The organism is Geotalea sp. SG265 (genome assembly GCF_022808985.1).
Taxonomy (GTDB): Bacteria; Desulfobacterota; Desulfuromonadia; order Geobacterales; family Geobacteraceae; genus Geotalea.
Genome location: NZ_JAKZFT010000022.1, coordinates 1 through 50,941, shown reverse-complemented (window position 1 = coordinate 50,941; position 50,941 = coordinate 1). Strand labels below are relative to the sequence as shown.

Here is a 50,941-nt window from a genome sequence, read left to right as displayed (position 1 = left end):
TAAAATGGCTGTAGGACATGGTGGGTTCCTTTCCGTAGTGAGTGTTGGTCGCGCTTCACACACTACCAGAAAACCATCATGTCCTGCTTTTTTATCACGTGGTGCACTTACGAATAGAATCTACCCATTCAACTTCCTTATTTTGATAGCGTTACAGAAAAATCACTTGCAAAGGCCAGAAAAAATGAGGCTGCGTTTGAAGAATTCCGGAATGCATTTTCAAAAGCACTCTCTGATATAGATTCCGAAGTTGGCATAAGTCAAAAGAAAATCGATCAGGTTATTGGGGACATTATCCGATCTCCAGTCGCAAAGGTAGAGGCAAGAATGAAGGCATTAAGAAGAAACCTATTTCTGGATGCTGTAATGTTTATTGGTACCTTGACCACAAGTATTCTTGCCAAAGAGCCTGTAACCGCTGGCGCAGCTCTGCTGCTTGCTGGGAAAGCTGTATCTGATTACAAAGGTAACAAAAATGAAGAGGATAAAATCAAAGAGAGTCCAGGATATTTTTACTGGAAAGCATCTAAACGAAGATAGTTAGAAGTAAATTTATAGTTTTTATCTTCAGAGAATGAAGCGTTAGTCACAACCCAGCGTGGCAGACGGTCTGCGCTGCGCTCTGCCGCTGCACTCACAGCCGTTGGCGATGGAGATTTTAATTACTTAATGCGCAGATGAAGTCCAGAGGATATATGAGGATGGCTCTGTCGCTGAAAATATCATACCTAAGAACGCAAAGGATGTGGGAATAGATTTGATATAATCAAGAAAGATAAGCCGATATCAACAAAGGTATAGTACCACAGACTAAATTCTTTTTTATTTTTGTCTCACCTAGTTCGTTTACACGCTCCCCTAGCACCGGCAAAGCTTGTTTGCCCAGATTGTTGAGACGGCAGAGGACTCTAGTTTAAGCAAAAATTCTAAATTGTTTCGGAAGCATCTACAATTATTGCAAACAGCATGCTAAGTATTTGGTTTCACTTTGTTAATCTTCCAAACATTACACCCGATGAAAGAGCGTATTAGAGTTCTTATTCACACCATATGAAACCAAAGATTGTCACAATAAAGGGTAAGCCTCATTTAGTGATTATTTCCTATAAGGAATACCTTGACCTTTTAGAAGCAGCAATAAAGCCAACTCAGCTACAAATGCCAAGACCAAAACATAAGCTGCAAACTCAGAGGGTGTTGGTGCGAGAGAATTGTGATACTCCTGAAGAGGTGCAACGAAGGCTAGATAAAGGTGAATCACCAGTAAAAGCATGGCGTCTATACCGAGATTTGACCCAAACCGAACTTGCTAATCTGGCCAGTGTCAGTAATTCAACAATTTCATTAATAGAAAACGGAGTGAGATGCGGAACAACAGAAACTCTTGAAGCTATAGCTGATGCGCTCAATGTTCCAACGGATATGCTGGGATTGCCCAGGGGATAGCACGTAGAGATATCAACTTGCCAATGTACCTAACAATCGTACTGCAAGCCTCTTAGTTTTATCATCCATCAATTGTAGTAGCCGATAAGCCTGATCATCAAGGCGTTCATCTCCTTCTAGGTGTCTAAAATCAAATAAATCTTTCATCTCCACCTGAAGCTCCCGAGCTATTGACTCCAACGTATCCATCGAAGGTGAGCTTTTCCCTCCCTCAATCCTGCTTATCTGTTTTGGCTCGACTCCTACCCTTTCAGCAAGCCTTTCCTGCGATAATTGCCTCAGTTTCCTGACCTCCTTTATCCTCGCCCCAAGCAGTTCCTTAGATGTCTGCATATAGTCCTCCTGGAATTGAGGAAGTATCAGCAGATATCCGACTTTAAGTAATACCCTGTAATGACCTCAAATTAAGAATACCTGGACATATGAGGGGGTCTATGGTACATCAGATAGGTGCTTTGAGGTTATTTAGGTACATTTCAGGACCATTTTTTCACAAGCATCAAAAGAAGGTTCGATATGTCCAAGGCGGTGAAAGTAGGAATCATTGCAATCAATTGCATATGGTTATCACCTCTGACAGGAGGAGTCTCGATCATCGTCGGAATTATCGGAATCATAATGGTGCTTGGCGAATAAGACTTGTATTGAGGGAGGGGCGATGAGAACTTTAGGCACAATCGGTAAATGGCTCGTATACGGGACAATCGCAGTTTCATTGGCTGCCTGCGGAGGCGGAGGAGGTTCGTCTGCCGTAACGACCACAAATAATGGTAATCCGAACGGCAATACTGGTAATACCGGAGATACCAACAACACACAGACTATAACCGTACCTTTGAAGACAGCAAAAATTGCATGTGGTTCGGATCATAGCCTAATAGTCGGCAGCAACGGCGTCGTCAAGGCATTAGGACGTAATGACTATGGACAGTTAGGAGATGGTTCTACAATCAATCGTGGAACGCCGATTCAAGTTTCTGGATTAACGAATGTAGCTGCTGTAGCAGGAGGAGAAAACCACAGTCTAGCTCTCAAGAGTGATGGAACAGTGTGGGGCTGGGGATCGAATTACAATGGCCAACTTGGTGATGGCACCAATACAAACCATAGCACCCCAGTTCAAGTAGGAATTTCAAATGTATCAGCTATTTCAGCAAGCTGGCACCAGTCGGTTGCACTAAAGTCTGACGGAACAGTATGGTTATGGGGATTAGGCTATGGCTCAACACCTGCAAAGATGGGTAACTTAACCAATGTTGTCGCCATCGCCACGGGAGCGTACTTCGTGCTGGCCCTGAAGAATGATGGAACTGTTTGGGCATGGGGTGATAATGGCGCGGGACAGTTGGGCAATGGCACCTACACAAATAGCACTTTGCCTGTAAAAGTTGACTCTCTTACAAACGTCATAGCTATAGCTGCTTGTGAAGATGCCTCCTACGCCATCAAATCGGATGGTACAGCGTGGGCTTGGGGTTATTGGGAAATGGTCGGCTACCCTGTGACTGGAGGCGGTAATGCCAAGACTCCTTCACAGATTACAGGAATATCCGGGGTGACCACTATTGCAGCATCATACTCTCATGTTTTGGCCTTGGGAACAGGTGGTGCTATAGGTTCGTTCTGGTCTTGGGGACAGGCAAACAACTATGGAGAACTAGGTGATGGTACATTCCTAGTAGACAGAAGGACTCCTGTCCCTGTAATCGGCATCAGTTACGTGACGGACATTGCGGCAGGCCGTGACCACAGTTTGGCAGTTAAATCAGATGGAACAGTATGGGGCTGGGGCAGAGCGGATTATGGGCAGATTGGTCTAAATCCGACAATGACCAACTACCCCACATTGACCAAAACACCTGTACAGATCCTCAATCTACCATAGGCATAGCATTATCAAAGCAGGATGGGGCATATCGAAGATGATATGCCCTTTTTCATTTCTGACCATCTTCAGCCATAGCAGAAAGTAAGAAAATAAAATTCCCACAGCCATTTCATTTTCAAAAGTTAGGCCGACCAGAGTGATTGAATAAGAAGAATCCATTCCAGAACATCGCCAACCCCAGGGGGTCATTTTTTAGGCATTCAAGCCTAACGCAGGCACGGTCAACACTGACCGTGCTTTTTCTTTTTCAAAAGGAGGTGGTCTGAAGACAAGTTAGCCATAGCAATGAAACCCATGTGCGACACTGAAGTAAGCGTACCAGTAACAATGCAAGGAATCACCACTAAGGAGCATAGGAAGACAGTATATGTCCATCCTATTGCTCCTAATTTATTTCAAGGAGGAATCATCATGGAACAGATCACACCAACACTGAAGCTGCATACCAGGCAAGAGAAAGGAGGAACCCACATCAACAGCCTTATCATGACCCATAAGGGTAACAGTTACCATCTATTTGCAGGCGCCAAAGACACAGTCCATGTATTCAGCGAAAGCATCGCCCTCTACGTACTCACCGTCAACAAGGCAGAAGGAACACTGGGCCTTAACGCCTACATGGCCCCTGAACCATTCCCTATCAATACGTTCATCCTACATTCCTCCAAGGACATCAAACGTACTTTAGGTTCCCAATGGGAAAAACTATCACCGGAAACCCTAATTCAGAACCTCACAAAACACCTCATATAAAGGAGACATGTAATGTACACACCACTCAACACAGATATCGCCAAACGTGAAACGTTAGCAGCCATGATCGGCACTTATCAGCAGGCAATTCTTAAAATCGAAGAAGCATATTCTGTTCTCGAAGAAGCACAAAATTCTCTTCGTGCAGTTTTCCTTGATGCTCCAGGTTATCGTTTTTGTGTTAACGAACGTGACAATACTGATGTGGGGAAAGTGGCCAGTAAAGCCATCATAGCCAGGATTAAGAAGGACGCTTGGGCTGTAATCGTTGAACGTATGGAATTACGGCGTCTTCTCTCGATCCAGAGAAGGAATGAACTTGATGCTCAGATTGAAAAGGGAGAGTTGCCAGAACTGACCAATGAAACTGTTGTTGCCCTATTTGAAACATCAGCAGCAAACGTGAAGACCTACCTGGAGGAAGCGGTAAAGGAAGTATTTGAATTCCTGCGCCCCAGACAGAGCAAGTACAAAACCAATACTGAATTTGAGCTGGGTAAAAGAGTCATTCTTACCTGGCAGGTGGAAAAGGGATGGAACCATGGAACGTTCCGGGTCAACTACCATCGAGATAAGTATTTATCAGCGTTGGATAACGTCTTCTCAATGGTCGATGGTAAGGGTCCGATCAAGAGCTATCATGGCCCGCTATACGACGCCATTACAAGTAGTCCTGATGGCACCGGTAAGACCGACTACTTTAAGTTCAGATGCTGCGTTAACGGTAATCTGCATGTGGAATTCCTGAGACCTGACCTGGTTACAAGGCTGAATGCTATCGCCGGTGGCAATCGACTACGGCAAGATTAATCCCTAAAGTAGGTCAATGCAGGCCTTATAGCGAAGACAATGGCCAGCAACAACAATACCCACCAATACGATCTCACTACATCCGCTAGATAAGCTCCCATCACCATTCCCAGCAACAGGCAACTCCACTTCAGTAAGGCAACGTCTAACCAACTCCACACCTTGTTCCTCAGCAACCTCATAGAACTACCTCCAGCAACATTATATTCCAAAAAAGAAAGGAGAAGTACCATGACTATTCAAACCCTTTTCGGACCAGAAGAAGTAACCAGGAAGCCCAGAACCATCAAATTCAGGATCATCAAGCCAGTATTCGAGACGCTACAAGTCCAGGAGGATGTAACCCGGTATATATCGCCAAAAGAGCGTTATACGTCCCCGCAACAGGTGTTCGAGACCTTCTATTTCTTGAATCATGAGACGAAGGAATATTTCATGGGCCTTCACCTCGACGGCAAAAACAGAATTGTAGCCATAGAGGTTATCAGTATCGGAAGCTTAAACCAGAGCATTGTCCATCCAAGGGAGGTATTCAAAACAGCACTGCTCTCATCTGCAGCAGCAATAATTCTTGTCCATAATCATCCTACCGGAGATCCAACACCATCCAGAGAGGACATCGAGATTACAAGGAGGCTAAAGGAGGCAGGAGAATTACTTGGGGTAAAAGTGCTGGACCACATAATCGTGGGTCAAACCTACCATTCATTCGTGGAAAGGGGGCTGTTGTGACCTGCGAATACTGCGGAAGGAGAATTTCAGAAAATGACGCAACCGGCATTAGGCATGGAAGTATCGATGCCCAACATGATGAAGCATTCATACCTGATCGAGATGCAGCATGGATACTAATCTGCTCTTTTTGCAGCAGCCAATTGCACCGGCTCATCTACTGCAACCTTAAGCCATCAATCAATCCCACCTTGTATAAGACCTTCATGCAGACCAAATAGCCTACCTGCAAATTCGCACCATCTAATTCTATCGCCTGCAATTCTTACGTCCGGCACCTCACGGCAGCCATCTCTCGCATGTGTTTTTCATAGTGTATCTGAGTAAGATGCTTGTGTTATCAGCGGAGATCAGCAGGGAATGATGATTTTTCATCTTTCGTGCCAGAGTTGTTCAAGGCTTCGCTTTGTTCGGTCTCTCACGATTATTTGCTAGAAAGCGCAAATAATCATTCGAGATCCGAGAACTATTTTTTCTAAATCGGATAGAATTTTATCCTGTTTTCCCGGCTTTAGCACCGACCAATAGGACACGCCAGAGGACACGCAAAAGAGAAAACAAAAAAGGAGCATGCGAAAATACCGCATAACTCCTTGATTTTTCTGGTGGAGATGATCGGGATCGAACCGACGGCCTATGCGTTGCGAACGCATCGCTCTCCCAACTGAGCTACATCCCCGGATGATTTTCTCAATATATACCGCAAATGGCGGCGGTTGAAAAGGATTTTTCAGTTCTGGATTGGGATAACAACGCTGAATTCCACACCGACCCCCGGGCGATTGTTGATGTGGATCTTGCCGCAATGGTTGGTGATGATGCGGTTGGCGATGGGAAGACCAAGGCCGGTGCCGGTGTCTTTCGTGGTGTAAAAGGGGTTGAATATCTGGTGCAGGGTTTCCAGCGGTATGCCGCCGCCGGTATCTTTGATCTTGACCGCCACCGCCTTCCGGCCGTCGAGGGTGGCGTTGCCGATACGGATGGTGAGCTCGCCGCCGTTCTTCATTGCTTCCTGGCCGTTGAAGAAAAGGTTGATGAATACCTGTTTCAGTTGCTGGCAGTCGCCGAGAAGCGCCTCGGACTTGCGGGGAAAGGTGGTGCTGACACGGATGTTTTTCTCTTCCAGGGAGGGACGGACAACTGCCAGGGCATCCTTGACTATCTCGGTCATGTTGCAGGGGGTATAACAGATGGTGGTTTTCTTGGAGAAGGAGAGAATATCGGTGAGCATCTTCTCCAGCCGCAGCACCTCCCTGACGATCAGGTCGGCGCTCACTTTCTCGTCGGAGGATTTGGGCAGCCTGCCGGCAAGCCGTCGCGCGAATCCGCCGATGGCAACCAGGGGGCCTTTGAGCTCGTGGGCAATGCCGGCTGCCATTTCACCGATAGCTGCTAACCGTTCTCCCTGAATCAGCCGGTCCTGTGCCTCGGACAGATCGCGATTTGTGTCGGCGATGCGATTGTAGAGGATGGAATTCTGAATGGCCATTCCCGCCTGGTTGGTGAAGAGTTGCAGAAAGCGCAGGGTGTCGTTGGTGATCGGTCTCCCTGCCAGGGTGTTATCGACAACGATGACACCGACGACCTTTTCGCGGGCAATGAGCGGGGCGACGGCAAAAGAAGTGATGCCAAACTGCTTGATGAAGTCCTGGTCCACCTGCTTTTCCCTGGCTGCGGATGGCACATAGATCAGCCTTTTTTCAAGTACGGCTCTGGACGCTAGGTTCAGTGACTTGTTCAGTTCGAGGCGGCTTGCCATGACCTTCTGGTTGAAATCCGACCGGCGCTGGCAGGCCATGCTTTCGTCGGAGATGTCCCATCGGCTGGCGAGGATATTCTCCGGGTCGTCGAAGGGGTCGGTACAGGATGCGGACGTTTCCCTGGTGACGCCGAGCATTCCCTGCATGATGCCGGACCGCTTGTTGATCAGGAAAAGCATGGCACGGTCGAAAAAAGGGACCGGCCCCGAGGTAAGTGCCGTGAGGGTAAGGTGGATCAGTTTGTTCAGCTCAATTGTGGAGAGGATGGTGTTGCTGACTCGGTAAAGGAGTGACAGGTCTTTCAGCTTCTTGTCGTTATCGGCGGAGAGGTTGGTCAAAAGCTGCAGGGCGATGGCCTGCACCTGCAGGAGGAGCTTTCTATCGGTCGCACTCAGGCGTTGGCCCGGCCCCAGGCCGATGCCAATGACGCCATAGAATCGTTCGTTGCGGGAGATCGGCTCGAAGAGAAATGTGACTTCTGTGCCTTTTTTCGCTTCGTCGGCATGGAGCACCAGTGGTGGTAGTGAAAGGGAAATCCTTTTCTCAGCGCAGATCCCGGCGCCACCCTGCCCCAGCGGAATGTGGCATGGGGCTACCGTGCCCTGCTCGGCACTGGATATCTTTCTCGACAGGCATCCCTGGTACTGATCATGTAGATAAATGGTGACGGAGGTAAGCTTAAGCGAGCCGGCAAGGCGCTTTACCAGGGCTTTCAACTTCTGGAGAGAGCTGCGGTTCGGCGCATCGGCAATGCGTACCGCATAGCTCAAGAGGTTGTACCGGTCCCGAAAGGTCATGGTAAAAACTCCGGCGGGATATGGGCTGAGGGGTAAAAATCAGAGCATGCAGTGACTTAGCGCAGCTTTTCTTTTTGTTCCTGATCCATTTTGCAGTCGATGCAAAGGGTGGTCACGGGGCGTGCTTTGAGCCTGGCTTCGCTGATGGCTTCCTCGCATACTTCGCAGATGCCGAAGGTGCCGTCTTCGATGCGCTGCAGTGCTTCCTTGATCTTGTTGATGAGTTTCCGTTCCCGGTCCCTGATGCGCAGTTCGAAGTTGCGGTCCGATTCCTGAGTGGCCCGGTCGTTGGGATCGGGGAAATTGGTTGTATCAGAGGTCATTTCCGAGACGGTCCTGCCGGCTTCTTCCCTGAGGAGGCGCATCTCCTCCAGCAGGATGTTCCTAAAATATTCAAGTTTTTCAAAGTCCATACCTTCACCATCCTTTGCTAAATCAGTATAATATTAAAAAGGAATTTAACTATTTAGTAAAGGAAAATTTTCTTCAAAAGGCCGCGGACGAGCGATCTAAAAGACCTTTTCCAGGGCTTCGTCAACGGATTTGACGCCGACGATTTCGAGTCCCTTGACCTTGACCTGTTTCAGATTGCCGGCGGGAAGGACACAACGGCTGAAGCCGAGCTTGGCCGCCTCCTTGACTCGAAGCTCGGGTTGGGTAATGGCACGCACTTCTCCGGCCAGTCCAACCTCTCCAAGCAAAAGCGTATTGGGGGCAATGGGCTTGTCCAGATGGCTGGAGGCCACAGCGACGACCATGCCCAGGTCGGCTGCCGGTTCGTTGAGCTTTACCCCACCGGCCACATTGAGAAATATATCCTGGCCCGCCAGCGACAGCCCCACCTTTTTTTCCAGAACGGCCACGAGCAATGATAGCCGGTGATGATCAACGCCAATTGTGGTGCGGCGCGGCACGCCGAGGGAGGACGCACTGACCAGCGCCTGCAGCTCGACGAGGACCGGCCTGCTCCCCTCAAGGGAAGCAACGACAACGGAGCCGGAGACCCCAAGTGGACGTTCGGAGAGGAACAGCTCGGATGGATTTCTCACTTCGCAGAGGCCCGTATCCTTCATCTCGAAGACCCCGATCTCATTGGTCGAGCCGAAGCGGTTTTTCACTGCGCGCAGAATACGGAAGGGATGGCCGCTATCTCCCTCAAAGTATAGGACGGTGTCAACCAGGTGTTCCAGCACCCGTGGCCCGGCAATGGAGCCGTCCTTGGTGACATGGCCGACGATGAATACCGGAATGCCACTTCCCTTGGCCATGGTCATCAGCCTTCCCGCTGTTTCACGAACCTGGCTGACGCTACCAGGTGCAGATTCAAGGGCTGACGTGAAGATAGTCTGGATGGAGTCGATGACGACCGCCTTCGGTTCCATTTTGGTGACGTGGACGAGGATGTTCTCCAAGGCGGTTTCAGCCAGCACGTAGAGGCCGGGGGCATTCACCCCCATTCTCGCGCCGCGCAGCTTGATCTGCCGCGCTGACTCCTCTCCGGAAACGTAGAGGATCGTGCCGGTCTTGGCCACGTGGTTCATGGCCTGCAGCAGCAGGGTCGACTTGCCAATGCCTGGATCGCCGCCGATAAGCACCAGGGAACCCGCCACCAATCCGCCACCCAATACCCGGTCGAATTCCGAGATGCCGGTGGGCAGATGCATTTCTGCTTCACCCCCCACCTGGCTGATGGGCAGCGGCGGTGATCCAGGTAGTGATCGGCTGTTTGCGGTCATCGATTTGGCGGCGATTTCTTCCTCCATGGTATTCCATGCCCCGCAATCTGGGCATCGGCCAAGCCACTTGGCGGACTGATAACCGCATTTTTGACAGCTGTAGAGGGTTTTCGTTTTCATGGCCTTTATCCCATATGTTCGCTGGCTGCGGATACTAGCTTCTTTCTCCCGAGGTGTCAACGACCTCCCGAGTCTCTCCGGGCGTATTCGTTTGACAATGTTTTTCACATTACGATAAAATTCGCCAACCTTCTTTTCTCTCATCAAAACAGGGCAGAAAATGAACAAAGGCACAGATTCCCTATTGAAGCTGGTACTACCGCGGGTGGGCAAAGACGACCCGGGCTCGCTCCTGGCAGATATCTACAAGGCCATGAGGGCTATCGGCTTTTATCCCGAAGGACATCCAAAGCGCGAGGAGATTGTTGCCGGCGTCTACGAGTCGCTCCGCCAGTACCTTCAGGAACATGAACTGTCGCTGACCATCAGCCGGGGGGGCTTTACAGCCGCAGGCCAAGCGGTGCGAGCCGATGCCAACAGGATGATCGTCAGTCTGGCGGGAGAGTTGTTCATGCGGAGGGTCCAGCAGCTGATCTTCCTCCCTGACCTTTCCTTGGAAGATCTGCGTGCCTTTCTGCAGCTGTTGTCCATGGATCAGAAGAATTTGGCCCGTGGGGGAGGCATGGCCCAACTGATGCCGGAAAGGGGCATACGCACCATTTGGGCCAATGAGATTGACCTGTCGGTGATCTGGGAAAGGCGGCAGGCGCTGGAAGAAGAGCTGAAAACAGCGGAGGCTTCAGGAGACGGCGATCTGTCCGCAGAGGCAGAAAATGCCGAAGGGGAAACTGGCACCGCTCCCGCAGGGGACGACAAGCCCGATACCGATTCCCTGATGGAGCTTCTGGCCCGAATGGATCGGGAGACCAATGACAGCCGCTATCAGCAGTTCGCCCGGAACCTGGCTGCCAAGGCGGAAGATTGCAAGGGGCGGGGGGTCTGCGCCCCTCTTTTTCTGGTTTTGCACGGCCTTCTGGAGCATAGTGCAGACACCGGCCGGTCCCAGGTGCAGAGGGACTATGCTGCTTTTACCCTGGAGCAGGTGGCAGACGGCGTCATGACCGATTTTCTCCTGCAGCACCTGGAAAGCAAGAGCGCCCAGGAGGCGGCGAAGATCTATCCCGTCCTGAAGAAGCTGGGGGCGAAGATTGCCTATGTGATCATCCAGCGGCTCTGCCTGGCCGATGGACTGCAAGCGCGCAAATCCCTGGCAGCCGCACTGCTTGCCATCGGACCGGCGGCGGTTCCCCCGCTTCTCGCCATGCTCAAGGATGAACGGTGGTATGTTGTGCGTAACATGGTGGCCATTCTTGGCCAGATCGGTTGCAGGGAGAGCGCCAATGCGCTGAGACCGGCACTCTACCACGGGGACCAGCGGGTCAGGAAGGAAACCCTCCATGCCTTGGTGAAAACAGGGGGCGACAATGCCGAATCCATGGTTATCGAGCTTCTGGATGACAAGGATGCAGCCGTTGTTCTGCATGCCATCATGTCCCTGGGTCTGTTGAAGAGCAAAAAGGCCGTGCAGCTTTTGATCGATATCGTCGAAAAACCGGACTTCTTTTCGGCGCAGCTCAAGAAAAAGAAGGAAGCCATCGTTGCCCTCGGCAGGATTGGCGACAGGCGGGCGGCCAGTCCCCTCCTCAGGGTGCTCGAATCCCATAGTTGGTTGCCATGGAGCAAGTGGGACGAGCTCAAGGTGTTCACCGCCACGGCCCTCGGCAGGATCGGCGATGAAACGGTTCTTCCTGCCTTGAAAGCTTGTGCCGCGAAGGGGGGGACTCTGGGAAAAGCGTGCAGTGAAGCGGTCGACACCATCGAAAGGGTGGCGGAAGATATCTATGAGTGAGATCGGCGAAGATGTTGCCCAGCGCCTGGCTACGCTGCTGTCAGGGGCGATCAAGGGGACCAGCCTGTATCCAGCGGGTCATCCGGCTACCCTCGGCCCCCTTCAGGAAATGGCTTCCATTGTGGAAAAAGCACTGCGAACCCGTCCGGAGATTGGACTCGGGGTAGTCGATGGCGTTTTCTTTGTGGAAGAGCAGATGTTTTACACGCCATCCGCGGGGATAGAAGAGCTGGCGGTGCGCCTGCAGGACAGAGAGATCAACGGCATCGTCTTCTGCCCCGGCGTTGCCGTCGATGGCCTGGGCCGGTTCGTCACCCTGTTGGGCAAGAGCGGGTTGAAAGCCGACGAGATAACCGCGGAGATGACCTCCCAGGGAATAACGGGCATCTCCCTTATTACGGCTGTGGATGAGGAGGAGGAAGAAATCCGCCGGGAGGAGGCCTGCCTCAGGACCCACCAGGAAGCTCTTGAGAGTATTGAGCAGCTCTTCAGGGACGTGGAGCAGGGCAGGATACCTGGCAGTGACAGGATAGGGACCATTGTGCGGGAAATGGCGTCGCTGGCGGTAAAGGACCCGGCAGCGCTACTGGCCTTGTCCATGATCAAGGACTACGATAACTATACCTTTACCCACAGCGTCAACGTGGGGGTAATCGCCATGGCTATCGCCTCACACCTGCAGTATGGGCCGGAGGAAATGGAGGCGGTCGGCATGGCCGGTTTCCTCCACGATGTGGGAAAGGTGCGAGTAGAAAAGAGCATCCTCAACAAGCCGGGCAAGCTGACACCGGGCGAGTTCGAAGCGATGAAGAAGCATACCGAATCAGGCACCGAAATCATCGGCAAAATGAAGGGAATCAGCCCAAAGGTTGCTCAGGCGGTTCTTGGGCACCATATCGGCTACAATCGTAAAGGCTATCCCGAATGGGCAAGGGAAATGCCCTTCACTGCCATCAGCGAGATCGTTGCCGCCGCCGACTGCTATGACGCCATCACGACGGTCCGAGTCTACCAAAAAGCACTCAACCCCAGGGAGGCCATCACCCATCTGCAGACGATCGCGGGGTCGTATCTCAATGGTAACATTGTGGCGACACTCAGGGAGATGATGGGGGAGTACCCGGTAGGGACGGTGGTGAGGCTCGATACCAACGAGATCGCCGTGGTGTATCGACCGAATCTCAAGGAGAGCCATGCACCGAAGGTAAAGATTGTCCTGGATGCTTCGGGGAGAAGACTTGCCGTTCCTCTCCGCAGGAAGCTGGTTGATGACAAGGGAAATACCTATGCCAGAATAGTAGCGGTCGTCGATCCTCTGGTGAAAAACATCGATGTTGCCGCTTGTCTCTCCATGACGGCACGGTAGCCCTTAGGCAGGAAGGATGGGCTATGCCGGCGCCAGCTTTCCCAGGGCGGTAGCTGCCGCTTCCCTGGTCGAAGGGTGCCGCGATTGCATCAGCGCAATAAGACGATCCTCCAGTTGCCGATTTCCGATCTGACCGAGGGTTCTTGCCGCTTCGGCATCAATGAAACCATCATCCGCATCTAAAAAAGGAAGCAGGACCGGGACCAGCGACGGGTCCCTGAAATTGGCCAGGGCGGCAATGGCCTTCGCCCTGATCGCTGTGCTAGGATCGCGAAGTTTATCCACGAGCGGCATCAATGCGGCTTGGTGCGCCAGATTACCCAGTACTTCGATGGCTGCCGATTTGATATCGTCTTCCGGACGGGAAATGCAATAAAGGAGTGGCGGCAGGACCTTTTCGCCTCCGATGGCCCCCAGGGCATAAATAGCCTTTATTTTTGCCGGCCTGTTCCCCTTTCTCAGCAGGTCAAGGATCTCTTCCAGGCCGCCGAGTCCCTCCAGACGTTCCAGCGAATATGCTGCCGCGGCGCGCACTTCTTCATTGGGGTCCTTGAGCGCGGCGACGAGGGCCTGACGTCGTTTATCGAGGGTTTTTCCATTCATGTGGCTATTTCTACCAAAAAAGGACACTTTGGACAACAGATTTCACCGAGGAGCAATGGATGCGTACGAATATGAAAGCAGTGCTGCTTTCCGGCCTGGTGTTGCCGGGCCTGGGCCAACTCTACAAAGGATGCCGGGTCAAGGGGATCGTGATGATAGCCCTGGTCAACGTTTTTCTTTTGGGAGCCGTCTTTTTTGCCCTGCAGGGGGTGGGAAAGATCGTGCTGGCCGCGAAAGTGCCCGGTTCACCGGACATGGGACAGGTGCTGGATATGATGCGGAACGAAACACCGGCAGCACGATGGCTGCTGGCTGCTTTTTTCGGGCTGTGGCTCTACGGCGTGGCGGATGCGCTTCTGGGAAGAATAAAGTGAGTTATTGGGTTTGACAAACACCATCCTGATGTGCGATAAACTAACGCCGTTTTGGATTTGTCGGGCTGTTGCCCGACTGATGGGAGAAGATGATGATATATTCACACGTACTTGCCACTGGCGGCTTCGTGCCGACAAACGTCATCGGCAACAGTTACTTCGATTATCTGGTGGAAAACGCCGATGAATGGATACGCTCCCGCACCGGAATAGGGGAGCGGCGCTTTGCCGCTGCCACCGAATCCACCTCCGATCTGGCCACTGCGGCGGCACGTGATGCACTGCAGAAAGGGGGAATCGATCCCCTTTCCCTCGATTGCATCATCGTTGCCACGTCCACGCCCGATATGATTCTGCCGGCAACGGCCTGCATGGTGCAGAAGAACATCGGGGCGAAAAACGCCTTTGCCTTCGACATGAATGCGGTGTGCAGCAGCTTTATCTATGCGGTGGAAACGGCCGACAATTTCATTAGGTCCGGCAAGTACGGCAAAGTCCTGGTTATCGGCGCCGACACCTATTCAAAGATACTCGACATGCAGGACAAGACGTCCTGTCCGCTGTTCGGTGACGGGGCCGGAGCACTTATTCTCGGCGCTTCGCCTGAGCAAAAGGGGATTCTTCAGAGCCTCGTCAGGAGTGACGGCACCGGCTGGGAGCTGATTCAGGTCCCGTCGTCCGGGTCGCGGAAGCCCATAACAGCCGAGACCATCGCCGCCAAGGAAAATACCTTCAAAATGGCCGGTAAAAGTGTCTTTATCTTTGCCACCGACGTTATTCCCCAGATCATCGAGGAAGTGACCGCCAAGGCCGGTGTCCGCCCCGACCAGCTCGATTTTATCATCCCCCACCAGGCAAACGTTCGCATCATCGATTTCATATCCAAAAAGACCGGCATCGACAAGAGCCGTTTCCTGCTCAATCTGGATCGCTACGGCAATACGGCAGCCGCTTCAGTTGGTTTGGCGCTGGACGAAAATGTTACCGGCGGCACCATCAAGCCCGGGCACCTGGTCCTGATCATGGGTTTCGGCGGCGGGCTCTCCTGGGGAGGTATCCTCATCCGGTTTTAACACCTGCCAGTCCCTCGCCTGTCTCCAGCACCTCAAGACCTGCCTTCCTGAACACCTCAGCCAACAGAGTTTCCGGTACCTTCTTCTTCCATCCGCCGTGAAACCTGTCGGCTGCCAGCAGAATGCCTCCCGTTTCCAGCCGTCCAGCCAATCCCGTGACCGCAGCCGCAAGCCCCCTTTGCTCATGGAGAAAAGGGCCACCCAGGAAGCCGTTGCAAAGAACGATCAGGTACGGTTCGTCCAGTATCGGCGTGTGGGCAATGTCTTCCAGTCTGAAATTTATGCGCGCGCAGGTGTTGTCTGCAAAGAGCGGCGCCACCTGCCGTTGGTAGCTTCTCTGGCGCTCATGGTCGTGGGGAAAAAAGGCGTGGGCTGCGGCAAACAGCTCGAACGGTTCGACGGTGGCGCCATGGATGAGAAAATCCTCCGGAGGGAAGCCGCATTGCACCAGCAGCGCAGCCAGATCGTAGGTTCCCTCGCCGCTGCCGCAGGCGGCATCGAGACATCGCAGCTTGCCTTTGTACCGCTGCTTGTGCTGCATGAGCCAGTTCCCCAGAAAATCCCGCTGCCCTGGATAACGGTTGAAGCTGCCCCCATACCGTTTGGGCAGGAAATTGAGAAAGAAGAATATTCGCCGTTTTTCTTCGTCGGCGAGCAGAGTTGTCAGCAGTTCGGCAGGATTTGCTCCCGTGGCAAGCCGTTCCAGTTCCTGGAGAGCATCAAGCCAGCTGTGGGCATGGTGAATGGCAGAAGCGCCGGGAAAAGGGGGACAAGACATTCCCCGGGCGAGCAGACGATCGAACAGGGGGAGGATCTCGCGCAATGGTAACAGGAGTTCGGCCAGAGCGCGCATTTCGTTTGAGATGACTAGGCCCGGAGCCCACAGGCCGTGGGGGAGGCATGCGGCATACCGGTGAAAGGACCGGTCAAGGCGCAAGATGCGACGGTCCAGGTCGTGGCTGGCGAGTGGCCCCGGCACCAGCAGGTGGGCGAGGCGCTTTTCGGTAACGGTGCGGTCGAGGGTGGGTTCGAAACTTAGCGGGGGGGGCTGCATCGACTATGGGCTCATTGGGCGGTTTATAATCGCACCCTGTTTAGCAGGCTGTTGAAAAACTGTTGCGGACCCGCGGGGCCTAAAGGTCCGTTCTGCTGCGTTATCACTCGCTCAAAACCTCAGCGTACAGTGGGTACGCTTTGGCTTTTCGCTCGCTTAAGCCTTGCATCTCGGCCTCCTCTCGACGTTTTTCAACAACCTTTTAGATGCTTTGCCCGGGTTTGTCAATGCCGATTTCAGTTTTCCTGTTTCTTGTCGAGAAGCGCCTTGAGCAGGGAAGGTTTTTCCGGGCGTGGGGGAGTTTTCCTGGTGATGAGATCGCGGACGGAAAGGAGATCGTTTTTAAGGGTCTCGCCGTCCCGTACAAGTATCCGCGTTCGTGCATCGCTGCGGACATACGGTGCCAGCAGGTTGATCGCTTCGGCTATCTGCTGGCTGACGACCACCCGCTCACGGAAATTTTCGAACTGACCTGCTCTCAGCCGTTCCTTTATGGCACTGAACTCCCTGGAGAAATATGTCAGCACGGTTCCGTAGACGTTTGTCTCATCTGTCATCAGCATATCCCGTATGGAGGCGAGTCTGACCAGAAGACCCTGTTCGGGGTGCCCTGGCGATATAAAAAACTCTTCGGCGAGCGTCTTTTTTTCTTTAGTGATAATGCCGTCCAGTAGGGAGGGCAGGAATCGGGGCTATGCCATAATTGTGGCTAAAGGGGCGTTTTTTTGTTATGCTTTTGGCATTTAAGGCCGTTATTCCACCTGTTGTAACCTTTGCCATGTCCACCACTTTTATCTCCACCCCGAAAAAAATAGCCGCTGCCATTGCACCAGATGATGCTGCCGTTTCCCTAACTGGACTGAAGGGCTCAGCTCCCGCCTATCTCCTTGCACGCCTGCTGGAAGAGCAACCGCGGTTGCTCTTCATCATCACCCCCGACACCGATACCGGTGAGGAACTGTACCGGGAGATGCGCTTCTACTCAGGCAATGGGGAGCGGATTCTCTATTTTCCCCCGTGGGATGTTCCCCCCTTTGATGCCGCCTCGCCCCATGCTGATATCGTCGGACAGCGGCTGAATGTGCTCTTCCGTATGATGGACGGCAGGGCGGGTGCGGTGATCGCTCCGCTGGGGGCCGTCATGCAAAAGGTCCTGCCGCGCAAGTCCCTCGGGCAGGTTTCCCAGTATATCGTCGCCGGAGAAGAGGTGGAACGGGAACAGCTCCTCGAGAAACTGGTCAAGCTCGGCTATTCCCACGTGCCACTGGTGGAGGACCGGGGCGGTTTCTCCATCCGGGGGGGCATCCTGGATATCTTCCCTCCCGACCTGCCGACGCCGGTGCGCATCGAATTCTTTGGTGACTTCGTCGATACCATCCGCACCTTCGATCCTGTAACCCAGCGGTCGCTACAGCCCTTGCAGGAGCTGGTCCTCCTCCCTTCCCGGGAGGTTGTCGTTTCCGAGGAGGTACTGACTGCCTTTGCCCCACGATTGAAAAAGCGCTGCGACGCTCTCGAAATACCGGCTACCAGGCGCCGCGAGCTGCTGGAACAGCTGCAGAATGCCATCTATCCCCCCGGCATCGAATATCTTCAGCCCTTATTCCATCCCGGCTTGGAAAGCCTCTTCGACTATTGTGGCGGCGATTTTATCACGGTTGTCCATGATCCTGCTGCCATGGCGGCGGCACAGGAACAGTTCGCCCAAGAACTCGCTTCTGGTGAGGCAAAGGCCGTGGAACGGGACAGTATTGTCTGCGAGAGGGCCGAACTCTTTCTGGAGGCGGATGCATTGGCCGCCTGCCTCGGCCGGGGGCGGCGCCTGACTATCCCGTTTTTGGAGATTGCCGGCGGCAAGGGTGCCGGCGCCACCCTCCGGTTGCAGGTCCAGGATAACAGCAGCTTTAAGCTGGACGTTTCCGCAGAGGGGGAAGGATTGCTGAAGCCGCTGGTGGAAAAACTCCTCACCTGCCAGGCCGAGCAGAAGCATGTGCTCATGGTCTGTCACCAGCGCAACCAGGCCCAGCGCCTCTATGAGATGCTCTCCCACTACAACCTGCCTCTGGCGCTCTCCGAGCGGGATTTTCCCGAAGAGCTGGCACGTTCCGACAACCAGCTGCGCATCATGGTCGGGGATATTTCCCGGGGTTTCCAACTGGCGGAAGACCACGTGGCTGTCATTGCCGAAGAGGAAATATTCGGCGTCCGGATCAAACGCCGTGGCCTCTCCGAAGCGCGGAAAAAGCAGCTGCTCACCTCCCTTGCCGAGCTGAAGCCGGGGGATTACATGGTGCACATCGACTTCGGCGTCGGCATCTACCGTGGACTGCAGCACCTGACCTTTTCCGGCATGGAAGGGGATTTCCTGCTCCTGGAATACGCCGGGGCGGACAAGCTCTACCTGCCGGTGGACCGGATCAACCTGGTGCAGCGCTACGTGGGGGCAGAAGGGGTCGAGCCGCACGTGGACAAATTGGGTGGGGCCGGCTGGGAGAAGGCCAAGGCCAAGGCCCGGGCCGCCATCCAGGAAATGGCGGGGGAGCTGCTGAAGATCTACGCGGCGCGCCAGGTGGAGGAAGGGCATGCTTTCTCACCCCCCGACGAACTCTACAAGGAATTCGAAGCCTCCTTCGCCTATGAGGAGACCCCCGATCAGCAGGCCGCCATTGAGGACGTGCTCCACGACATGGAGAGCAAGAAGCCCATGGACCGGCTCATCTGCGGCGATGTGGGCTACGGCAAGACTGAGGTTGCCCTGCGCGGCGCCTTCAAAGCGGTCATGGACGGCAAGCAGGTGGCGGTGCTGGTGCCGACCACCGTGCTCGCCCAGCAGCACCTGGAGACCTTCTCCGCCCGCCTCAAATCCTATCCGGTGAAGGTGGAGATGCTTTCCCGTTTCCGCAGCGCCAAGGAGCAGAAGGAGATCATTGCCGGGGTGAAAAGCGGCGCGGTGGACATCATCATCGGCACCCACCGCCTCCTGCAGAAAGACATCGTCTTCAAGGAACTGGGGCTGCTCATCATTGACGAAGAGCAACGCTTCGGCGTTACTCACAAGGAAAGGCTGAAGAAATACCGGGCGGTGGTGGATATCATGACCCTGACCGCCACCCCCATTCCCCGCACCCTCTACATGTCCCTCATGGGCATCCGCGACCTCTCCATCATCGATACGCCGCCGGTGGATCGTCTGGCCATCAAGACCTTCGTCGCCCGCGCTTCCGACGAGCTGATCCGCGAGGCAGTGCTCAGGGAGCTGCGCCGGGGGGGGCAGGTCTTTTTCGTCCACAACCGTGTCCAGACCATCGGCGCCATGGCCGAGCACCTGCAGCGCATCGTCCCGGAGGCGAAGATTGCCGTTGGCCATGGGCAGATGGAGGAAAAGGAGCTGGAGAAGGTCATGCTCGGTTTCATGCACGGAGAGAGCAACCTGCTCCTCTGCACCACCATCATCGAATCGGGACTGGATATTCCCACCGCCAACACCCTCATCGTCAACCGGGCCGACACTTTCGGCCTTTCACAGCTCTACCAGCTGCGGGGAAGGGTTGGGCGCTCCAAGCAGCGCGCCTACGCCTACCTGCTCATACCGGGCGAAGGGGCCATCTCGGCAGACGCCCGGGAACGGCTGAAGATCATTCAGGAACTGACCGAGCTGGGGGCAGGCTTCCGCATCGCCACCCATGACCTGGAGATCAGGGGAGCCGGCGATCTCCTCGGTGCCCGCCAGTCGGGGGATATTGCCGCCGTAGGCTTCGAGCTCTATACGGAGCTTCTGGAAGAGGCGATCAGGCAGCTCAAGGGTGAAGAGCTTGCGGAGCGGGTGGAACCGGAGATCAAACTGCGTATTCCGGCGTTCATCCCCGAGGACTATGTCCGCGAGCCGAACCAGCGGCTGATCATCTATAAGCGGCTGACCCAGGCGGCATCCGAGGAGGATGTGGCGGAGATCATGGGTGAATTGGTCGATCGCTTCGGCAAGCTCCCCCTGGCTGCCCTCTACCTGGTGGAGGTCATGAAGCTGCGCGTGGCACTGAAGGCCATGCTGGTCAAGGAGATAGAATTCGACGGAAAAAGGCTCGTCCTCTCTTTCCACCAGAAAACTCCCGTTTCCCCCGATACAATCATCGGCCTCATCCGGCAATACCCGAAAAAGTACCAGTTTACTCCCGATTTCCGTCTCTGTGCCGAGCTTGCCGATACCTCTTTTGACGGCGTCCTCAAAGAGGCGGGAAATCTCTTGAAAAGCCTAGGGTGATGTGCTACTTATAAAAGACTGAGAAAATATTAATATAATTTAAGGAGCCACAGCGTGAACTACAGACAAACGGGAAAGCTGTTTTGTGTCGCTCTCTGCATTGCCGCAGTCGTCGGCTGCAAGGGACAGACCGGTACCGGAGCCAAGGAAGAGAAAAAGTCGGGGCCGGTCCTGGCAGAAGTCAATGGTTCGACCATTACCGGCAGCGATTTTAAAAAAGAGGTTGAGGCGCTCCCCCCTTACCTGAAGCCGATGGCGGAAACGCCGGAAGGGAAAAAGGAGCTGCTTGATACCATGGTGGTCCGGGAACTGATCCTCCAGCAGGCCAAAAAAGATGGCATCGACAAGAGCCAGGCGGTTGCCGACAAGCTGGCAGAGCTGAAAAACCGCATCGTCGTCGAGGCCTTCCTGAAGAAAAAGGTAGAGGAGCAGGCGAAGATCAGCGACACCGAGATCCAGGACTTTTACAATAAGAACAAGGAAAAGTTCCGCACCGGCGAGCAGGTACGGGCAAGCCACATCCTGGTGAAAACCGAGCCCGAGGCACAGGAGATACTTAAGCAGCTCAAGGCGGGGGGCAATTTCGAGGAGCTGGCCCGAAAGCACTCCATCGATGCTGCCGCGGCAAAAGGGGGGGACCTGGGATGGTTCGGCAAAGGGAGCATGCTTCCGGAATTCGAGCAGGCGGTTTTCGGCCTGAAGGAAGGGTCCACCTCCGGCATCGTCAAGACCAAGTACGGCTACCATATCATCAAGCTTACGGGCAAGCGCCCCGCAGGGATCAGACCGCTGGATGAGGTGAAAGAGCAGATCAAGGCGGCGATTCTTCCAGAGAAGCAGCAGGAGGTCTTCAAGAAGCTCAAGGAGGACCTGAAGAAGGGGGCCAAGATCCAGGTCAAGGAAGATGCCCTGAAATCACTGGATGGCGAGAAGCCGGCAGAGAAGTCGGGTAGCCCGTCGCCAGCCCCGGAGAAAAAGCAGTAATCTCGACATTTACCGTCGAAATTGCGGCCGGGCGTTTCGTCCGGCCGCTTTTTTGCACAATGCACACCATGGAATCGATCATGAACAAGTTGCTGCTGTATTGCATCATAGCTGCCCTGAGCGCTTTTCCCGCTGCCGTGCGCGGAGAAACTGTCAGTGCCATTGCCGCCATCGTCAACGATGATGTCATCACCACCCTGGATGTGCAGAAAGAGGCCGACCAGATTGCCAGGGAGGTGGAGAAAAAGAACGCCGGTGAAGTTCCCGACAAGGCGACCATCCGCAAAACCGCTCTTGATCGCCTCATCGACAAGAAGCTCGTCGAACAGAAGATCAAGGAGCTGGATATCAAGGTCCCGGAAGAGGAGCTGCGGCAGTCCATAGAGGACGTGAAAAAACAGAACAACCTGACCCAGGAAGCTCTGGTTGCAGCCCTGGCAGGGCAGGGGCTCTCCTTTGAGCAGTACAAGAATCAGCTCAGGGAACAGCTGGAGCGGCTCCGGCTCATGAGTCAGGAGGTGCGTTCGAAGATCCAGGTGGGGGAACGGGAGGTCCGGGAGTATTACGAGGCCAACAAGGCTCGCTACGGCCAAGAGGAGTTTTTCCATGCCCGCCATATCTTCTTCAAGGTCGATAAAAATGCGCCGGAAACCGAGAAGGCAAAGGTTATGGCGACGGCAACGCGGGTTTTGCAGGAGGCGCGCAGCGGCAAGGACTTTGCCGAACTGGCCAGGCAATATTCGGACGATCCGGCGGCCAAGCAGGATGGCGGCGATCTTGGAACCTTCAAAAAAGGGGATATGATTGCGGAGATCGAGGCTGCGGTGGGGGCTATGAAACCCGGGGATGTCAGCGATCTGGTCAAGACGGCGGCCGGTCTTCACATCATCAAGCTGGAAGAGCGGGGATTGGGCAAACCCCGCCCCCTGGACGAGGTGAAGGGGGAAATCGAGGACCTGCTTTACAAGAAGAAGTCCGAGGAGCGGTTCAACCAGTGGGTCGATGAGTTGCGCAAGGGGGCTGCCATCGAGATAAAGCGTTGATCAGGCAGTGACGATTATTGCTCATCGGGGGATGGGGGCGGAGAATGATCCGTCATCATCCCCGGTGCTTTTTTCAAAGTCCTTTCTTCGACAGCTCTTCCAGGAGTTGCCGTTGTGGCCCGGTCAGCTGTTCCGGCACCCGGACACCGATCCTGACAAATAGATCGCCCCGTCCGGAACCGCTCATACGTGGAAATCCAAGCCCCTTCAGCCTGATCTTCGTTTCCGGCTGGATGCCTGCCGGAATCTTGATCCTCTTGGTCCCATCCAGGGTCGGTATATCGAGGGATGCGCCCAGGGCCGCCTCGCTGAACCTCACCTCCCTGGAAACTAGGATATCGTCCCCTTCCCGTTGCAGTACAGGATCACCGCTAACCTTCACCGTCAAATACAGATCGCCGTTGGGGCCGCCGTGGCTGCCTGCACCCCCTTTCCCATGGAGCCTGAGCCTGGAGCCGTTTTCAATGCCGGCGGGGATCTTCACCGCCAGTTCTTCACGACTGCCGTCCTTCATGAAGGCAATGCGCTTTTCACAGCCGCTGAATGCCTCCCGAAAAGAAATGGTCGTTTCCATGGTGAAGTCTTCCCCCTTGCGGGGTCTTGCACCGAACCGGCCTCCCGTCTGCTGAAAACCACCGAATCCGCCGCCGAAGATGCGGGAAAAAATGTCATCCGTGCCGAAGCCCTTGTCTTTGAACAGGTCCCCCACATCGAAGCCGCGGAAAATGTCTTCCTGGGTGAAGCGCTGGTGGAAGCCGGTGTCGCCGAACTGGTCGTACTGGGACTTTTTCTGTGGATCGGAGAGCACAGCATAGGCTTCGTTGATCTCCTTGAATTTTTCCTCCGCCTCCTTGTTACCGGGGTTTTTGTCGGGGTGGTACTTGACGGCGAGCTTTCGGTACGCCTTTTTGATCTCATCGGCAGATGCCCCTTTCTTCAGCCCGAGCACCTGATAATAGTCAGTTCTTGCCATGAGTTGTCCTTTCGCCATGATCTGAAAAAGCAGCACTGCCAATGTAATGGCGCAAAGTCCCGATGTCAACTATTGTAACAAGCGCCCCATGCCTTGACAAGGAAGGTTGGCAGGGCTTAGTATTCCCATATTGTAGCCCATTCTGCCAAGGGAGTCTTAATGATGAAAAAAGCGATAATTGCAGGTGGCGGCATTTCCGGTCTCGCAACAGCCTGGCTCTTGGAGGAGAAGGCGAAAAAAGCGGGGATCGGGCTGGAAATCACCCTTCTGGAGAAGGAGGCGCGGGTCGGGGGGAAGATCAGGAGCATCAAGGCTGACGGGTATCTCTGCGAATGGGGGCCAAACGGGTTTCTTGACAACAAGCCCCAGACCCTGGACCTCTGCCGGGACCTGCAGGCCGATTCCCAGCTTCTCCGCAGCAATGACAATGCCCGGAAACGCTTCATCTATTCTGAAGGCATGCTGCACCGGTTGCCCGAGAATGGCCCCGCCTTTTTCAAGAGCAGGCTCATTTCCTGGCCCGGGAAACTGCGCCTGATGCTTGAACCCACCCCTTTTATTGCCAAGGCTCCCGATGGGGTGGATGAGACCCTCGCCGCTTTCGGCAGGCGCCGCCTGGGGGACGAGGCATTGCGCAAGCTGATAGCGCCCATGGTTTCCGGCATCTTTGCCGGCGATCCCGAGACCATGTCCCTGCAATCCTGTTTCCCACGTATTGCAGAGCTGGAGCGGGAGTATGGCGGACTGGTCAGGGCCATGGTCAAGTTGGCAAAAAAGAAAAAAGCGGATATTGCCGTAGGGAAAGCGGTGGCCAGTGCCGCCGGTCCCGGCGGCATCCTAACCTCGTTTCGTGAGGGGCTGCAGACCCTGCCCGAGATCATCAATGGCCGGCTTGGGGGCGGAATGGTCGTTGCCGGCGAGGAAGTTACTAAGATCGGCAGGGGGAGCGCCCTTCCCTATCGGGTGGAGACGAACGGCAGGGGCTACGATGCCGATGTGGTCGTGCTGGCGACCCCGGCCTACGCCACGGCGCGCATGCTGGAAGGGCTGAACGGCACCATGGCCGGCATTCTCGACCAGATCCCCTATGCATCCATGACCGTCGTCTGTTTCGGCTATGACCGCAACAAGATCGGCCTGGACCTGAACGGCTTCGGGTACCTGATACCCAAGGCCGAAGGAATGAACATCCTGGGGACGCTCTGGGATTCCAGCATCTTCGAAAATCGCGCGCCCCAAGGGAAGGTGCTGCTGCGGAGCATGATGGGGGGGGCCTGCTTTCCCGAGTATATCAAACTGTCCGATGAAGAGATCCAGCGCCGAGTACAGGACAACCTGAAGACTATCATGGGCATAACCGCGCCACCCGATTTCGTCAGGATCTTTCGCCACGAGCAGGCCATTCCCCAGTATACCGTCGGGCACAGCGCACGGCTGCGCGCCTTGGCTGATGCGGGAAGGAATCATGCGGGGCTCTTCCTTACGGGCAACAGCTACCGCGGCATCGGTCTCAACGATTGCGTGGCTGCAGCTGAGCGCAGCAGCGACGAGGTTCTGGCGTATTTGCAGAAAGGCTAGTTGTTGAATTGCCGGCCTTTTCCGGCTTGCCGCCGGAGGCAGGACAGACCGCTGGTGCCGACAGAGGGAACAATTGACACCCTTGTCCCCCTTCTGCTATAAAAATTATCCGTGCTATTGGCCAATAGAGGCGGCACGAGCCGCAGTTTGTCAGGAGAAGGTGGATGATCGTTTATTGCGAAAAGTGCAACAGCAAATTTCAGGTCGATGATGCCAAAATTCCGGATTCGGGCATAAAGGCCCGCTGTTCTGTGTGTTCTCATGCCTTTATCTTGAAAAAAGAACCAGTTGTGGCCACACCTGCTTCCCAGCCCAGATCAGCAGATCTGTCGGCTTCGACAGAGCCTGTTAAGGCTCCTGTAAAGCCGGCTGGCGCTGCAGATTTCGATGCCTCGGTATTTAGCGATGCCGCCCGAGAACCAGCCGATCGGCATGCACCGCACGTCGGCAGCGGCGGTCCTTTTTTCTTCAGGAACGATCCTGGGGCTAAGCAGGCACAAGGTGTTGACGGCCAGGGAGATGTCGTTGTAGAGATCACGGAAAGCAATGATTTTGAAGAGGTGGAAGAATTGGACGGGGCCGGAATAGCAGCGGACGAAAGCCTGGCGGAGGTTTTCTCCAGCGAGCCGGCCGCAACGCCGAAGCCGGAGCCCGGCTACGATTCCTTTGCCGACTTCGTGGAGCGGCAGAAAAAGGAATCGGCTAAAACACCTGCCGCAATGGGGGGAGACGGAGCGGCTCTCCGGGAGCCGGTGACAAGAGGGGTGGCGGAAATGGCAACAGCGACCCCCCGTGTTCCCGAAGTGGTAACTTCTGCTAATGGGCAACTGCCCGCAAGTCCGTTAGCGGGCAGGGCGGAGCGAGGCATTATTACCAAGCTCGATGAGCATGGCATGACCGACGATTATGTGGTGCAGATGGTTCAGGAAATCTGTCATGCGGTCAAATATGTGGAAGGGGTGGAAAAACCGGACTGGCCGACCCGCATGATGGGACTGGACATGCTGTGCAAGATCCGCGGCCTCTATGCAGGAGAGAAAAAAGAAGATCCCGCAAACCGGCAGCTGCAGATCGTCGCGGGTATCAATATGTGAGAGAGTGAAATCAAGAATCCGAGATGGCCGGGGTTACATCCCCGGCCTTTTTTATTTCAGGGACAAAAGGGGGGGTCATCACATTCGCACAAAAAAAGGTCCGGTTTATACCGGACCCAACCCCCAACAAACAGCGAATAGCATTCAAAATTCCTGGGGCATGCCCTTGACTTGGGCGGCGGTAAAGACCGGGCCGTCCTTGCAGACATAGACGTTGCCCACATTGCAGCGGCCGCATTTCCCAAGGCCGCATTTCATACGATTTTCCAGGGTCGTATAGATGCTATCGTCCTTGAATCCCAGCTTCTCCAGCACCGGCAGGGTAAACTTGATCATGATCGGCGGACCGCAGACGAGGCCGATGGTGTTTTCTGCTGCCGGTGCGGCCTCTTCCAGGATGGTGGGGACGAAACCGACCTTGCCGTCCCAGCCGGGGCTGTTCCCACCAGGATCCACCGTTTTCACCAGCCGCACGTCCCCCCGTTCCTGCCATTCCTTCAATTCATGCTTGTAGACCAGGTCGGCCTCGGTGCGGGCACCGTAGACGATGGTGATGTCGCCGAACTTGTCCCGCCAGTCCAGGCAATTCCAGATCACCGTCCGCAAGGGGGGGAGGGCGATTCCCCCTGCGACGAAGACCAGGTTCTTGCCGAAGAAAGATTCGATGGGAAAGGAGTTGCCGTATGGTCCGCGCACGCCGATGGTCTCACCCACCTCCAGCCGGCGCAGAGCCTCGGTCACCCTGCCGGTGGCCCGGAAGCAGCACTCGATGTAGCCCTTGCGGGTAGGTGAAGAGGCGATGCAGAAGGTGGATTCGCCGGCGCCGAAGGCGGAATATTCGGCAAACTGACCGGCGCGGAAGGAAAAACTTTCCCGCACCGCTTCGTCCTGGAAGACCAGACGCAGGGTGCGCACATCGGGTGTTTCGTCGATCATCGCCTCGATGGTTGCCAACTGGGGTTTATAGATGTTTTTGGTGTGATCACACATGATTGGACCTCTTGATCAAACGTCAAAGGCAAAAACAGCACACGGATTTCACGGATGTGAGGGATAACAAGAATCTTGACCGCTTTTTGCAGCTTGATCCGCATTTATACTCGATCCGTGTTTCATCAAGGTTTTGCCTGTATTTCTTCCAAGACTGCTCTGATGTCGATCCCCACCGGACAGCTCCTGACGCATCTGCCGCAGCCGGTGCACAGGGTCTGGCCGAACTTGTCTTGGTAGTACTTGAACTTGTGCATGATCCTGTTGCGGTAGCGTTTGTTCTGGATATCCCGGGGATTATGGCCGGAGGCGTGGTTGGTAAACTTGCCGAAGCCGCAGGCATCCCAGCTTTTTCGTCGCGCCCCCTTCGTTTCGGTCCCCTCATCGACGATGTCGAAGCAGTGGCAGACCGGGCAGAGGAAGGCGCAAGCCCCGCAACCGGCGCAGCGGTCGGCAAATTCCTGCCAGAGAGGGCTCTCGAAGTTACTCTCCAGCCAGTCTTTAATCCCGGCCAGGTCAAGAGGTGTTGCGGCAGGCTCGGCCGACGGCAGCGGCTTTGCTTCACCCCCGGCCAGAAATGATGCGTAGGTATCGAGGAAGACCTTGCCCTTTTTCGTCACGGCATCGCAGAGGTACCCCCCGCCGGCGACGGGAGTGAGAAAGAGGTCCGAACCTTTGTCGTCCCGGGGGGAGAGCCCCACGGCTGTGCAAAAGCAGGCATCGTCGGCAGCGGTGCAGGCCAGGCCGATGATAATCGTCTTTTTACGGCGTTCCAGGAAAAACTCGTCGTTGTAATCCCAGGAGAAGACTGCATCTAGAACGGCAGGGGCAGCAGCATCGCAGGGGGGTGCCCCGACGAGGATCGTTTCTGGAAAGGCGCCGGCATCCACGTCTGACACCATTACGCCGTTCCCGTCCTTGCCATAGGTAAGAATGGTCTCGCAGAGCGGGAAAAAAGTCTCCTTGGCCGAGCGCCGCGGCATGATTCCCAGGACCAGCTGCTCGCCGCTGTCGATCGGTTCATAGAGGACAATGCTGCCCGCCTGCCGGGGGGCGACAACGCGCCTCCCCTCCTTGAGGAGGAGATCCATGAGGGATCGGAGCTTTTGTTCGGTGATGGTTTTTGTCATGTACAATCTCTTTTGTCCACAGATTCACAGTTTCGGTGGATTCATGTTTCAGGTTCTTATTTTATGAAGCTCTGGTCGTCCTCTTCCCGGTACTCCGTCAACGGCCCCTTTTCCACCGGCACAAGCCCCGCCTCAAAATCGTAGAGCGTCTTCAACTCCCTGGCCATCTTGCGGTTGAGAAGGTTCAAGGGGATGTCCATCGGACAGGCCCGCTCGCATTCGGTACAGCCGGCGCAGCGCCCAGCCAGGTGCATGGCGCGGACGATGTGCCAAGCCATATTACCCGCCGGACGCGGTGTCGTTTCCAAAGCCTGGGGACGATTGCGGTCGCACAGACACTGTTCGCAGTAGCAGAAGGGGCAGACTTGGCGGCAGGCCATGCAGCGGATACAGCGGGAAAAATGCCCTTTCCAGAAGGCCCAACGCTCGGCCGGCGTCATGGCTTCCAGGCGGGCCAGCTCTTCGGCCTCCACAGGTGAAAATTCAGGCAATGGCGGCACCGCGCCAACAACGACGTCAGCTCCTTCCGGCGCACGGACGGTGCACTCGCGGCACTTGCGGGCGATGGTCCCGGTAGTAAGGGCTTCACCGCTTCCGGCTCCGGCACCCTTCACCCCGACGCAGGCGACCCCGATGATATGGAGCTCTTCCCGTTTCAGCTGGGATTCTCCCAGAAGTCCGGCCAGGGCCCGCATGTCGCATCCTTTGGCAATGATGGCGACCTTGCCCGCCGGTCTGACCTCTTTCTTTGCCTTGGTGAGGTAGAGGGCCAGGTTGTTGACGCAGCCGGGGGAGAAGACGAGGTCCCCGGCCTTGGCCGCATCCGTGATTATCGTGGGAATGACGGTACCTGCCCTTGTCCCGGCCTGATAGCCGATGACGGCAGCAACGGTCCCCTCAGAGAGGAGTTTTGTGGTCTCCGTGCGGATGGCGTTGGTGACGGCAGCGAAATAACTGTCGTCGGCCAGTTGGGTATGGTTTTGTTGCATTGGGTTACCTTTTCATAGGTCCAATAGGACCTATTGGACTTATAGGACCTCGACTAGATATTCTGGTATGCCTCTTTCAACTCCGGACTGTCCAGTTTTCCCGACCAGTGCTCTTCCATCTCCAGCTCCTTGAACTCCACCATCGGTCCCATGGCGCGGACCCGCTCCGTCAACTCCGTCACCACCTCCACCCATTTTCCCCCTTCGGCGGCGGAGACCCAGGAGAACTGGAGGCGGTTTAGATCGACGCCGATGAATTCAAGGAGCTGGCGGAAGGCGGCAAAACGGCGGCGGGCGTGGAAATTGCCGGCCATGTAGTGGCAGTCTCCTGGATGGCAGCCGGATACCAAGACCCCGTCTGTGCCCTTCTGGAAGGCGCGGAGGATGAAGACCGGATCGATCCGTCCGGTGCATGGGAATTTCAGCACCCGGACGTTGGACGGATACTGCATGCGACTGGTTCCCGCCAGATCGGCCCCTGCATAGGTGCACCAGGTGCAGACGAAGGCGACTATTTTGGGTTCAAAATCATGTTCCATAAAGATCCGTTCTAGGCTCTATGTTCTAGGTTCTACGTTGAAAAGGCGTTAGGTTTTGAACGTATAACTTAGAACTTCGAACTGTTTTTTAAAGCGCTTCGATCATTGCAACAATTTGCTCATCCGTATAGCCATCCAGTTCCACTGACTTCGAGGGGCAGGTGGCCTGGCAGGTGCCACAGCCGCCGCAGACGCCGGGATTGACATGGGCGACGGTCCGGATAAGGTTTCCCTGGCGGTCGCGGATCTCTTTCTCCTCGATGGCACCGTAAGGGCAGACCTTCCTGCAGGCGAAGCAGCCGACGCAATTCCGCTCGTTGACCCGTGCAACTATCGGTTCCCGCTCCAGTTGATCTTTGGCGAAGAGGGTCATGACCTTGGCCGCTGCCGCCGAAGCTTGGCTGACCGTATCGGGGATATCCTTGGGCCCCTGGCAGGCACCGGCCAGATAAATGCCGGCGGTGGCACACTCCACCGGCCTGAGCTTGGCGTGGGCCTCTGAATAGAAGTTGTACTTGTCGTAGGAGATGCCCAGCTTCTGGGCCAGGCTGTCGGCATTGGGCTGAGCTTGGACAGCCGTCGCCAGCACCACCAGGTCGGCCTCGATTTCCACCTGGACCCCGACCAGGGTATCGCTCCCCATGACCACCACCTTATCCCCTCGCTGGTAGAGGCGGGAGACCATGCCGCGGATATAGACAGCCTCCTCTTCTTCCACCGCCCGCCGCCAAAATTCGTCGTAGCACTTGCCGGGGGTGCGGGCGTCCATGTAGAAGACGTAGGCCCGGCCGTCGTGGACCTTGTGGTGATAGAGCATGGTGTGCTTGGCGGTGTACATGCAGCAGATCTTGGAGCAGTAGGAGATTCCCTTTTCCCGCGCCCTGGAGCCGACGCACTGGATGAAGACCACCTGCTTCGGCTCCTTGCCGTCGGAGGGGCGGAGGATCTTGCCACCTGTCGGGCCGGAGGCACTGGCCAGGCGTTCGAAGGTCAGCCCGTCGATGACGTCGGGGATGGTGCCGTAGCCGAATTCACCATAACCCTCGATGGAGCTACCTTCGGGTTTCCGATCAATGGAGTAGAGGTCGAAGCCGGTGGCAACGACGATGGCGCCCACCGGTTCCGTAACTAGTTGGTCCTGCTGCTCAAAGTCGATGGCCTGGGGTCCGCAGGCCTTGGCGCAGAGGCCGCATTTGCCGGTCTTGAACTTCAGGCAGTGTTCCCGGTCGATGACCGGAGTGTTGGGTACCGCCTGAGGAAACGGGACATAGATGGCGGTCCGCAGCCCCAGGTTCCTGTCGAAGACGTTGGGGATCTTCTTCTGGGGACATTTGGCCATACAGACGCCGCAGCCGGTGCACTTGTCCTCGTCAACCGAGCGGGCCTTCCTCCGGATGGTGACGGAGAAGTTGCCGATATAGCCGTCGATGCTCTCGATTTCCGACCAGGAGTAGAGGGTGATGTTGGGATGGTTGGCGGCATCCACCATCTTTGGCGTCATGATGCACTGGGAGCAGTCGAGGGTGGGAAAGGTCTCGGAGAGCTGGGCCATGTGGCCGCCGATGGAGGGTTCCCGCTCAACGAGCACCACCTGATGGCCGGCGTCGGCAATGTCCAAGGCCGCCTGGATGCCGGCAATGCCGCCGCCGATGACCAGCGAGCGTTTCGTCACCGGGACGGTGATCGGCTCAAGAACCTTTCCCCGTTTGACCCGTTCCACCATGAGCCGGACGATGTCGCTTGCCTTGGCGGTAGCTTCATCCCGGTTCTCGTGGACCCAGGAGCAATGCTCGCGGATGTTGGCCATGTCGCACATGAAAGGGTTGAGCCCCGCTGCCTGGGCGGCTTTGCGGAAGGTCTTCTCATGCATGCGCGGACTGCAGGCGGCAACGACGATGCCGGTAAGCTGATGCTCGGCGACAGCTTTTTTCAGCAGGTTCTGCCCCGGGTCGGAACACATGTACTTGTAATCGGTGGCGTAGGCAACACCGGGCAGCTGAGCTGCATAGGCGGCAACCCGCTCCACATCAACGGTGCGGGAGATGTTCTCGCCGCAGTGACAAACAAATACGCCGATTCGTGACATGCAAAAACCTCTTTTTTACCGCAGAGAAAGAACAAAACCTCCCATGTCCTTTGCGGTGAAACGGTTAAATAAGGTGCTTCTCCTGCAAAAGGGGCATGGGGTTGACCATCATGCTTTCCAGCCCCAGGCGCGGCGTGGGAATACCCAGCGCCAGTCCGACCATCTGGGTTATGTAGAAGACCGGCATGCCGTACCTGGTCTGATACCCTTCCTCGATCTCCTGCTGACGTATGTCCAGATTGCCGTGGCACAAGGGACAGGCGACCATGATGCAGTCCGCTCCCGCCGCCCTGGCCGAGGCAAGGATAGCATTTGAGAGCTGGAGAACGACGCCGGGACGGGAAAGGGTGAAGTTGGCGCCGCAGCATTCGAGGCGGTGCGACCACTGGACCGGTTCGGCTCCGAGGGCGGATAGGACATCCTCCATGATCCTCGGGTCTTCGCAGTCGTCCAGCTCCGGGACGCCGGGGGGGCGGGTGAGGAGGCAGCCGTAGTAGCAGGCGACCCTGAGGCCGGTGAGCGGCCGGGTGACTGCTTCTTCCAGCTTGTTCAGCCCCAGATCCCTGGCCAGGATCTCCAGCAGGTGCTTGACTTTCTTGCCAACGGGAGCCGGTGCGGCAATGGCCTTTTCCACCTGCTTGCGCTGGATATCGTTGTGTTCCAGGTGGTGCTGGGTGGTCTTTAAGCGGGAAAAGCAGGCAGCACAGGCCACCGCCAGATCCCCCTCCACCTCTTCTGCCATGGATAGGTTCTTGGCACAGAGGGACAGGGAGAGCAGCTCGTCCACGTTGTGGGCCGGAGTGGCGCCGCAGCAGAACCAGTCCGGCACCTCCGCCAGGCCGATTCTGAGCGCCTTGCAGACACTGCGGGTGGAAATATCGTACTCTTTGGCCGAGGCATGGAGGGAGCAGCCAGGATAGTAGGCGTAAGTCAGTTTATGCTTTGAACCCATTGGTTATTCTCCGAGACCAAACGTTTCGAATCTCTGTTCACTTCACTCTTTTTAGGGAGCTTCCCCTTTTTTCCGCATCTCTTCAATGCGGGTAAAAATATTTTCGATCTCGGTGATGTTCCGGTTCTTGGAGTGGAACATCTTCAGCTTGCCCCGGCTGAGGAGCTTGGGGCCGAGGAGCAGATCTTTCATGAACTGTCCGCTCTTGACGTTGAAGACGGCCCCCAGGCGCAATTCGTATTGGCGGCCGTAGGTGCGGATGTTGTCGATGAAGAGCCGGTTGGCCAGCTGCACGAAACTTTCCTTGGAGGGGCCGTTGGCGTCCCAGGAGAGTTTCCGCAAGGCATCCATGATTGCTGCCAGGTTGACCTTGTTGGGACAGCGGGTGGCGCAGGTCTCGCAGGAGGCACAGTACCAGATGGATCGACCTGCCAGGATCCGTTCCCACTGGCCGAGCTGGAGAAGACGCACGACACGGTTGGGGGGATGCTCCATAAAGCTCGCCATGGGACAGCCGGCCGAGCACTTGCCGCATTGGAAACAACGGCGCACCGAGGTGCCGGAAAGGGCCTCGACTTTATTGACGAAACCGATATTGATGGTTTCGTTGGACAGGAGCATCTTTTTGCGTTTCACCGCGCAACCTCTTTCTGTGGCTGGTTTACTATGGATCATAACCCTTTGGTCGGGTATCGCTTCAAATCACTTTTTACCAGAAGCTATTTTAGCTTTAGTAAAAATATTGATGGACAAACGATGTAAATACAGGCGGTTATATTGTAAAATTTAATTTCGATAAAATTTAAATAGCACAGGGTAAATATATTGTCAACACTATTGATGCTTTCATGGTGAAAAATAAAACATCGTATGGCTATGGTGCCGCTTGCACGCCTGTAGTATAGCTTAGTATAGTTGACGGGACGGCCATATGGCAACCGTCTCGGCAGCTGCCCGAAACTCATTTTGACAGCGAAGAAAAAAAAGAATAAAAATAAAAGGCTTCGACTCCATTTCCTTCCGAGGTCCCTATCGGCGAGCTTTCCAGATTATACGGATACGTGACGGCCTGCCGCGGCGCCTATTGCACCGGTTTTCTCTGGCTTCTGGGCACCAATACCTTTGCCTTGCTCATTCCCTGGCTGCTGAAACTGGCCATCGACAGCCTTGAGATGCCGGGCATCTCTGGGCACGGCCCTGCCTGGTATGCTGCACTGATCATGGTTGCGGCACTGCTCCAGGGGGTGATCCGCATCTTTTCCAGGACCACGCTCCTCAATGCCGGCCGTCGCATCGAATACATGATCCGTGAGGACCTCTATGCCAAGCTCCTGGAACTGGACCTACCTTTTTTCTCCCGTGAACGCACCGGCGACATCATGTCCCGCCTTGCCAACGATCTGACCAACGTGCGCATGCTGCTGGGCTTCGGCATGCTCAACGTTATCAATACCGCCATCGTCTACCTGGCTGCCCTTTCGCTCATGGGGCACATCAGTGTCCAGCTGACCCTCTTCGCCATTATTCCCTTTCCCCTGACCATTTTCGTCGTCAAGCGCATGAGTGCCACCATGTTTCGGCGCTCACAGATCGTCCAGGAGGAGCTGTCCCGGCTGACGAGCAAGGTGGAGGAAAATGTCTCCGCCGCTACCGTCATCAAGTCCTACTGCCGGGAATATGCGGAGACTGCCGCCTTTGCCTCCATCAGCAGCAGCTACCTGGAGAGCAACATGGCCATGGCCCGGGTCAGGGGGGCGATGATTCCGATCATGGCTGCCAGCGGCGCCATGGGGACGCTGATCGTTCTCTTTGTCGGCGGCAGCAGGGTCATTGCCGGCGAGCTGACCTTGGGAGACTTTGTCGCCTTCAACGGCTATCTGGCCATGCTCGTCTGGCCGACACTGATGCTTGCCTGGATTCTCAACCTGATGCAGCGTGGTGCCGCGTCCATGTCACGGCTCAACCAGGTCCTGGAGGCAAAAGCGAGCGTCAGGGAGCCGTCACAGCCGGAGGAGACGAATATTGGCGGCACCATCGAGATCCGCGACCTTTCCTTTGCCTATGGCAGTTCCCCGATCCTTTCCCAGATCAGTCTCACCATTACCAAGGGGATGCGGTTGGGGATCGTCGGCCCCATCGGCAGCGGAAAATCATCGTTGGTGCGGCTGATCCCGCGCCTCTATCCCGTGGCTGACGGCCACATCTTCCTGGACGGCGTCGACATCAACCGGATTTCCCTCGGCACGCTGCGCCACGCCATCGGCTTCGTTCCCCAGGAGAGTTTTCTCTTCTCCCGGACCATTGGAGACAACATCGCCTACGGCATGGCGGGGGCAACCGGGGAGGACATCAGAAACAGCGCCCGCATGTCGGGCATCGCCCCTGACATCGAGCGTTTTGCCGACGGTTACGACACGCTGGTGGGAGAACGGGGAGTGACCCTCTCCGGCGGACAGAAGCAGCGTGCCGCCATTGCCCGGGCGCTCCTGAAGAATCCCTCCATCCTCATTCTGGACGACCCCCTGTCGGCGGTGGATGCCCGCACCGAAGAGGATATTCTCGCCAATCTTGCCGCCTATTATGGCGAGCGGACCGTCATCATCGTCTCCCACCGTCTTTCGGCCTTGCGGGACTGCACGATGATCGTCGTTATGGATGAGGGAAGGATCGTCGAACAGGGGAGCCATGAAGAGCTCCTGGTATTGCAGGGGAGGTATGCGGCAATACATCGGGAGCAGCAGCTGCGCAGGGAAATCGAGGGATACTGATGCATTTCGGCGGCTTGTATGAAGATGAAATTGTGGGCAAGGCCTATGACCGGCAGCTGATGGGGCGCTTCATCCGTTACCTCTCCCCCTATCGGCGGCTGGTGGCGGTTTCACTTGTGGTGCTGCCTCTGGTGGCGGTCTGCAAGCTGGCCCAGCCATGGCTTTTGAAAGTGGCCATCGACAACCACATCGTTGCCGGCAAAATGGCGGGTCTTCCGGTCATTGCCGCCTCATATCTGGGTTTGATCCTTGCCGAAGCGCTCTTTACCTTTATCCAGGTCTACCTGCTCCAGTACCTGGGGCAACGGGTCATGGTCGATCTGCGCATGGAGTTGTTTTCCCATGTCCAGCGGCTTTCAACTCGCTTCTTCGACCGGACTCCCACCGGGAGCCTGGTTACCCGCCTGACCAGCGACGTGGAGGCATTGGGGGAGATGTTTGCCGCCGGCATCATCACCATCGTCGGCGATATTCTCGTTCTGGCCGGCATCATCGGCATCATGCTCTGGATGAACCTGCGCCTGTCTCTGGTTACTTTTTCCGTTCTGCCGGTGCTCTTCTGGGTCGCCTTCGCCTTTCGTACCCGCATGCGCGCTGCCTTTCGGCAGGTGCGGGCGCGGCTGGCCAACCTCAACACCTTCCTCGCCGAAAGCCTCGGCGGCATGGCAGTGGTGCAGCTCTTCAACCGCCAAAACCACGAACGGGAAGAATTCCGCCGTCTGAACCGGGAGTACCGGGACGCCAATCTGCCGGTGATTACCTGGGACGCCGCGCTCTATGCAGGCGTGGAGGCCATCTCCGCCGTGGCGGTCGGTCTGCTCATATGGTATGGTGGGGGGGAAATCGCCCGGGGGACTCTGACCTTCGGTGCCCTGGTCGCCTTCATTCAGTACATAGAGAAATTCTTCTCCCCCATCCGGGACCTGTCGGCCAAATACTCGGTTATGCAGGGGGCAATGGCGGCCCTGGAGCGAATCTTTCAGCTGCTGGACACGGAAAAGGCCGCACAAGAAGGAGCAGGCATACCTGATCCTCAACCCTCTCCTGCAGGTGGGTGGTGCGGGGCAACGAAAGGGGATGGCACCTTCATCGACTTCAGGCATATCTGGTTTGCCTACCAGGGGGACGACTATGTCCTCAAGGATTTCAACCTGCAGCTCAGACGGGGGGAGAAGCTTGCCCTAGTCGGTGAGACCGGTGGCGGCAAGACGACAGTGACACGCCTTTTGCCGAGGCTCTACGAAGTCAATCGCGGCTGCATCCTGATCGATGGGGTCGATATCCGCACCATGCCGCTCGATCTCCTGCGGAGCCGGATCGGTATCGTCCTCCAGGACCCTTATCTCTTTACCGGCACCATCGCCTACAACATCACCCTTGGGGACTCAGCCGCCGCAGCACGCATGGAACGGGCAGCGGCAGTGGTCGGTGCCAACCGCTTCATTCAACGTCTGGCGAATGGATATGATGAAGAGGTGCGGGAGCGGGGGGTGAATTTTTCCGCGGGGGAGCGCCAGCTCATCTCATTTGCCCGGGCAGTGGCCTTCGACCCAGAGATTCTCATCCTCGACGAGGCGACCGCCAGCGTCGACAGCGAGGCCGAGCGACTCATCGAGTCGGGGCTGAAGGGGCTCCTTTCCGGCCGGACCTCGCTGGTAGTTGCCCACCGCCTGTCCACCATCAAGGATGCTGACCGCATCGCCGTCATCCACCGAGGTGAAAAGATGGAGGAGGGAAGCCACCAGGAACTGATGACGGCCCGGGGGCTCTACTACCGGCTCTATCAGCTGCAGTTCAGGGATTGACGATCGTCATCCGTGATGCAATATATTGATTTGGTATTGAGTGCTCAGAAGGATTTTCACCAAAGGATCTGACTCATGAAACACCTCATTCTCGGCACGGCAGGTCACATCGACCACGGCAAGACCTCGCTGGTCAAGGCTCTGACCGGCATTGACACCGACCGGCTCAAGGAAGAGAAGGCGCGGGGCATTACCATCGAGCTGGGCTTTGCCCATCTGGAATTGCCGGAAGGGATCCAGTTCGGCATAGTCGATGTGCCCGGGCATGAAAAATTCGTCCGGGCCATGGTGGCCGGGGTTGGGGGCATGGACTTGGTAATGCTGGTTATCGCCGCCGACGAGGGGATCATGCCACAGACCAGGGAACATCTGGAGATCTGCCAGCTTCTGGGAGTGAAGAGGGGGCTGGTGGCCCTGACCAAGGCCGATATGGTCGATGATGAGTGGCTTGGGCTGGTAACGGAGGAGGTGCGGGATTATCTTACCGGCAGTTTTCTCGAAGAGGCTCCCATTGTTCCGGTATCGTCACGGACCGGAACGGGCCTGGAGACGCTGAAGGAGGAATTGGCGCGCCTGGCCCTGGAGGTGGAGGAGAAGCGGCATGACGGCCCCTTCCGCCTGCCGGTGGATCGGGTTTTCACCGTGACCGGTTTCGGCACGGTGGTAACCGGAACCCTCCTTTCGGGGGAGATCCGGGTGGGGGATGAGGTGGAGCTGTTGCCGGCAGGGCGCGAATGCCGCGTTCGCGGCATCCAGGCCCATGGCGCGAAGACCGACTTGGGGCTTGCCGGGCAGCGCCTGGCGGTGAACCTGCAGGGGGTGGATCACGACCAGGTCGTACGCGGCGATGTTGTCGTGCCGAAGGGATTGTACCGCCCGGCCCGGGTTGTGGATGTCCGCCTGGACTACCTTGCTTCGGCACCGCGGGACCTGAAACACCGCGCAACCCTGCGCCTTCATTCGGCCACTTACGAGGTGCCGGCCCAGGTCATTCTCCTGGACCGGGACACCCTGAAGCCGGGGGAAAGCGCCTGCGCACAGCTGCGGCTTGCCGGCCCAGTCCTGCTTCTGCCCGGAGACCCCTTCGTGCTGCGAACCTATTCGCCCCAGGCGACCCTTGGCGGCGGAATCATCCTCGATCCCGATCCACCGCGCCGCCGTCGCCGGTCGGAAGAGGCGATCGGACTCCTGCAGGCCATCGAAACGGGCAGCGAGGTGGACAAGGTGGGAAAGATGGTGGCCTCAGGCCTTTTGTCGGGACTTTCCCTCAACGATCTGGTCAATCGCACCGGCATGTCGGCGAAACGGATCGATGCGGCCCTGGCACCCCTGCTGACCGCCGGAGAGGTGCTGCAGGTGGTACGCGAACCGAGGATTTTTCTAGGCAGAATGGCCTTCGAGGAGCTGAAGGCGCGGTTGATGGAAGAACTGCAGCATTATCTCCGTGACAACCCCATGAAAGACGGCATTGGTAAGGAGGAACTAAAGTCCCGCATTCCCCGGCGCAGCGATCTCCGGTTTTTCGGGCCGGTGCTGGCCGCACTGGAAAAGGAAGGGAAGGCAGTCTCGGAGCGGGATATTGTCCGGCTGCCTGGGCGTAAAGGGGTGGCGAACACCGATCAGGCGGGGCTGCGGGTGAAGATTGCCGAGGCCCTGGAGAAGGGGGGGATGGAGCCGCCGACGCTCAAGGAGTTATGCGATGCCTGCCGCTGCCAGGAAAAACAGGTGCTCGATCATCTGAACCTGCTGGTGCGGGATGGGATGGCGGTGAAGGTCAAAAGTGACGTCTTTTATGCCCCCGAGCCGATTGCGACTATCCGCGAGAAGCTGACCACATATCTGAAGGATAAGGGGGAGATCATCCCCCAGGAGTTCAGGGAACTTACCGGCCTTTCACGGAAATTCATGATCCCCCTGCTGGAGTTTTTCGACCAGGAGAAATTGACCATCCGCGTTGGCGATAAGCGGGTGCTGCGCAAGGGGTAACTCAAGCTGTCGAAACATTTAATGGAATATAATAAAACGACGTTCTTTTCGCCCGTTTTTTCCTTGCGGCGCCCCCATGCTTCATCTAATATCCGATGAGTTAACCATCACTGCTTCAAGGGAAATCAGAATGGCTAAAAATCTCAGATTCGGCTCCAGTTTCATTCGTTTTGCGCTGATTTGCGGTTTTATCGTCTCCTTGGCCGGCATTTACCTGACTGTGACTATGGGACACGCGGATTCGACCTATCTCGTCCTCGCCGGTGCTGCCTTTTCCGTAAACGCCCTGGTCGCGCTGACCGTACTGCTGATGCTGGCGGCCCGGAAGATGGTCAAGAGGGTGCGTGTCATTGCCGATGCCATGAACCGCGGGGCAGGGGGGGACCTGACTGCCAGGGTTTCGGTCGATTCGGGGGACGAACTGGGGACTCTCGGCAGCAGCTTGAACGTAATGCTGCAGAATCTTTCGGGGATGACCGAACGCGTGAAGATCACCATCCAGGAACTGGGCAGGATGGCGGTGGACATCAAGGAGGTCTCCCGGCGCGGGGTGACCGTAGCCGAAGTCCAGTCCCAGGGAGTCAAGGGAACGACAGTTGCTGTTCAGGAGATCAATCAATCCATAAATGAGGTCGCCCTGGGTGTGGAAAGCCTTTCCCGGTCTTCAGCGGAAAATGCCTCTTCCATTTTGGAGATGTCGGCAAGCATCGAAGAGGTGGCAAAGCATGTGGAGGCCCTTTTTCAGGCAGTGGAAGAGGTGAGCAGTTCCATTATTGAAATGGCATCGGCTGAGAAAGAGATCGGCCGCAGCGTCAACAGCCTCATGTCCGATTCCACGGCCGCGGCCGGCCTCGTTGCGGACATGGGAACCTCCATCAAGCAGGTGGAACGTAATGCTCTGAACACTGCGGCGATTTCCGAGGAGGTGCGTAATGATGCCGAATCGGGGCGTGCAGCGGTGGAAGCGACCATTTCAGGCATCGAGGAGATCCGCCGCGCCTCCCGGACCTCCTTCGAGTCCATAGAGAATCTGTCTTTGCGGGCCGGCAACATCGGTAAAATAACCCTGGTCATCGACGAAATTGCCGAGCAGACCAACCTCCTGGCGCTCAATGCGTCGATAATTGCGGCCCAGGCGGGGGAACATGGCAAGGGATTCGCCGTCGTTGCCGGAGAAATAAAGGATCTCGCCCAGCGTACCGGCAATTCCACCAGGGAGATTACCGACATCATCAAAGGGGTGCAGGAAGAAACGCAGCGGGCCGTCAAGGCATTCAACCTGGCAGAGCAGCGCATTGTCGAAGGGGAGAAGCTGTCCCACCGCTCGGGGGAAATGCTGAAGAAGATCGTTAACGGTGCCCAGATGGCCACCGAACAGGTGAATGAGATTGCACGGACTACGGTGGAGCAGTCCCAGGGGAGCCAGGAAATAAGCAAGGCCATGGATCGGGTTGCCGACATGGTCAAGCAGATTGCCAAGGCCACCAGGGAACAGGGGAGAGGGAGCGAACTGATCATGTCTGCCGCCGAACGGATGAAATCCCTGACCGGGCAGGTAAAATCCTCTTCCCAGGAGCAGAGCAGCTCAAGCAGCCTGATCGTCCGCTCCACGGAGAATATCTCCAGCATGATCGAGAATATCAAGAAGTCCTGCGGTGCCCAGGCGGAAAGCAGTCAACGGATCGTCGAAGCCATCGAGGATATAGCTGCATCGACTAAAACCACCGTGGATGCCACCAGAGTCATGGATGGCGTTGCTGCAGGTCTTTCCCAGCAGATAGATGTCCTAAGCAAGGAAATGTCCATCTTCAAGATCGAATCCGAAAAAAATATATAATAAAATCAATTTCATTGACAAAGACGAAGTTGGTGCTATAAATAGGTTCTTCAAGTAATTATATCAGATGGTTATAGATTGCTCAAAGATATCCTGGCGATATCGACGTAGGACTTTTCCGTAAATTGCGGCTCAAACTGGTAACGGAGGTTTTAATGTACGAGCATCATGTGTTGGTGGTAGAAGATAATCCTGATGATGAATTGCTAACCTTGAGGGCGCTGAAGAAGTGCAATATTCGGAACGTGGTGGTGACACGCGATGGAGCCGAAGCCCTTGATTATTTGTTTTCTGCTGTGGAGGCCGATTTCCTTTCGGTCAAAGTCAAGCCAAGTTTCATTCTGCTTGATTTGAAGCTGCCCAAAATAGACGGCCTGCAATGCCTGCTGGCGATCAGGGCTGATGAGCGGACTAAGGACATTCCGGTTATTATCGTCACTTCATCAAAGGATGAAAGGGATGTGAATCGTTGCAGGACCCTCAGGGTCAAAGGCTACCTGAACAAGCCCCTGGACGCCAAGGAACTGGCCGAAAAGCTGCAGGAGCTGGGTTTCGACATCCATCTGTCCAGCACTGTTTCCGGGCCCACTCCACGACCGTCATCGCTGATCTGAGGATGTCACATCGGCACAGTCCCTGGTGCTTCCCTGAATCTTTTCCACCGCATGGGGCACTGCCGGCCAGACCGCCTCTATATTCTCCACCGCCCCCTTCGGGCTCCCCGGCAGGTTGATAATCAGACTTCGGCCACGGATACCGGCTACAGCCCTTGAGATCATGGCGTGATGGGTTTTTTCCAGGCTTCTGGCCCGCATGACTTCGCCAAAGCCTGGTATAACCCTGTCCAAAACAGCCATGGTCGCTTCAGGGGTCACATCCCGCGGCGAGACCCCCGTTCCGCCTGTGGTCAGAATAAGGTCCGCTTCACCGTCATCCGCCCATTCCTTCAATGTGGCCACGATCTGGTCATGCTCATCCGCAACGATGGCGCTTTTAATTACCACGATTCCGCGTGCCGCCAGCCAGTTTTGCAATGCAGGGCCACTGCCGTCCTGACGTTCCCCGCGGGCGCCCTTGTCACTCAAAGTTAAAACTGCTGCCTTCATGTGTTCCTCCCAAACCGGTTTCCCGGTTTTTGTTCTACCATATCATGCACCGGCAGCAGGCCTCAAGCATCTTTGCCGTTGCCGGTTCGCGCAGTGCCGATACACTCCCCAGTAACGGTAAGTGTGGTACTATTAATACAGGGTGACTGCCGTCCCCTGGAGAGGTTGCAATCTATCGATGAACTTGATAACCATCAGTGAAGCTTTGGCAGAACAGCTTGACCGCCTGGAATTTTCCAGTCCGATTGCCCATGTCTACAATCCGCTACGCTATGCCTGGCGGCCGCACCGGGAATACCTGAGCCGCTATGGTGCAAGCGGCAAGAAAGTGGTGCTGTTGGGGATGAATCCGGGACCGTGGGGTATGACCCAGACTGGCGTTCCCTTTGGAGAAGTGACGGTCGTGCGGGACTGGTTGCAGATCGTCGATCCAGTGGATCGGCCCCATGGCGAACACCCGAAAAAGCCGGTCCTGGGACTGGAGTGTCGCCGCAGCGAAGTGAGCGGCAAGCGCCTTTGGGGGCTGATCCGTGATCGGTTCCATACCCCGGAGCGGTTTTTCCGGCATTACTTTGTTCTGAACTACTGCCCGCTGCTCTTTCTCGACGGGTGTGGAGCTAATCTGACCCCGGACAAACTGCCACCTGGGGAACGGCGCGCTGTGTCCGGTGCCTGTGATCAGGCCCTGCGCCGGATGATCGAATACCTGCAGCCGGAGTATGTGATCGGCGTCGGTAACTTTGCCGCAGCGCAGGCGGAATCAGCCTTGCAGGGCCTGCCGGTGACCATTGCCAGGATTCTCCATCCGAGTCCATCCAGTCCGGCAGCCAACAGGGGCTGGAGCGAAGCTGCCCTGCGGCAGCTGGCAGAGGCGGGGGTCCCTTTTCAGCCGTAGCCCGATTGGACGTCGGTTCTTTAGGGGCTCCTTCAAAGCGATGAGAAACCCTAGAGGTGACCATGCTCATGGAACTTCATTGTCATACCAGGGAGCACTCCCCCTGCAGCAGGGTAGCAGCCGGGGCGCTGGCGGCTGCCATCCGCAACCGTGGTGCCGATGGGCTGGTGATTACCGACCATCACTATCTTTGGCCGGCAGAAGAGCTTGCGGAATTACGGAGGGAGAGCCGCTTGCCCGATGATTTTCTGCTCCTTTCGGGGCAGGAGGTGCTTACCGCCGATTTCGGCGATGTCCTCGTCTATGGCGCCGACAGGTCCATCTCCCCCGGCATGACCTCTTCCGACCTGAGAAGGAGCTATCCCGAGGCAGCGCTGGTCTGGGCACACCCCTATCGGTACGGCCATCTGCCGACCGCGGTTGAGCTCATGAACACCGATTTCAACGCCATTGAAATCGTCAACCCCCACCACAGCGAAGAAGAAAACCGCCGTGCCGTCGCCGACTGGAAAAGGTGGGGCTATCGTGCCACCAGCGGTTCCGATATCCACCGGCTCGACTTCGCCGATTTCCATCCGGTGTGGTTCGATTGCCCGATTAAAGACATGAACGACCTGGTGAGCTGCATGAAGGATGGGCAGTTTTCACCGAGGATAGGCCGTTACACCCTCCAGCCCTAAATCCACCAGGCAAAAAAAGACCAGAGTCCGTTAGCGAAAGACTCTGGCCCCAGGTTGATTCCCAGTCGGTAGTTCATGAATCGACGGGGTTGCCGCGGGTTTCGGCATCGAAGATGGTCAGCAGATTTTCAGGCGTATAGCTGCAGACATCCTCTTTCCCCTTGTGGGCCCACCTGATCCGGTCGCCGCCGGCCTCGTGCACCAGATTGACCCGGCTGCCTACGGCCTTCTTCACCATCGACCACATGTCATCCATGGTCAGCAGATCGATGCCGCCGATGTTGTCGGCGTTGACTCCCTCCGTCTCGAAACGCTCGATCAGGTCGTAGTCGAGGAAATCCTCCTCCTTACGCCAATACCTGACGAACCGGTCATTTTCGGTCCGCCGCTCCTTCATTGTTTTCACAGCTTCCCGTCCTGTCATGGCACACCTCCTTTGCCCATTATCGCACCTCGGGCTATTGAGCTCCCACTGCTTTAATTATACTCCTGTCACGGGCAGCGGGTATCCATTTATTATGCATAGGGATCATGATCGGGTAGGGAATAAGGTGCATGGGGAGCTGTGCTGGGGGGATAATAGCGGAAGGAAAAATTTTTCCATTTTCATTGAATTCATTAAACTTATGTTGTAGCCTGACCTGAACCGCCGGTTCAGGGGCGAGGCAGCCTCCCCCTGAACCATCGACAGGTAGTGTCCAGCCCGGAGAGCTAGTTGCAGCAGCTGCTGCCGGCGGCGCAGCAATTATTAACTTCCGGCTGAACACAACAGCCTTCGGCTGCTATGGCGTAGGTGGCCGCTCCAAGAGCAAGGAGTGTGGCGGCGACTGCAAGCAGGGTACGGATATTTTTTTTCATGGTGTTTCACCTCCGGTTTTTTTGCCGTCATTGCGGCGTTGTCTTTTCTCTTAGCATCACCCGTGCCGAAGGCGGAAAGAGTCATAACATGCTGTATTGATGATGTATTTATCTGCCCTGCGTTCTTCCTGCCCTTTGGCGACGAGGAATATCGTGCAGTATGTGGAGAATATTCATCAGCCTCTGGCTCAAGAATTTTCGTGGAACAAAAGAAGTCATAACCAAGGCAGGAGGGACCAATGACTCTGTGGGAGAAGGCAAGAGCGGAATTTATCGACATCATCGAATGGACCGACGACTCAAACGACACCATGGTCTGGCGATTCCCCCGTTACGAGAATGAGATTAAGCAGGGGGCGCAACTGGTGGTCCGGCAGGCCCAGGCGGCCGTTTTTGTGGACCGGGGGCAGATTGCCGATGTCTTCGGTCTGGGACAATACCGGTTGGAAACCAAAAATCTGCCGGTTCTTTCCACCCTCATGGGTTGGAAATATGGTTTCAGCAGCCCTTTCAAGGCCGAGGTCTATTTTGTCAACACCAGGAACTTCACCAACCTCAAATGGGGAACCAAGAATCCGGTCATGCTCCGCGACCCGGAATTCGGCCCCGTGCGGCTGCGTGCCTACGGCACCTACGTGGTCCGGGTCAGCGACCCCGCCCGCTTCATCAAGGAAATAGTCGGCACCGGCGCCCACTTCACCCTCGACGGCGTCACCGATCAGCTCAGAAACCTCATCGTTACCCGCTTTACCGACATGCTCGGCGAAGAGCGCATACCGGTGTTGGATCTGGCAGGGCGCTACGACGAACTCTCCCTGGCCCTCACGAAAAAGATCTCCCCCGAGTTCCTCGAATTCGGCCTGGAGGCGACAAAGCTCCTGGTTGAGAATATCGCCCTGCCCGTCGAGGTGGAGCAGGCCCTGGACAAGAAGAGCAGCATGGGCATCATCGGCAACCTGGATGACTATACCCGCTTCCAGACCGCCAATGCCATGGAAGCTGCCGCCCAGAACCCCGGCGGCGACGCCTCGGCAGGCATCGGCATGGGGATGGGTTTTGCCATGGCCAACCAGATGGGGCAGGCCCTCGCGCCCAAACAGGCAGCTGGACCGAACACCCCGCCCCCTCTGCCCGGGGAAGAACCCTGCAAATACTACGTGGGGAAAAACGGCAAGCAGGCGGGTCCCTTCGACCGGGATGCCATCCTTGCCTACATCAAGAAGGGCTCCATCACCCGGGAAACCCTCATGTGGAAGGAAGGGCTGGAGAAATGGCAGGCGGCAGAACTTTTCCCCGAATTTACCGAGACCATCAAGGCAACGCCGCCGCCACTGTTCGAATAGAAGGAGAGACCGCCAGATGGCCAACTGTTCCAACTGTTCCGCTCCGCTGCCGCCAGGCTCCATCACCTGCGACTACTGCGGCAGCCGTAACGATGTGGATCTCAAGGGGATCAACTACTACACCACCAACGAACCGGAATCGGAGCGCATCTGCCCCCGCTGCAACAAGCCGCTCAGGACCATCGACCTGAAAGTGGGTGGGACATTCCTCGTGGAGCGCTGTGAGCAGTGCCTCGGGCTCTTTTTCGATCCGGGGGAACTGGAAGCGCTGCTCCAGGCTACGGTCACCAATGTCTTCACCATCGACCGGGCCAGGCTCGATGCCCTGAGCGCCGCCAGGCGTGCCGATGAATACGGCATCACCTATGTCAAGTGTCCGGTCTGCGCCACAATGATGAACCGGGTTAATTTCGGGGCCAAGAGCGGGGTCGTGATCGACCGCTGCCGCGAACACGGCATTTGGCTCGATGGGGGTGAACTACGCCAGCTGGCGGAATGGATGAAGGCGGGGGGAAAGCTCCTGGACCAGGAACGCCAGGAAGAGCAAAAAAAGAAGGAAGCGGAGGAGGAACGGCAGCGGCGCAAGGAGGAGATAAATAGCGCCGCCACAACGGGCTCCTATCCCGACTACACCAATTACGGGACCTACACGCTTGAGGACGACCTTTTCGAACTGCTGAAGAAAGCGGTCATCTTCTTTACCAGGTAGGACAAATGACAACCGATGAAGCAAGGCATATAACACCGGGGCGTTACCGGCACTACAAGGGCAACGATTACGAAGTGATCGGCATCGCCAGGGACAGCGAAACCGAGGAACCCTTCGTGGTCTACCGCTGTCTCTACGGTGATTATTCCCTCTGGATTCGCCCCATCTCCCGGTTTGCTGATAGCGTCACCGTTGACGGCAAAGAGGTGCCGCGCTTTCGGCGCTGCGAAGATCAATAACAGGAATCTAGGAGGTTTTCAGAACGATGAAACGCTGCCTGCCACCCGCCACCTTTGTCATTGTTTTCGCCATCCATATCGTCTATCTGCTCAAAATAAAAGAACCGGGTTGCGGCCCGGCCCCCAGCCTTTCGGGTTACCTCGCTAACGGCGATATCTTTCTCGGCTTTGCCTATGCCTTCGGCGCCGCTTTTTCTGTCTGGTCATTCCAGCGCTTCTGGGCCTGTCGTTCCGCATCATCGGCAGCAGGGGCGGCTGGTGGCACCGTATTGACCGCCGGTCTGGCCGCGGCAGGTTGTTTTCTCACCGGCTGCTGCGGCTCTCCAATGCTGGCGGTCTACGCCGGCATCTTCGGTGCCGGTACACTGGCAATCCCCAAATGGCTCATCGCCCTCCTGACCGTAGTCCTTTGCGGCGCCTCCATGTGGTGGCAGAAACGGCAAGGCAGCAAAACATGCTCATGCTGCCAGGAAGGCTAAGCAATGTTCGAGAACCAGTATAACGAGGAAATGGAAGCGGAAGTAAAACGCCTGGAAGGCAAACAGCGCGCCCGTGCAGCAGGTCATCCAGAATGGGACAATGCCTGCGCCGGTTGCGGGTGCCGGTTGGATATCGGGGTGGAGCGGTGTGGGGAGTGTGCGTGGTAATTTCGGGTTACTATTGTTACTGGTATAGGAACCTGCGACCTTGCCTATATATAGGCAATAAATTAATGAATACTATATGCGAAAACATACAAACAACTAATTATGGACGTAAATAAAGGAAAACAAAAATGGCATTGACGAGTAACGAAACTGCATGGGCGACAATGACTGTTGCATTACTGATTTCAATGGCATGGGCTGCGTTAATGACCTGGATTGCTATTAGAGCCCAACACACCAAGAGTATTCCAGAAGTCCAAGAGGCAATCAAAAAAATCTTTGTGCGCCTTTTACTCTGGGTTAGCAACGGTTGTGCTGCATTCGTTCTTGTTTCTGAACTCCAATCAACTGAACCAATTAATCGAAGAGATATTTTTCTAATTGTATGGTCGGTGTCCATGTTTCTCCTCTCTCTGATCCTCAAACTCGCAAAGGCACTTTTGAACACAACAGAACTGCAAGGGAAATTTGCCGAGTTGCAAGGCCGAATGATTGAACACGATAGCCAAATAGTCGATTTTCTGAAAGCCAAGACAGGCAAGGAGCATAACCAGGAAGATGCACCGGGCCAATAAAACCGCCCGGTGATCTCCCGGCCCGTTGTCCAGGAGATTAACAGGGGCGAAAATAGGAGGACGAAATGTCTAGCGAAGAGGCAAAACGGCGTGAAATTATTGTCTTGGGTATAGCGTGCTCTATCCCATGTAGTTAAAATCGGGAAGACTACTTGGCACGCTACGGGGATTACGAAGGGAAACATATAGAAGCAACAAGCTACAGTTCGGAGCACGACGCCTGTTTTGATATGGAAAGATAAGGCTTGTTATGAAGGGACTTCATAACAGAGATATTACCCAATGGAATTCGCATGAAAACCTTCACGTACAATATTAAGCCGAGAACCAACGAGGAGACACCAGAGCAATATTATCGGCGAATAAAGGCATATTTGCCGAACATTCCCCATGAGGTTGTGAGTCAATGGCTATATGATCACTTTTCTTGCATCAAACAAAGATATTCATGGCTGGACCTGGGATCTCTTCGTTTCACATCTGAGAGATGGAAAACAGAAGACATTTTGAGCAAAGTAACGGCCTGGAATGAGATAGCAGTTGAGAACTGGAAAAAAGCATTTCTAACGAGTCAAGGCTTCCAAAGTAGTCGGCTTGGCAGCTACATGATCTCGGAAGGGACATGGCCAGTGCCGCCTATCATTTTTAATAATACCATAGATATCAGAATGCCAGACGGATCACCGATTGCCGAGTGGGAGCTTATTGAAGGCCATCATCGCCTTGCGTACCTCAGGGCAATCGATATTTCTGACGATTGGGAAGTGTGCGCTGAGCATCCACTTTGGATTCTAACGATTAGGTAGAGGCCCAACTAAGCGCGGCAGATTTCTCCGCTTCGCTTCGCGGCTGCACTCTCCCACGTTGAACCATTGAAAGGTAAGAAGCCATGAAAGCCCCTTGGAAAGGTTTTGTGTTCTTGGATGTCAATGATGATCTACTGCAAGAAGATCATGACCTAGGCCACGGCCTGAAACTAAGAAAGGCAACCCTGGATGAGATAGAAGATCGGCAACTTGAATCTTTCTTTCGGATGTGGTCTGAGAGGCGTGGGACATCCGTCTTTCTGAATCAGCGGATGCCATTACGTTATGCTGACAATGGAGCGAGATCAGGAAGTGTATTGCAAAATCCAAAAGAGTGGCGGCATGCGGTTATAGAGTGTACAGACATCAACATTTCTTTCTGGCATGTTAATCTTGCCTTTTCAGTATCTTGTGCAGATTTGAGGATGGGAGTTATTTATTTTAAGAACAATTGTTACACGACCACATTTGTTGAATTCCCAATGCTACACGTTAGGAACCCATTGGGAGCTATGTTCGTTGATCACAAATTGCCATCAATTAATGATCTACCAGAAATCAGACAAAATATTTCTTATGTGATTAATAACATGTATAACAATTTCCCCTCAGAAATCACTAAGATCCTAGGCCTATTTGCATCATTGGACAATTTGCCAGACTCATCGCAACTTAAAGTACTTGGTTACTTTGCTGTTATTGAGGGGCTTCTATCGCACGCTCCTCAAAACTCAGATAGGATGGATTCAATACAAAAACAGCTGATAAGAAACATAAATCTATTAAACAATCGGTTAAAGCTGATTGGCAGAGAGATTAGTTTTGGCGTTTTTGGTGAAACAAAAATGGATAAAGTATTGAACAAATTCTACGGTTACAGAAGCGCAATTGCTCATGGCAGCGACACCCAAAGTTCATTAAATGATATCAACAACATAAGGCTTGGTTCTACAACGACAGATCATCTGTGGGTTCATGACTGGCTAAGAGAAATGACGAAAAAGTTGTTGGTGGAAGCCATAATTGAACCGAGATTAGTAACTGATTTGAAATGAGAATGGGTTCAACAAGCGCCAAGACCGGCCTGATAGCCGGTCAGACTTGTGACGTTGAGAATCTGATTAACAAAAAATACATCATGCGGAAAGCACTCTTTTTAATAATTCTCTTACTGACATCATCCTGCGGCACGATAGCAGCTCGAGTATCAAAGGAAAATATGCCACCAGTCACTATCTATCCTGCGACGGCAGCTGATGGATTTGGATTTTATCTGTTGTGCTGCACCGATTTCATTCATATGGAAGGTAAGCAGCCTTTGGGAACAACTATTGCGTTACGCACCATCTTCCCCGCGCTGATGTTACTAGATGCCCCCATATCTTTGGCCACTGATACTGCCCTTTTGCCATACGATATTTACCGTTGGAATACAAAGGCAAAAGCATTGCCTGACCGCGGAGATGCACCTGGCGAAAAGTAAGCCAGGCTCCTATGCAGTTGCGCGAATCACTTTTATTTGCATGTACAACAAGGAGGCAATATGAGTGTGAGGGCAAAATTTGATAACGTAAAATATTTTTCGCTTTTATAAAAAGCAACACGGCAGTGCCTGATTCCGGTTAGAATTGCGTCGCCAAACGAGATAACGTAAAATATTTTTCGCTTTTATAAAAAGCAACACGGCAGTGCCTGATTCCGGTTAGAATTGCGTCGCCAAACGAAAATTCGACCCGAAAGGAGTACACTGCCGTGGAAGAACAGAATACA

The 50,941-nt window shown here is 55.3% G+C and carries 49 protein-coding genes and 1 tRNA gene; 31 read left to right on the top strand and 19 right to left on the bottom strand.

From position 1 onward, the window contains the following. Positions 1-327 precede the first annotated feature (327 nt). On the top strand, positions 328-540 hold the full coding sequence (locus ML541_RS17815) for a hypothetical protein (protein WP_243375061.1): 213 nt from the start codon (positions 328-330) through the stop codon (positions 538-540). Positions 541-1,050: 510 nt separating this feature from the next. After that, positions 1,051-1,446: a helix-turn-helix transcriptional regulator gene (locus ML541_RS17810; protein ID WP_243375058.1), complete on the top strand. Its 396-nt coding sequence runs from the start codon at positions 1,051-1,053 to the stop codon at positions 1,444-1,446. 12 nt (positions 1,447-1,458) lie between these two features. Here the strand turns inward: ML541_RS17810 and ML541_RS17805 are convergent, their stop codons facing one another. Further along, positions 1,459-1,779 (bottom strand): helix-turn-helix transcriptional regulator, encoded by a 321-nt coding sequence (locus ML541_RS17805; RefSeq protein ID WP_243375056.1) that lies wholly within the window; start codon positions 1,777-1,779, stop codon positions 1,459-1,461. Between the two features lie 325 nt (positions 1,780-2,104). Here ML541_RS17805 and ML541_RS17800 point away from each other — a divergent pair, with 325 nt between their 5' ends. From ML541_RS17800 to radC, 4 genes are all read left to right on the top strand, one after another. Continuing rightward, the gene (locus ML541_RS17800; protein ID WP_243375053.1) at positions 2,105-3,331 is read left to right on the top strand and encodes a hypothetical protein; all 1,227 of its coding nucleotides are present in this window, start codon (positions 2,105-2,107) and stop codon (positions 3,329-3,331) included. 414 nt (positions 3,332-3,745) lie between these two features. After that, the gene (locus tag ML541_RS17795; RefSeq protein ID WP_243375051.1) at positions 3,746-4,087 is read left to right on the top strand and encodes a hypothetical protein; all 342 of its coding nucleotides are present in this window, start codon (positions 3,746-3,748) and stop codon (positions 4,085-4,087) included. Between the two features lie 12 nt (positions 4,088-4,099). After that, positions 4,100-4,897, top strand: coding sequence for a DUF4942 domain-containing protein (locus ML541_RS17790; RefSeq protein ID WP_243375049.1), 798 nt, complete (start codon positions 4,100-4,102; stop codon positions 4,895-4,897). A 231-nt stretch (positions 4,898-5,128) separates the two neighbouring features. Further along, positions 5,129-5,629: a DNA repair protein RadC gene (gene radC, locus ML541_RS17785; RefSeq protein ID WP_243375047.1), complete on the top strand. Its 501-nt coding sequence runs from the start codon at positions 5,129-5,131 to the stop codon at positions 5,627-5,629. Positions 5,630-6,232: 603 nt separating this feature from the next. Here radC and ML541_RS17780 read toward each other — a convergent pair. From ML541_RS17780 to radA, 4 genes are all read right to left on the bottom strand, one after another. Then, positions 6,233-6,308: transfer RNA gene (locus ML541_RS17780), tRNA-Ala, on the bottom strand. Positions 6,309-6,359: 51 nt separating this feature from the next. Then, positions 6,360-8,186 carry an ATP-binding protein gene (locus tag ML541_RS17775; protein WP_243375044.1) on the bottom strand — a complete coding sequence of 609 codons (1,827 nt, stop codon included), beginning with the start codon at positions 8,184-8,186 and terminating at the stop codon, positions 6,360-6,362. A 56-nt stretch (positions 8,187-8,242) separates the two neighbouring features. After that, positions 8,243-8,599: an RNA polymerase-binding protein DksA gene (gene dksA / locus ML541_RS17770; protein WP_243375041.1), complete on the bottom strand. Its 357-nt coding sequence runs from the start codon at positions 8,597-8,599 to the stop codon at positions 8,243-8,245. Between the two features lie 96 nt (positions 8,600-8,695). Then, complete coding sequence (radA, locus tag ML541_RS17765) at positions 8,696-10,042, bottom strand: DNA repair protein RadA (RefSeq protein WP_243375038.1); 1,347 nt, start codon at positions 10,040-10,042, stop codon at positions 8,696-8,698. A gap of 160 nt (positions 10,043-10,202) precedes the next feature. On the opposite strand from radA, the gene ML541_RS17760 reads away from it, so the two are divergent. Together ML541_RS17760 and ML541_RS17755 are read left to right on the top strand one after the other, a co-directional pair. Then, the gene (locus tag ML541_RS17760; protein ID WP_243375036.1) at positions 10,203-11,831 is read left to right on the top strand and encodes a HEAT repeat domain-containing protein; all 1,629 of its coding nucleotides are present in this window, start codon (positions 10,203-10,205) and stop codon (positions 11,829-11,831) included. Then, entirely contained in the window at positions 11,824-13,197 is a 1,374-nt protein-coding gene (locus tag ML541_RS17755) for an HD domain-containing phosphohydrolase (protein ID WP_243375033.1), read from the top strand. The genes ML541_RS17760 and ML541_RS17755 overlap by 8 nt, the downstream gene beginning before the upstream one ends. Positions 13,198-13,218: 21 nt before the next feature. Here ML541_RS17755 and ML541_RS17750 read toward each other — a convergent pair whose 3' ends face one another. Beyond that, a complete protein-coding gene (locus ML541_RS17750; protein WP_243375030.1) occupies positions 13,219-13,800 on the bottom strand; it encodes a HEAT repeat domain-containing protein in 582 nt (193 codons plus the stop codon). 59 nt (positions 13,801-13,859) lie between these two features. Between ML541_RS17750 and ML541_RS17745 the strand changes: the two genes are divergently transcribed. Together ML541_RS17745 and ML541_RS17740 are read left to right on the top strand one after the other, a co-directional pair. Continuing rightward, positions 13,860-14,174, top strand: a complete 315-nt coding sequence (locus tag ML541_RS17745; RefSeq protein ID WP_243375028.1) for a hypothetical protein — start codon at positions 13,860-13,862, stop codon at positions 14,172-14,174. A 92-nt stretch (positions 14,175-14,266) separates the two neighbouring features. Then, a complete protein-coding gene (locus ML541_RS17740; protein ID WP_243375026.1) occupies positions 14,267-15,247 on the top strand; it encodes a beta-ketoacyl-ACP synthase III in 981 nt (326 codons plus the stop codon). On the opposite strand, the gene ML541_RS17735 is transcribed toward ML541_RS17740, so the two are convergent. Both ML541_RS17735 and ML541_RS17730 read right to left on the bottom strand, forming a co-directional pair. Beyond that, positions 15,234-16,301 carry a chemotaxis protein CheR gene (locus tag ML541_RS17735; RefSeq protein ID WP_243375024.1) on the bottom strand — a complete coding sequence of 356 codons (1,068 nt, stop codon included), beginning with the start codon at positions 16,299-16,301 and terminating at the stop codon, positions 15,234-15,236. The genes ML541_RS17740 and ML541_RS17735 overlap by 14 nt on opposite strands. Positions 16,302-16,537: 236 nt before the next feature. Then, positions 16,538-16,858: a hypothetical protein gene (locus ML541_RS17730; protein ID WP_243375021.1), complete on the bottom strand. Its 321-nt coding sequence runs from the start codon at positions 16,856-16,858 to the stop codon at positions 16,538-16,540. 221 nt (positions 16,859-17,079) lie between these two features. On the opposite strand from ML541_RS17730, the gene mfd reads away from it, so the two are divergent. From mfd to ML541_RS17715, 3 genes are all read left to right on the top strand, one after another. Next, positions 17,080-20,559 carry a transcription-repair coupling factor gene (gene mfd / locus ML541_RS17725; RefSeq protein ID WP_243375064.1) on the top strand — a complete coding sequence of 1,160 codons (3,480 nt, stop codon included), beginning with the start codon at positions 17,080-17,082 and terminating at the stop codon, positions 20,557-20,559. Between the two features lie 54 nt (positions 20,560-20,613). Beyond that, complete coding sequence (locus tag ML541_RS17720; RefSeq protein ID WP_243375019.1) at positions 20,614-21,543, top strand: peptidylprolyl isomerase; 930 nt, start codon at positions 20,614-20,616, stop codon at positions 21,541-21,543. A gap of 80 nt (positions 21,544-21,623) precedes the next feature. Next, positions 21,624-22,586 carry a peptidylprolyl isomerase gene (locus ML541_RS17715; protein ID WP_243375016.1) on the top strand — a complete coding sequence of 321 codons (963 nt, stop codon included), beginning with the start codon at positions 21,624-21,626 and terminating at the stop codon, positions 22,584-22,586. A gap of 73 nt (positions 22,587-22,659) precedes the next feature. Here ML541_RS17715 and ML541_RS17710 read toward each other — a convergent pair whose 3' ends face one another. Beyond that, positions 22,660-23,559: a DnaJ C-terminal domain-containing protein gene (locus ML541_RS17710; RefSeq protein WP_243375013.1), complete on the bottom strand. Its 900-nt coding sequence runs from the start codon at positions 23,557-23,559 to the stop codon at positions 22,660-22,662. 162 nt (positions 23,560-23,721) lie between these two features. On the opposite strand from ML541_RS17710, the gene hemG reads away from it, so the two are divergent. Together hemG and ML541_RS17700 are read left to right on the top strand one after the other, a co-directional pair. Continuing rightward, a complete protein-coding gene (gene hemG, locus ML541_RS17705; RefSeq protein WP_243375011.1) occupies positions 23,722-25,137 on the top strand; it encodes a protoporphyrinogen oxidase in 1,416 nt (471 codons plus the stop codon). 290 nt (positions 25,138-25,427) lie between these two features. Then, positions 25,428-26,231, top strand: coding sequence for a hypothetical protein (locus ML541_RS17700; protein ID WP_243375008.1), 804 nt, complete (start codon positions 25,428-25,430; stop codon positions 26,229-26,231). Positions 26,232-26,375: 144 nt separating this feature from the next. Here the strand turns inward: ML541_RS17700 and ML541_RS17695 are convergent, their stop codons facing one another. From ML541_RS17695 to ML541_RS17665, 7 genes are all read right to left on the bottom strand, one after another. Then, a complete protein-coding gene (locus tag ML541_RS17695; RefSeq protein WP_243375006.1) occupies positions 26,376-27,221 on the bottom strand; it encodes an FAD/NAD(P)-binding protein in 846 nt (281 codons plus the stop codon). 125 nt (positions 27,222-27,346) lie between these two features. Next, the gene (locus tag ML541_RS17690) at positions 27,347-28,351 is read right to left on the bottom strand and encodes a 4Fe-4S dicluster domain-containing protein (RefSeq protein WP_243375004.1); all 1,005 of its coding nucleotides are present in this window, start codon (positions 28,349-28,351) and stop codon (positions 27,347-27,349) included. Positions 28,352-28,407: 56 nt separating this feature from the next. Then, positions 28,408-29,340 carry a 4Fe-4S dicluster domain-containing protein gene (locus ML541_RS17685; protein ID WP_243375002.1) on the bottom strand — a complete coding sequence of 311 codons (933 nt, stop codon included), beginning with the start codon at positions 29,338-29,340 and terminating at the stop codon, positions 28,408-28,410. Positions 29,341-29,393: 53 nt separating this feature from the next. Continuing rightward, positions 29,394-29,879, bottom strand: a complete 486-nt coding sequence (locus ML541_RS17680; protein WP_243375000.1) for a hydrogenase iron-sulfur subunit — start codon at positions 29,877-29,879, stop codon at positions 29,394-29,396. Positions 29,880-29,967: 88 nt separating this feature from the next. Continuing rightward, positions 29,968-31,965, bottom strand: a complete 1,998-nt coding sequence (locus tag ML541_RS17675; RefSeq protein ID WP_243374998.1) for a CoB--CoM heterodisulfide reductase iron-sulfur subunit A family protein — start codon at positions 31,963-31,965, stop codon at positions 29,968-29,970. Positions 31,966-32,029: 64 nt separating this feature from the next. After that, positions 32,030-32,917 carry a CoB--CoM heterodisulfide reductase iron-sulfur subunit B family protein gene (locus tag ML541_RS17670; protein WP_243374996.1) on the bottom strand — a complete coding sequence of 296 codons (888 nt, stop codon included), beginning with the start codon at positions 32,915-32,917 and terminating at the stop codon, positions 32,030-32,032. Between the two features lie 51 nt (positions 32,918-32,968). Then, the gene (locus tag ML541_RS17665; RefSeq protein ID WP_243374994.1) at positions 32,969-33,553 is read right to left on the bottom strand and encodes a 4Fe-4S dicluster domain-containing protein; all 585 of its coding nucleotides are present in this window, start codon (positions 33,551-33,553) and stop codon (positions 32,969-32,971) included. A 425-nt stretch (positions 33,554-33,978) separates the two neighbouring features. Between ML541_RS17665 and ML541_RS17660 the strand changes: the two genes are divergently transcribed. The 5 genes from ML541_RS17660 (at position 33,979) to ML541_RS17640 (ending at position 41,927) form a co-directional block, all read left to right on the top strand. After that, positions 33,979-35,685, top strand: coding sequence for an ABC transporter ATP-binding protein (locus ML541_RS17660; protein ID WP_243374992.1), 1,707 nt, complete (start codon positions 33,979-33,981; stop codon positions 35,683-35,685). Continuing rightward, positions 35,685-37,490: an ABC transporter ATP-binding protein gene (locus ML541_RS17655; RefSeq protein ID WP_243374990.1), complete on the top strand. Its 1,806-nt coding sequence runs from the start codon at positions 35,685-35,687 to the stop codon at positions 37,488-37,490. Before ML541_RS17660 ends, ML541_RS17655 begins: the two co-directional genes overlap by 1 nt. A 75-nt stretch (positions 37,491-37,565) precedes the next feature. Next, positions 37,566-39,476 carry a selenocysteine-specific translation elongation factor gene (gene selB, locus ML541_RS17650; protein WP_243374988.1) on the top strand — a complete coding sequence of 637 codons (1,911 nt, stop codon included), beginning with the start codon at positions 37,566-37,568 and terminating at the stop codon, positions 39,474-39,476. 130 nt (positions 39,477-39,606) lie between these two features. Continuing rightward, the gene (locus tag ML541_RS17645) at positions 39,607-41,313 is read left to right on the top strand and encodes a HAMP domain-containing methyl-accepting chemotaxis protein (RefSeq protein ID WP_243374986.1); all 1,707 of its coding nucleotides are present in this window, start codon (positions 39,607-39,609) and stop codon (positions 41,311-41,313) included. A gap of 155 nt (positions 41,314-41,468) precedes the next feature. After that, positions 41,469-41,927, top strand: a complete 459-nt coding sequence (locus ML541_RS17640) for a response regulator (protein ID WP_243374984.1) — start codon at positions 41,469-41,471, stop codon at positions 41,925-41,927. Here the strand turns inward: ML541_RS17640 and ML541_RS17635 are convergent. Beyond that, complete coding sequence (locus tag ML541_RS17635) at positions 41,913-42,419, bottom strand: MogA/MoaB family molybdenum cofactor biosynthesis protein (protein WP_243374982.1); 507 nt, start codon at positions 42,417-42,419, stop codon at positions 41,913-41,915. The genes ML541_RS17640 and ML541_RS17635 overlap by 15 nt on opposite strands. 178 nt (positions 42,420-42,597) lie before the next feature. On the opposite strand from ML541_RS17635, the gene ML541_RS17630 reads away from it, so the two are divergent. Together ML541_RS17630 and ML541_RS17625 are read left to right on the top strand one after the other, a co-directional pair. After that, positions 42,598-43,314: a uracil-DNA glycosylase family protein gene (locus ML541_RS17630; protein WP_243374974.1), complete on the top strand. Its 717-nt coding sequence runs from the start codon at positions 42,598-42,600 to the stop codon at positions 43,312-43,314. Between the two features lie 62 nt (positions 43,315-43,376). Beyond that, entirely contained in the window at positions 43,377-43,994 is a 618-nt protein-coding gene (locus tag ML541_RS17625; RefSeq protein WP_243374967.1) for a PHP domain-containing protein, read from the top strand. A 73-nt stretch (positions 43,995-44,067) separates the two neighbouring features. Here ML541_RS17625 and ML541_RS17620 read toward each other — a convergent pair whose 3' ends face one another. Together ML541_RS17620 and ML541_RS17615 are read right to left on the bottom strand one after the other, a co-directional pair. Continuing rightward, complete coding sequence (locus ML541_RS17620; protein WP_243374964.1) at positions 44,068-44,418, bottom strand: hypothetical protein; 351 nt, start codon at positions 44,416-44,418, stop codon at positions 44,068-44,070. A gap of 287 nt (positions 44,419-44,705) precedes the next feature. Next, complete coding sequence (locus tag ML541_RS17615) at positions 44,706-44,852, bottom strand: hypothetical protein (RefSeq protein WP_243374962.1); 147 nt, start codon at positions 44,850-44,852, stop codon at positions 44,706-44,708. Positions 44,853-45,091: 239 nt separating this feature from the next. Between ML541_RS17615 and ML541_RS17610 the strand changes: the two genes are divergently transcribed. The 9 genes from ML541_RS17610 to ML541_RS17570 all read left to right on the top strand — a co-directional run bounded on the left by ML541_RS17610 (position 45,092) and on the right by ML541_RS17570 (position 50,654). Continuing rightward, positions 45,092-46,195: an SPFH domain-containing protein gene (locus tag ML541_RS17610; protein ID WP_243374960.1), complete on the top strand. Its 1,104-nt coding sequence runs from the start codon at positions 45,092-45,094 to the stop codon at positions 46,193-46,195. Positions 46,196-46,211: 16 nt separating this feature from the next. Next, positions 46,212-46,904: a zf-TFIIB domain-containing protein gene (locus ML541_RS17605; RefSeq protein WP_243374958.1), complete on the top strand. Its 693-nt coding sequence runs from the start codon at positions 46,212-46,214 to the stop codon at positions 46,902-46,904. Between the two features lie 5 nt (positions 46,905-46,909). Continuing rightward, on the top strand, positions 46,910-47,143 hold the full coding sequence (locus ML541_RS17600) for a DUF1653 domain-containing protein (protein ID WP_243374956.1): 234 nt from the start codon (positions 46,910-46,912) through the stop codon (positions 47,141-47,143). Between the two features lie 26 nt (positions 47,144-47,169). Beyond that, positions 47,170-47,622 (top strand): hypothetical protein, encoded by a 453-nt coding sequence (locus ML541_RS17595; protein WP_243374954.1) that lies wholly within the window; start codon positions 47,170-47,172, stop codon positions 47,620-47,622. Positions 47,623-47,625: 3 nt separating this feature from the next. Further along, complete coding sequence (locus ML541_RS17590; RefSeq protein WP_243374952.1) at positions 47,626-47,790, top strand: hypothetical protein; 165 nt, start codon at positions 47,626-47,628, stop codon at positions 47,788-47,790. A 128-nt stretch (positions 47,791-47,918) separates the two neighbouring features. Then, positions 47,919-48,365 carry a hypothetical protein gene (locus ML541_RS17585; protein WP_243374950.1) on the top strand — a complete coding sequence of 149 codons (447 nt, stop codon included), beginning with the start codon at positions 47,919-47,921 and terminating at the stop codon, positions 48,363-48,365. Between the two features lie 293 nt (positions 48,366-48,658). Next, positions 48,659-49,171, top strand: a complete 513-nt coding sequence (locus ML541_RS17580) for a hypothetical protein (RefSeq protein WP_243374947.1) — start codon at positions 48,659-48,661, stop codon at positions 49,169-49,171. Positions 49,172-49,254: 83 nt separating this feature from the next. Next, positions 49,255-50,226 carry a hypothetical protein gene (locus tag ML541_RS17575; protein ID WP_243374945.1) on the top strand — a complete coding sequence of 324 codons (972 nt, stop codon included), beginning with the start codon at positions 49,255-49,257 and terminating at the stop codon, positions 50,224-50,226. 2 nt (positions 50,227-50,228) lie between these two features. After that, a complete protein-coding gene (locus tag ML541_RS17570) occupies positions 50,229-50,654 on the top strand; it encodes a YceK/YidQ family lipoprotein (RefSeq protein ID WP_243374944.1) in 426 nt (141 codons plus the stop codon). The last annotated feature ends 287 nt before the right edge of the window (positions 50,655-50,941 follow it).

What these genes read in the sequence shown, in the direction of transcription:
- ML541_RS17815 (WP_243375061.1), top strand. Translation starts at nt 328, where the DNA reads ATGAAGGCATTAAGAAGAAACCTATTTCTGGATGCTGTAATGTTTATT.
- ML541_RS17810 (WP_243375058.1), top strand. Translation starts at nt 1,051, where the DNA reads ATGAAACCAAAGATTGTCACAATAAAGGGTAAGCCTCATTTAGTGATT.
- ML541_RS17805 (WP_243375056.1), bottom strand. Translation starts at nt 1,779, where the DNA reads ATGCAGACATCTAAGGAACTGCTTGGGGCGAGGATAAAGGAGGTCAGG.
- ML541_RS17800 (WP_243375053.1), top strand. Translation starts at nt 2,105, where the DNA reads ATGAGAACTTTAGGCACAATCGGTAAATGGCTCGTATACGGGACAATC.
- ML541_RS17795 (WP_243375051.1), top strand. Translation starts at nt 3,746, where the DNA reads ATGGAACAGATCACACCAACACTGAAGCTGCATACCAGGCAAGAGAAA.
- ML541_RS17790 (WP_243375049.1), top strand. Translation starts at nt 4,100, where the DNA reads ATGTACACACCACTCAACACAGATATCGCCAAACGTGAAACGTTAGCA.
- radC (WP_243375047.1), top strand. Translation starts at nt 5,129, where the DNA reads ATGACTATTCAAACCCTTTTCGGACCAGAAGAAGTAACCAGGAAGCCC.
- ML541_RS17775 (WP_243375044.1), bottom strand. Translation starts at nt 8,186, where the DNA reads ATGACCTTTCGGGACCGGTACAACCTCTTGAGCTATGCGGTACGCATT.
- dksA (WP_243375041.1), bottom strand. Translation starts at nt 8,599, where the DNA reads ATGGACTTTGAAAAACTTGAATATTTTAGGAACATCCTGCTGGAGGAG.
- radA (WP_243375038.1), bottom strand. Translation starts at nt 10,042, where the DNA reads ATGAAAACGAAAACCCTCTACAGCTGTCAAAAATGCGGTTATCAGTCC.
- ML541_RS17760 (WP_243375036.1), top strand. Translation starts at nt 10,203, where the DNA reads ATGAACAAAGGCACAGATTCCCTATTGAAGCTGGTACTACCGCGGGTG.
- ML541_RS17755 (WP_243375033.1), top strand. Translation starts at nt 11,824, where the DNA reads ATGAGTGAGATCGGCGAAGATGTTGCCCAGCGCCTGGCTACGCTGCTG.
- ML541_RS17750 (WP_243375030.1), bottom strand. Translation starts at nt 13,800, where the DNA reads ATGAATGGAAAAACCCTCGATAAACGACGTCAGGCCCTCGTCGCCGCG.
- ML541_RS17745 (WP_243375028.1), top strand. Translation starts at nt 13,860, where the DNA reads ATGCGTACGAATATGAAAGCAGTGCTGCTTTCCGGCCTGGTGTTGCCG.
- ML541_RS17740 (WP_243375026.1), top strand. Translation starts at nt 14,267, where the DNA reads ATGATATATTCACACGTACTTGCCACTGGCGGCTTCGTGCCGACAAAC.
- ML541_RS17735 (WP_243375024.1), bottom strand. Translation starts at nt 16,301, where the DNA reads ATGCAGCCCCCCCCGCTAAGTTTCGAACCCACCCTCGACCGCACCGTT.
- ML541_RS17730 (WP_243375021.1), bottom strand. Translation starts at nt 16,858, where the DNA reads ATGACAGATGAGACAAACGTCTACGGAACCGTGCTGACATATTTCTCC.
- mfd (WP_243375064.1), top strand. Translation starts at nt 17,080, where the DNA reads ATGTCCACCACTTTTATCTCCACCCCGAAAAAAATAGCCGCTGCCATT.
- ML541_RS17715 (WP_243375016.1), top strand. Translation starts at nt 21,624, where the DNA reads ATGAACAAGTTGCTGCTGTATTGCATCATAGCTGCCCTGAGCGCTTTT.
- ML541_RS17710 (WP_243375013.1), bottom strand. Translation starts at nt 23,559, where the DNA reads ATGGCAAGAACTGACTATTATCAGGTGCTCGGGCTGAAGAAAGGGGCA.
- hemG (WP_243375011.1), top strand. Translation starts at nt 23,722, where the DNA reads ATGAAAAAAGCGATAATTGCAGGTGGCGGCATTTCCGGTCTCGCAACA.
- ML541_RS17695 (WP_243375006.1), bottom strand. Translation starts at nt 27,221, where the DNA reads ATGTGTGATCACACCAAAAACATCTATAAACCCCAGTTGGCAACCATC.
- ML541_RS17690 (WP_243375004.1), bottom strand. Translation starts at nt 28,351, where the DNA reads ATGACAAAAACCATCACCGAACAAAAGCTCCGATCCCTCATGGATCTC.
- ML541_RS17685 (WP_243375002.1), bottom strand. Translation starts at nt 29,340, where the DNA reads ATGCAACAAAACCATACCCAACTGGCCGACGACAGTTATTTCGCTGCC.
- ML541_RS17680 (WP_243375000.1), bottom strand. Translation starts at nt 29,879, where the DNA reads ATGGAACATGATTTTGAACCCAAAATAGTCGCCTTCGTCTGCACCTGG.
- ML541_RS17675 (WP_243374998.1), bottom strand. Translation starts at nt 31,965, where the DNA reads ATGTCACGAATCGGCGTATTTGTTTGTCACTGCGGCGAGAACATCTCC.
- ML541_RS17670 (WP_243374996.1), bottom strand. Translation starts at nt 32,917, where the DNA reads ATGGGTTCAAAGCATAAACTGACTTACGCCTACTATCCTGGCTGCTCC.
- ML541_RS17655 (WP_243374990.1), top strand. Translation starts at nt 35,685, where the DNA reads ATGCATTTCGGCGGCTTGTATGAAGATGAAATTGTGGGCAAGGCCTAT.
- selB (WP_243374988.1), top strand. Translation starts at nt 37,566, where the DNA reads ATGAAACACCTCATTCTCGGCACGGCAGGTCACATCGACCACGGCAAG.
- ML541_RS17645 (WP_243374986.1), top strand. Translation starts at nt 39,607, where the DNA reads ATGGCTAAAAATCTCAGATTCGGCTCCAGTTTCATTCGTTTTGCGCTG.
- ML541_RS17640 (WP_243374984.1), top strand. Translation starts at nt 41,469, where the DNA reads ATGTACGAGCATCATGTGTTGGTGGTAGAAGATAATCCTGATGATGAA.
- ML541_RS17635 (WP_243374982.1), bottom strand. Translation starts at nt 42,419, where the DNA reads ATGAAGGCAGCAGTTTTAACTTTGAGTGACAAGGGCGCCCGCGGGGAA.
- ML541_RS17630 (WP_243374974.1), top strand. Translation starts at nt 42,598, where the DNA reads ATGAACTTGATAACCATCAGTGAAGCTTTGGCAGAACAGCTTGACCGC.
- ML541_RS17625 (WP_243374967.1), top strand. Translation starts at nt 43,377, where the DNA reads ATGCTCATGGAACTTCATTGTCATACCAGGGAGCACTCCCCCTGCAGC.
- ML541_RS17620 (WP_243374964.1), bottom strand. Translation starts at nt 44,418, where the DNA reads ATGACAGGACGGGAAGCTGTGAAAACAATGAAGGAGCGGCGGACCGAA.
- ML541_RS17615 (WP_243374962.1), bottom strand. Translation starts at nt 44,852, where the DNA reads ATGAAAAAAAATATCCGTACCCTGCTTGCAGTCGCCGCCACACTCCTT.
- ML541_RS17610 (WP_243374960.1), top strand. Translation starts at nt 45,092, where the DNA reads ATGACTCTGTGGGAGAAGGCAAGAGCGGAATTTATCGACATCATCGAA.
- ML541_RS17605 (WP_243374958.1), top strand. Translation starts at nt 46,212, where the DNA reads ATGGCCAACTGTTCCAACTGTTCCGCTCCGCTGCCGCCAGGCTCCATC.
- ML541_RS17600 (WP_243374956.1), top strand. Translation starts at nt 46,910, where the DNA reads ATGACAACCGATGAAGCAAGGCATATAACACCGGGGCGTTACCGGCAC.
- ML541_RS17595 (WP_243374954.1), top strand. Translation starts at nt 47,170, where the DNA reads ATGAAACGCTGCCTGCCACCCGCCACCTTTGTCATTGTTTTCGCCATC.
- ML541_RS17590 (WP_243374952.1), top strand. Translation starts at nt 47,626, where the DNA reads ATGTTCGAGAACCAGTATAACGAGGAAATGGAAGCGGAAGTAAAACGC.
- ML541_RS17585 (WP_243374950.1), top strand. Translation starts at nt 47,919, where the DNA reads ATGGCATTGACGAGTAACGAAACTGCATGGGCGACAATGACTGTTGCA.
- ML541_RS17580 (WP_243374947.1), top strand. Translation starts at nt 48,659, where the DNA reads ATGAAAACCTTCACGTACAATATTAAGCCGAGAACCAACGAGGAGACA.
- ML541_RS17575 (WP_243374945.1), top strand. Translation starts at nt 49,255, where the DNA reads ATGAAAGCCCCTTGGAAAGGTTTTGTGTTCTTGGATGTCAATGATGAT.
- ML541_RS17570 (WP_243374944.1), top strand. Translation starts at nt 50,229, where the DNA reads ATGGGTTCAACAAGCGCCAAGACCGGCCTGATAGCCGGTCAGACTTGT.